General features: G+C 63.8%; 53 protein-coding genes and 3 tRNA genes (1 of these 56 only partly in view). 44 read left to right on the top strand and 12 right to left on the bottom strand.

Annotated features, from left to right (window positions below; translation table 11 throughout):
* The 3 genes from clpX to ACVWZA_RS15190 form a co-directional block, all read left to right on the top strand.
* On the top strand, positions 1–787 hold the 3' portion of the coding sequence (clpX, locus tag ACVWZA_RS15200) for an ATP-dependent Clp protease ATP-binding subunit ClpX (RefSeq protein ID WP_457312098.1). Its footprint begins 482 nt before the window's first position; 787 of the gene's 1,269 nt are visible here — the last part of the coding sequence; its start codon lies beyond the left edge, outside the window; the stop codon is at positions 785–787.
* Positions 788–894: 107 nt separating this feature from the next.
* Positions 895–1,125, top strand: coding sequence for a hypothetical protein (locus ACVWZA_RS15195; protein WP_457312097.1), 231 nt, complete (start codon positions 895–897; stop codon positions 1,123–1,125).
* Positions 1,122–1,751, top strand: coding sequence for a GNAT family N-acetyltransferase (locus tag ACVWZA_RS15190; protein WP_457312096.1), 630 nt, complete (start codon positions 1,122–1,124; stop codon positions 1,749–1,751). The genes ACVWZA_RS15195 and ACVWZA_RS15190 overlap by 4 nt, the downstream gene beginning before the upstream one ends.
* 27 nt (positions 1,752–1,778) lie before the next feature.
* Here the strand turns inward: ACVWZA_RS15190 and ACVWZA_RS15185 are convergent, their stop codons facing one another.
* Genes ACVWZA_RS15185 through ACVWZA_RS15170 form a run of 4 tightly spaced genes read right to left on the bottom strand, consistent with a single transcriptional unit; the run spans position 1,779 to position 5,268 of the window.
* Positions 1,779–2,123, bottom strand: a complete 345-nt coding sequence (locus tag ACVWZA_RS15185) for a hypothetical protein (RefSeq protein WP_457312095.1) — start codon at positions 2,121–2,123, stop codon at positions 1,779–1,781.
* A 45-nt stretch (positions 2,124–2,168) separates the two neighbouring features.
* A complete protein-coding gene (locus ACVWZA_RS15180) occupies positions 2,169–2,765 on the bottom strand; it encodes a methyltransferase family protein (RefSeq protein WP_457312094.1) in 597 nt (198 codons plus the stop codon).
* The gene (locus ACVWZA_RS15175; protein ID WP_457312093.1) at positions 2,762–4,498 is read right to left on the bottom strand and encodes a M1 family metallopeptidase; all 1,737 of its coding nucleotides are present in this window, start codon (positions 4,496–4,498) and stop codon (positions 2,762–2,764) included. The genes ACVWZA_RS15180 and ACVWZA_RS15175 overlap by 4 nt, the downstream gene beginning before the upstream one ends.
* A gap of 20 nt (positions 4,499–4,518) precedes the next feature.
* Positions 4,519–5,268, bottom strand: coding sequence for a hypothetical protein (locus ACVWZA_RS15170; protein ID WP_457312092.1), 750 nt, complete (start codon positions 5,266–5,268; stop codon positions 4,519–4,521).
* Between ACVWZA_RS15170 and lon the strand changes: the two genes are divergently transcribed.
* The 4 genes from lon (at position 5,267) to ACVWZA_RS15150 (ending at position 8,978) form a co-directional block, all read left to right on the top strand.
* Positions 5,267–7,663, top strand: a complete 2,397-nt coding sequence (gene lon / locus ACVWZA_RS15165) for an endopeptidase La (protein ID WP_457312091.1) — start codon at positions 5,267–5,269, stop codon at positions 7,661–7,663. The two genes, ACVWZA_RS15170 and lon, sit on opposite strands and share 2 nt — an antisense overlap.
* A gap of 160 nt (positions 7,664–7,823) precedes the next feature.
* Positions 7,824–8,096: an HU family DNA-binding protein gene (locus ACVWZA_RS15160; RefSeq protein ID WP_183113028.1), complete on the top strand. Its 273-nt coding sequence runs from the start codon at positions 7,824–7,826 to the stop codon at positions 8,094–8,096.
* Positions 8,097–8,261: 165 nt separating this feature from the next.
* Positions 8,262–8,336, top strand: a tRNA-Val gene (locus ACVWZA_RS15155).
* A 123-nt stretch (positions 8,337–8,459) separates the two neighbouring features.
* The gene (locus tag ACVWZA_RS15150) at positions 8,460–8,978 is read left to right on the top strand and encodes a hypothetical protein (protein ID WP_457312090.1); all 519 of its coding nucleotides are present in this window, start codon (positions 8,460–8,462) and stop codon (positions 8,976–8,978) included.
* Between the two features lie 205 nt (positions 8,979–9,183).
* On the opposite strand, the gene ACVWZA_RS15145 is transcribed toward ACVWZA_RS15150, so the two are convergent.
* From ACVWZA_RS15145 to ACVWZA_RS15135, 3 genes are all read right to left on the bottom strand, one after another.
* Positions 9,184–11,904, bottom strand: a complete 2,721-nt coding sequence (locus tag ACVWZA_RS15145; RefSeq protein ID WP_457312089.1) for a TonB-dependent receptor domain-containing protein — start codon at positions 11,902–11,904, stop codon at positions 9,184–9,186.
* A 79-nt stretch (positions 11,905–11,983) separates the two neighbouring features.
* Positions 11,984–13,633, bottom strand: coding sequence for a hypothetical protein (locus tag ACVWZA_RS15140; protein WP_457312087.1), 1,650 nt, complete (start codon positions 13,631–13,633; stop codon positions 11,984–11,986).
* 327 nt (positions 13,634–13,960) lie between these two features.
* The gene (locus ACVWZA_RS15135) at positions 13,961–14,635 is read right to left on the bottom strand and encodes a prolyl hydroxylase family protein (protein WP_457312086.1); all 675 of its coding nucleotides are present in this window, start codon (positions 14,633–14,635) and stop codon (positions 13,961–13,963) included.
* Between the two features lie 142 nt (positions 14,636–14,777).
* On the opposite strand from ACVWZA_RS15135, the gene ACVWZA_RS15130 reads away from it, so the two are divergent.
* The 20 genes from ACVWZA_RS15130 to ACVWZA_RS15035 all read left to right on the top strand — a co-directional run bounded on the left by ACVWZA_RS15130 (position 14,778) and on the right by ACVWZA_RS15035 (position 32,696).
* Entirely contained in the window at positions 14,778–15,611 is an 834-nt protein-coding gene (locus ACVWZA_RS15130) for a type II secretion system protein N (protein ID WP_457312085.1), read from the top strand.
* A complete protein-coding gene (gspD, locus tag ACVWZA_RS15125; RefSeq protein ID WP_457312084.1) occupies positions 15,608–17,824 on the top strand; it encodes a type II secretion system secretin GspD in 2,217 nt (738 codons plus the stop codon). The genes ACVWZA_RS15130 and gspD overlap by 4 nt, the downstream gene beginning before the upstream one ends.
* Positions 17,824–19,416 carry a GspE/PulE family protein gene (locus ACVWZA_RS15120; RefSeq protein WP_457312180.1) on the top strand — a complete coding sequence of 531 codons (1,593 nt, stop codon included), beginning with the start codon at positions 17,824–17,826 and terminating at the stop codon, positions 19,414–19,416. Before gspD ends, ACVWZA_RS15120 begins: the two co-directional genes overlap by 1 nt.
* Complete coding sequence (gene gspF / locus ACVWZA_RS15115) at positions 19,409–20,635, top strand: type II secretion system inner membrane protein GspF (RefSeq protein ID WP_457312083.1); 1,227 nt, start codon at positions 19,409–19,411, stop codon at positions 20,633–20,635. The genes ACVWZA_RS15120 and gspF overlap by 8 nt, the downstream gene beginning before the upstream one ends.
* A gap of 8 nt (positions 20,636–20,643) precedes the next feature.
* Entirely contained in the window at positions 20,644–21,195 is a 552-nt protein-coding gene (gene gspG / locus ACVWZA_RS15110; RefSeq protein ID WP_457312082.1) for a type II secretion system major pseudopilin GspG, read from the top strand.
* Between the two features lie 399 nt (positions 21,196–21,594).
* Positions 21,595–22,083, top strand: coding sequence for a GspH/FimT family pseudopilin (locus ACVWZA_RS15105; RefSeq protein WP_457312081.1), 489 nt, complete (start codon positions 21,595–21,597; stop codon positions 22,081–22,083).
* Complete coding sequence (gene gspI, locus ACVWZA_RS15100; RefSeq protein WP_457312080.1) at positions 22,076–22,474, top strand: type II secretion system minor pseudopilin GspI; 399 nt, start codon at positions 22,076–22,078, stop codon at positions 22,472–22,474. Before ACVWZA_RS15105 ends, gspI begins: the two co-directional genes overlap by 8 nt.
* Positions 22,471–23,202, top strand: a complete 732-nt coding sequence (gene gspJ / locus ACVWZA_RS15095; RefSeq protein ID WP_457312079.1) for a type II secretion system minor pseudopilin GspJ — start codon at positions 22,471–22,473, stop codon at positions 23,200–23,202. Before gspI ends, gspJ begins: the two co-directional genes overlap by 4 nt.
* Positions 23,186–24,178: a type II secretion system minor pseudopilin GspK gene (gene gspK / locus ACVWZA_RS15090; protein ID WP_457312078.1), complete on the top strand. Its 993-nt coding sequence runs from the start codon at positions 23,186–23,188 to the stop codon at positions 24,176–24,178. The genes gspJ and gspK overlap by 17 nt, the downstream gene beginning before the upstream one ends.
* Positions 24,175–25,269, top strand: coding sequence for a type II secretion system protein GspL (gene gspL, locus ACVWZA_RS15085; protein WP_457312077.1), 1,095 nt, complete (start codon positions 24,175–24,177; stop codon positions 25,267–25,269). Before gspK ends, gspL begins: the two co-directional genes overlap by 4 nt.
* Positions 25,266–25,745, top strand: coding sequence for a type II secretion system protein GspM (gspM, locus tag ACVWZA_RS15080; RefSeq protein WP_457312076.1), 480 nt, complete (start codon positions 25,266–25,268; stop codon positions 25,743–25,745). The genes gspL and gspM overlap by 4 nt, the downstream gene beginning before the upstream one ends.
* Entirely contained in the window at positions 25,742–26,461 is a 720-nt protein-coding gene (gene gspN, locus ACVWZA_RS15075) for a type II secretion system protein N (RefSeq protein WP_457312075.1), read from the top strand. Before gspM ends, gspN begins: the two co-directional genes overlap by 4 nt.
* 52 nt (positions 26,462–26,513) lie before the next feature.
* A tRNA-His gene (locus ACVWZA_RS15070) sits at positions 26,514–26,590 on the top strand.
* 20 nt (positions 26,591–26,610) lie between these two features.
* Positions 26,611–27,663, top strand: a complete 1,053-nt coding sequence (locus tag ACVWZA_RS15065) for a Glu/Leu/Phe/Val family dehydrogenase (RefSeq protein ID WP_457312074.1) — start codon at positions 26,611–26,613, stop codon at positions 27,661–27,663.
* A 92-nt stretch (positions 27,664–27,755) separates the two neighbouring features.
* Entirely contained in the window at positions 27,756–28,481 is a 726-nt protein-coding gene (gene ccmC / locus ACVWZA_RS15060) for a heme ABC transporter permease CcmC (RefSeq protein ID WP_457312073.1), read from the top strand.
* A gap of 100 nt (positions 28,482–28,581) precedes the next feature.
* Complete coding sequence (gene ccmE, locus ACVWZA_RS15055; protein WP_457312072.1) at positions 28,582–29,028, top strand: cytochrome c maturation protein CcmE; 447 nt, start codon at positions 28,582–28,584, stop codon at positions 29,026–29,028.
* A 9-nt stretch (positions 29,029–29,037) separates the two neighbouring features.
* Positions 29,038–30,960, top strand: a complete 1,923-nt coding sequence (locus tag ACVWZA_RS15050) for a heme lyase CcmF/NrfE family subunit (RefSeq protein ID WP_457312071.1) — start codon at positions 29,038–29,040, stop codon at positions 30,958–30,960.
* 10 nt (positions 30,961–30,970) lie between these two features.
* Positions 30,971–31,498, top strand: coding sequence for a redoxin family protein (locus ACVWZA_RS15045; protein ID WP_457312070.1), 528 nt, complete (start codon positions 30,971–30,973; stop codon positions 31,496–31,498).
* Positions 31,499–31,575: 77 nt separating this feature from the next.
* Positions 31,576–32,058 carry a cytochrome c-type biogenesis protein gene (locus ACVWZA_RS15040; RefSeq protein ID WP_457312069.1) on the top strand — a complete coding sequence of 161 codons (483 nt, stop codon included), beginning with the start codon at positions 31,576–31,578 and terminating at the stop codon, positions 32,056–32,058.
* Entirely contained in the window at positions 32,019–32,696 is a 678-nt protein-coding gene (locus ACVWZA_RS15035; protein WP_457312068.1) for a tetratricopeptide repeat protein, read from the top strand. Before ACVWZA_RS15040 ends, ACVWZA_RS15035 begins: the two co-directional genes overlap by 40 nt.
* Positions 32,697–33,302: 606 nt before the next feature.
* Here the strand turns inward: ACVWZA_RS15035 and ald are convergent.
* The gene (ald, locus tag ACVWZA_RS15030) at positions 33,303–34,409 is read right to left on the bottom strand and encodes an alanine dehydrogenase (protein WP_457312067.1); all 1,107 of its coding nucleotides are present in this window, start codon (positions 34,407–34,409) and stop codon (positions 33,303–33,305) included.
* Between the two features lie 133 nt (positions 34,410–34,542).
* Here ald and ACVWZA_RS15025 point away from each other — a divergent pair, with 133 nt between their 5' ends.
* From ACVWZA_RS15025 to ACVWZA_RS15010, 4 genes are all read left to right on the top strand, one after another.
* Positions 34,543–35,022, top strand: a complete 480-nt coding sequence (locus ACVWZA_RS15025) for an Lrp/AsnC family transcriptional regulator (protein ID WP_457312066.1) — start codon at positions 34,543–34,545, stop codon at positions 35,020–35,022.
* Positions 35,023–35,273: 251 nt separating this feature from the next.
* Positions 35,274–37,163, top strand: coding sequence for a potassium transporter Kup (locus tag ACVWZA_RS15020; protein ID WP_457312179.1), 1,890 nt, complete (start codon positions 35,274–35,276; stop codon positions 37,161–37,163).
* A 146-nt stretch (positions 37,164–37,309) separates the two neighbouring features.
* Positions 37,310–37,855 (top strand): 2'-5' RNA ligase family protein, encoded by a 546-nt coding sequence (locus tag ACVWZA_RS15015; protein WP_457312065.1) that lies wholly within the window; start codon positions 37,310–37,312, stop codon positions 37,853–37,855.
* 54 nt (positions 37,856–37,909) lie between these two features.
* A tRNA-Met gene (locus ACVWZA_RS15010) sits at positions 37,910–37,986 on the top strand.
* Positions 37,987–38,010: 24 nt separating this feature from the next.
* On the opposite strand, the gene ACVWZA_RS15005 is transcribed toward ACVWZA_RS15010, so the two are convergent.
* Positions 38,011–38,640, bottom strand: a complete 630-nt coding sequence (locus tag ACVWZA_RS15005) for a peptidylprolyl isomerase (protein WP_457312178.1) — start codon at positions 38,638–38,640, stop codon at positions 38,011–38,013.
* Between the two features lie 170 nt (positions 38,641–38,810).
* On the opposite strand from ACVWZA_RS15005, the gene trxB reads away from it, so the two are divergent.
* Positions 38,811–39,776: a thioredoxin-disulfide reductase gene (trxB, locus tag ACVWZA_RS15000; protein WP_457312064.1), complete on the top strand. Its 966-nt coding sequence runs from the start codon at positions 38,811–38,813 to the stop codon at positions 39,774–39,776.
* Between the two features lie 22 nt (positions 39,777–39,798).
* Here the strand turns inward: trxB and ACVWZA_RS14995 are convergent, their stop codons facing one another.
* Genes ACVWZA_RS14995 through ACVWZA_RS14985 form a run of 3 tightly spaced genes read right to left on the bottom strand, consistent with a single transcriptional unit; the run spans position 39,799 to position 41,565 of the window.
* The gene (locus tag ACVWZA_RS14995; RefSeq protein WP_457312063.1) at positions 39,799–40,590 is read right to left on the bottom strand and encodes a hydrolase 1, exosortase A system-associated; all 792 of its coding nucleotides are present in this window, start codon (positions 40,588–40,590) and stop codon (positions 39,799–39,801) included.
* On the bottom strand, positions 40,578–41,282 hold the full coding sequence (locus ACVWZA_RS14990; RefSeq protein ID WP_457312062.1) for a hypothetical protein: 705 nt from the start codon (positions 41,280–41,282) through the stop codon (positions 40,578–40,580). Before ACVWZA_RS14990 ends, ACVWZA_RS14995 begins: the two co-directional genes overlap by 13 nt.
* A gap of 10 nt (positions 41,283–41,292) precedes the next feature.
* The gene (locus ACVWZA_RS14985; protein WP_457312061.1) at positions 41,293–41,565 is read right to left on the bottom strand and encodes an acyl carrier protein; all 273 of its coding nucleotides are present in this window, start codon (positions 41,563–41,565) and stop codon (positions 41,293–41,295) included.
* 115 nt (positions 41,566–41,680) lie between these two features.
* Here ACVWZA_RS14985 and ACVWZA_RS14980 point away from each other — a divergent pair, with 115 nt between their 5' ends.
* From ACVWZA_RS14980 to ACVWZA_RS14925, 12 genes are all read left to right on the top strand, one after another.
* Positions 41,681–43,189: an AMP-binding protein gene (locus tag ACVWZA_RS14980; RefSeq protein WP_457312060.1), complete on the top strand. Its 1,509-nt coding sequence runs from the start codon at positions 41,681–41,683 to the stop codon at positions 43,187–43,189.
* Entirely contained in the window at positions 43,186–44,415 is a 1,230-nt protein-coding gene (locus ACVWZA_RS14975) for a pyridoxal-dependent decarboxylase, exosortase A system-associated (RefSeq protein WP_457312059.1), read from the top strand. Before ACVWZA_RS14980 ends, ACVWZA_RS14975 begins: the two co-directional genes overlap by 4 nt.
* A 159-nt stretch (positions 44,416–44,574) precedes the next feature.
* Positions 44,575–45,165, top strand: coding sequence for an XrtA/PEP-CTERM system exopolysaccharide export protein (locus tag ACVWZA_RS14970; protein ID WP_457312177.1), 591 nt, complete (start codon positions 44,575–44,577; stop codon positions 45,163–45,165).
* Positions 45,166–45,178: 13 nt separating this feature from the next.
* Positions 45,179–46,696: an XrtA system polysaccharide chain length determinant gene (locus ACVWZA_RS14965; RefSeq protein ID WP_457312058.1), complete on the top strand. Its 1,518-nt coding sequence runs from the start codon at positions 45,179–45,181 to the stop codon at positions 46,694–46,696.
* The gene (locus tag ACVWZA_RS14960) at positions 46,693–47,679 is read left to right on the top strand and encodes an AAA family ATPase (RefSeq protein ID WP_457312057.1); all 987 of its coding nucleotides are present in this window, start codon (positions 46,693–46,695) and stop codon (positions 47,677–47,679) included. Before ACVWZA_RS14965 ends, ACVWZA_RS14960 begins: the two co-directional genes overlap by 4 nt.
* Complete coding sequence (locus ACVWZA_RS14955; RefSeq protein WP_457312056.1) at positions 47,676–49,271, top strand: hypothetical protein; 1,596 nt, start codon at positions 47,676–47,678, stop codon at positions 49,269–49,271. Before ACVWZA_RS14960 ends, ACVWZA_RS14955 begins: the two co-directional genes overlap by 4 nt.
* Before the next feature lie 40 nt (positions 49,272–49,311).
* Positions 49,312–50,559 carry an AAA family ATPase gene (locus tag ACVWZA_RS14950; RefSeq protein ID WP_457312055.1) on the top strand — a complete coding sequence of 416 codons (1,248 nt, stop codon included), beginning with the start codon at positions 49,312–49,314 and terminating at the stop codon, positions 50,557–50,559.
* A gap of 6 nt (positions 50,560–50,565) precedes the next feature.
* The gene (locus ACVWZA_RS14945) at positions 50,566–51,405 is read left to right on the top strand and encodes an XrtA system polysaccharide deacetylase (RefSeq protein ID WP_457312054.1); all 840 of its coding nucleotides are present in this window, start codon (positions 50,566–50,568) and stop codon (positions 51,403–51,405) included.
* Positions 51,406–51,407: 2 nt separating this feature from the next.
* The gene (locus tag ACVWZA_RS14940; protein ID WP_457312053.1) at positions 51,408–52,475 is read left to right on the top strand and encodes a FemAB family XrtA/PEP-CTERM system-associated protein; all 1,068 of its coding nucleotides are present in this window, start codon (positions 51,408–51,410) and stop codon (positions 52,473–52,475) included.
* Positions 52,475–53,698, top strand: a complete 1,224-nt coding sequence (locus ACVWZA_RS14935) for a TIGR03087 family PEP-CTERM/XrtA system glycosyltransferase (protein WP_457312052.1) — start codon at positions 52,475–52,477, stop codon at positions 53,696–53,698. The genes ACVWZA_RS14940 and ACVWZA_RS14935 overlap by 1 nt, the downstream gene beginning before the upstream one ends.
* Positions 53,695–55,227, top strand: a complete 1,533-nt coding sequence (xrtA, locus tag ACVWZA_RS14930; RefSeq protein WP_457312051.1) for an exosortase A — start codon at positions 53,695–53,697, stop codon at positions 55,225–55,227. The genes ACVWZA_RS14935 and xrtA overlap by 4 nt, the downstream gene beginning before the upstream one ends.
* A gap of 155 nt (positions 55,228–55,382) precedes the next feature.
* A complete protein-coding gene (locus ACVWZA_RS14925; RefSeq protein ID WP_457312050.1) occupies positions 55,383–57,272 on the top strand; it encodes an XrtA/PEP-CTERM system amidotransferase in 1,890 nt (629 codons plus the stop codon).
* Positions 57,273–57,372: the final 100 nt, after the last annotated feature.

The raw sequence follows: 57,372 nt of genomic DNA, 5'->3' as shown, positions 1-57,372 counted from the left end.
CATCCTCAAGCTGCTTCAGGCGTCGGATTACAACGTCGAGCGTGCGCAGCGCGGCATCGTGTACATCGACGAAATCGACAAGATCAGCCGCAAGGCGGAGAACCCCTCGATCACCCGCGACGTATCGGGTGAAGGCGTGCAGCAGGCTTTGCTCAAACTGATGGAAGGCACCACCGCATCGGTGCCGCCACAGGGCGGGCGCAAGCATCCGCAACAGGAATTCCTCCAGGTCGACACGACCAACATCCTGTTCATCTGCGGCGGTGCGTTCAGCGGCCTCGAAAAGATCATTGGCGACCGCCTGCAGGGCAAGTCGATCGGCTTCGGCGCCTATGTCGCTTCGCCGGAAGAACGCCGCACCGGCGAGACGCTGAAGGCAGTCGAGCCCGAGGATCTGCTGAAGTTCGGCCTGATCCCCGAATTCGTCGGTCGTTTGCCGGTCATCGCGACGCTCGAGGATCTCGATGTGCCGGCGCTGGTGACGATCCTGACCGAGCCGAAGAACGCTTTGGTTAAACAATATCAGAAGCTGTTCGACATGGAGCAGGTCAAGCTTAGCTTCACCGACGATGCGCTGGTGACGGTCGCCAAGAAGGCGATCGATCGCAAGACCGGCGCGCGCGGGCTGCGCTCGATTCTCGAAGGCATATTGCTCGACACTATGTTCGATCTGCCCGGCATGGACGGCGTAGATGAAGTGATGATCGACGGCGACGTGATCGAAGGCCGCAAGGAACCGATCCGCGTCTATGCCAAAAAGGACAAGGCGGGCGCCGGCGCCGCGTGACCGCGGCGCCGCGCGGGTGAGACCAGGTTAACGGCGCTGCTCTGCGCCGCCTCAAACTTTCTCGCTTCCCCGGCAAAGGCTGGGGCCCAGTTGCGCAGATTGTTGTGGTGTTGCTCGCCAAGAGGCTGGCGTCGACGCTGGAGCGGGCGGTGGTCGGTGCTGGGCTGCCCTTGGCGCTAGTCGGCGTCGCGATCGCGGCGCTGGTGCTCGCACCCAAAAGTCTGGCGGCCTATCGCGCGGCAAAGCGCAATCGACTGCAGAACAGCCTGAACCTCGGGCTTGGCTCTGCGCTGGCGACAATCGGCCTGACCATCCGAGCGTGGCGGTGGTATCGTTGACGCTCGATCTGCCGCTGAGCCTCGGCATCGACGCCAAGGGCATCACGCTGCTCGCTGGGCGGGCGGATCGAGCGCCGGTCGCGGCGATGCTCGCGCGCGCCTTTGCCGAAAACCCGGCAATGTGCTTCATCTTCCCTGACCCTGCAGTTCGCGCAATGCGGTCGGCGAGACTTTTCGCACTGCTATTCGAAGAGGATGCAGCGGCCGGAATGCGCCTGGTGACGGCCGGTGGCGCGGCGGCGACGTTGTGGCGAGGGCCTGGGCGGTCCCACACCAGCCGCCTCGACATGATGCGCAGCGCGTGGCCGATGCTCCATGCGCTTGGTGGCGGGCTGACGCGGGCGCTGGCCGTGTCCGACGCGATCGACACGCACTTCCCGACCGGCGATTATTGGTATCTGCACATTGCCGGCTGCGATCCGGTGATGCAGGGCCGCGGCTTGGGGCGGGCCGCAGTTCAGGCCGGGCTCGACCGCGTCGCGGGTAGCCGGCTTCCGGTCTATCTGGAAACACCGCTTGAAAAGAATATTGGCTTCTATCGCAGCCTGGGTTTCGACCTGACCGCCGAATGGCGGGTTTCGAAGAGCGGGCCGCGCTTCTGGTCGATGATGCGATCGGGATCATGATCTACCCCGCTGTCGGGTCCGGCAAGGCTATCGGGTTTCGGCCGCCAGTTTCGCCAGCCATATTTTGGCCTGTTTTGGTTCACCAACCGCGCTGGGATCTGCTGGACCGCGCGCGGCTAGGAACGCGGCGTGCAGGTCAAATGCCGGCAAGCCCAGACGATCTCGGGCTTCGTCGATCTGATCGGCAAGATCGTTCAATTCATCAAGGGACGGCGCCCAGAGCGCGATCATCTGGCGATCCTTGCCGTGACCGAACAGGCCCCATTTTCCCGCAGCGCAGCGCTCCAGCGCGGCGACCAGCAACTGGCGATACTCGGCCTCGATCTCGATCCGGCGCTCGTCGAGTTGGGCCAGCCGTTCAGCGCGCGCCATGGCGGCGCCTGTTCGCCGAGCGGCATTTGATCGATCGCTGCAACATCAAAATACTCCCGGCACGAAACGTCGCACGCGCGCGGCATAGCGATCATAGTCCTCGCGGAATATCTCCCGCAGCAACCGTTCCTCCTCGGTGATGCGTAGCCAGGTGCCGAGCGCGTAAAGCGGCACGCCGATCAGCAGGTGCAGCGGGTGGCCGAAGGCGACCGCCAGCGCGATCATGAACAGGAACAGCGCGACATAGATCGGGTGGCGAACATGGCCGAAGGGGCCATCGATCACCAGGCTATGGTCCGATCGGGTGCGGGCGACCAGGCTCCAATTCCGCCCCAGTGCGCGCGCTGAGGTGACGAACAGTCCGATCACCACTGCCATCAATATCGCGATCAGGATCGCCTGGCCCAGCGCGAATGGCGACAGCGGATCGAGGGAGACATCGATCGGGCCGAACCCGGCATAGCCGATTCCAATCATCTGCACTGCGATGCCGGCGATCGAGCGCGAGGATTTTTTCTGCTTGCCCGCATCGCTCACCGACCGGCTTCGCGCGACGAACAGCGCTAGCAGAAAGAGCGCGAAGCCAGTCGCCATCACGGCCAACCCGGGCAGACCGACCGGGCTGCTGTTCATGAAGGTCATTTGTTCGTCCCTTTTGGCGGATTGGCAGCGCGCCATGCCTGGGTTTCCTCGATCGCAATCGAGCGTCTGAGAATGCGGCTGTTCGGATCGAGCACGACATGTGCGCCGGGCGCCACGGCGATCGTAGCGCTGCGGCCGGTCATCGCCAGCTGCACGGTCCGGCCGTCGATCTGCACTTCGACCGGCATCGCGAAGGGCAGGCTATCCGGCACCTTCCAGGTCAGTGTCAGCTTACCGCCATCGCGTGCCTCGATCAGTTCGGGCAGCGTGGACTGGCGCAGATAGACGTCGAAGAACCAGCGATAATCGTTGCCGGTGACCTGCTCCACATAGTGCTGATATTCGGCCGTACTGCTATAGCGCGGCTGAAAATTTCCCGGCTTAGGGTCGGTTCGGCCATAGACGGCGAGGCGCGTTACATCGCCGAACGCCTGGTCGCCGATCAGGTAACGCAACGTGTGGAGCATCCACGACGCCTTGTAATAAATGTCGATGCCCGGACCGCCCTTGTCGAGTTGATAGACATCCTCTTCGCTGCGTGGCTTGCCGGAAACGATCGGCGCGCGGTTGACGATGTCCACCCGGTTCGCCAGCATCATGGCGGCATACCGACCCTCACCCTCGCGCCAGCGGCCGTAGAGCGGCTGCATATAAGTGCCATAGCCCTCGTGCAGCCACATATCGTCCCAGTCCGCGGCGGTCAGCTGGTTGGCAAACCATTCATGCGCGAATTCATGCTGGAACAGCCAGTCGAACCCCTCGGGTGCCTTGGCATAGCCATTGCCGTATCCGTTGATGGTCTGATGCTCCATGCCCTTGTGCGGTGTCTCGACCACGCCGACCTTCTCGTCGGCGAATGGGTAGGGGCCGACAATGCTTTCGAAAAAGTCGATCGTCGGGGCGAACTCGGCGAACAGCGCCTTCGCCCGTTTCTCTTCACCGGGAAGATACCAATAGCTCATCGGGAAACTATTGCCGAAGCGGCTCCTGTAGACGCCCGAAACCTCCTCGTAAGGCGCAACGTTGAGGGCGATCGCATAGGTATTGGGATGCTTGACCCGCCAGTTCCAGGTGGTGCGTCCATCCGACAGCTTGTCGACGCCCATCAGCACGCCGTTTGACGGCGCCTTCAGTCCCTTGGGCACGGTGATGTGCAGGTCCATCGATTGGGGTTCGGCAGTCGGGAAATCGAGACAGGGCCAGAACAGGTCGCATCCCTCGCCCTGAACCGCCGTCGCGACCCAGGGCAAGCCAGCGGGGGTTTTCGACCAGACGAAACCGCCGTCCCAGGGCGCGTTGACCGCGACATGCGGGGTGCCGCCATAGGTGATCCGCGCACTGATCTTGCCCGCCGCCTCGACGCGCACCGGCAGATCGACGATCAGCCTGCCTTCGGGATTGGACCAGTTCGATCGCGGCAGTGTTTTGCCGTCGATCGCAATGGCGCTAACCGGCAGGTTGCGGTCGAGATCGAGCAGCAGTCTGGCGATCGGCGCTTTGGCGGTAAAGTTGAGCGTTGCGACCCCGGCGATCGTCTGGCTTGCCGGCATGACCTCGATCGCGAGATCGACCGTATCGAGCTGCTGCTTTGCCCGCTCTGGATCGATTGCGCCGCCGGATCGCTCGGTTTGCGCGGTGATCGGCGGCAACCCCTTTTGCGCCACCTTTTGCGACGGGGGAGCGGCGGCGACCAATGCGATCAGCGATGGGGCAAGCAGCAGGCGAGGAGTCATGCACGGCTTTCCAGAATGATTCAGCGTAGCTCGACCATGAACCGATCGATGAAGAGCGTGAAGAAGGGGACGCCATTCTGCGCGATTCGCAGCCGGCGGGGCCAGCGCAGCCCCTTGTCCGTAACGGTCCCGTCGAACGTGAAACGCTCCTGGATCACTTCACCGCCATCCGGCGCGAAGACAGTGTATGTTGCCGCGCTGAGCCGTCCGTCCTGGCCGGTTTCGAAACTGACCGGCGGCAGGCCGGGATGCGCAGCGAGCAACCGATCGCCAACCGCAGCGGTCGGTGATCGCATCAGCATATAACCGTACAAGCCATATTGTTCGCGCTCGTGGCGGATCTGGTGCGCGGGCAGGGCGGCGCGCTTGCCGTCGCGCTCCGTCCAGCCGCCGGTCGGTTCGATGATGAGCGATCGGGTTTTGGCGACGCCTTCGGCCATGATCCAGCTGTTCGAGTGCGCCCGGACGAACGGTTCGACCCGGGTCTCGATGCCCAGGCGCAGCGTCTTTTCCGGTGTCACCACCTCCGCCCCACCGACCCAGCCGATCGCCGCGACCCGGTCGAGCAGACGCTGTCCGCCCATCGCCGCCGCAGTGCGCGCCACAGGATCGATGGTTGCGCCGCGCCCGATCGCCGCTGCGGGCAGCATCGCAAGCGCTCCGCCCAGCAAGGTTCGGCGCGTCGTGCACATCGCACGATTGATGGATCGGCAACCATCACCATATAAGGGAGGATCGGCGCCGCGTTCCGGCGCCCCCGGAGTATTCATGACCCAGTCCTACCCCGTCTTGCCGTTGCGCGACATCGTCGTGTTCCCGCACATGATCGTGCCGCTGTTCGTCGGCCGCGACAAGTCCGTTGCCGCACTGGAAGCGGCGATGAACGCCGACAAGGAAATCTTCCTCGTGGCCCAGCTCGATCCGTCGGAAGACGATCCCGAGCGCGACGACCTGTACGACCTCGGCGTGACCGCCACCGTGCTGCAGTTGCTCAAGCTGCCCGACGGCACCGTGCGCGTGCTAGTCGAAGGCAAATCCCGCGCTTCGCTCGACGTGCTGAGCGAAACCGACAATTATCTGACTGCGACCGTGCTGCCGGTCGAGGAACCTGTCGCGGAGGGCAACGAAGTGTCCGCCCTGATGCGCTCGGTGATCGACCAGTTCGAGAATTACGCCAAGCTCAACCGCAAACTGCCCGCCGAGACAGCGGTGCAACTAAACGAGATCGAGGACGCCTCGCGCCTCGCCGATGCGGTCGCCGCCAACATCTCGGTCAAAGTTTCGGACAAGCAGTCGCTGCTGGTCGAGATCGATCCGGCCAAGCGGCTCGAGATGGCGTTTGCCTTCATGGAAGGCGAACTTGGCGTCCTGCAGGTCGAGAAGAAGATCAAGAGCCGCGTCAAGCGCCAGATGGAGAAGACGCAGCGCGAATATTATCTCAACGAGCAGTTGAAGGCGATCCAGCGCGAACTCGGCAATGAGGGCGAGGAAGGCGAGGGCGACGAGATCGCCGAGCTGACTCAGAAGATCGCCACGCTGAAACTGTCGAAGGAAGCGCGCAGCAAAGCGACCGGCGAGTTGAAGAAGCTCAAGTCGATGGCGCCAATGTCGGCCGAAGCGACCGTCATCCGCAATTATCTCGATGTGCTGCTCGGCCTGCCCTGGGGCAAGAAGTCGAAGATCAAGAAGGATATCGCGGCGGCGCAGGCGGTGCTCGACGAGGATCATTATGCGCTGGAAAAGGTCAAGGACCGGATCGTCGAATATCTCGCGGTGCAGGCGCGCACCAACAAGCTGAAGGGGCCGATCCTGTGCCTTGTCGGTCCTCCCGGCGTGGGCAAGACCAGCCTGGGCAAGTCGATCGCCAAGGCGACCGGACGCGAATTCATCCGCCAATCGCTCGGCGGCGTGCGCGACGAAGCCGAGATTCGCGGTCACCGCCGCACCTATATCGGCTCGCTGCCGGGCAAGATCGTGACCAACCTCAAAAAGGCCGGCACGTCGAACCCGCTGTTCCTGCTCGATGAGATCGACAAGCTCGGCCAGGATTTCCGCGGCGACCCCGCATCGGCTTTGCTCGAAGTGCTCGATCCGGAGCAGAATTCGAAGTTCCAGGACCATTATCTGGAACTCGATATCGACCTCTCCGACGTGATGTTCGTGACCACCGCGAACACACTCAATTTGCCACAGCCTTTGCTCGACCGGATGGAGATCATCCGCCTTGAAGGTTACACCGAGGATGAGAAGGTCGAGATCGCGCAGCGCCATCTGATTGAAAAGCAGATTGAGGCGCATGGTCTGAAGGCAGGCGAGTTTACGCTGACCACCGAAGGGCTGCGCGCGCTGATCCAATATTATACGCGTGAAGCGGGTGTCCGCACGCTGGAGCGCGAGATCGCAAGGCTGGCGCGCAAGGCGCTGCGGCAAATCCTCGAAGGCAAGGTGACGAGCGTGACGGTCACGCCCGACAATATCTCTGATTTCGCTGGCGTGAAAAAATATCGCTACGGCCTGAGCGAGGAAGAGAATCAGATCGGTGCCGTCACCGGGCTGGCCTGGACCGAGGTCGGCGGCGAATTGCTGACGATCGAAAGCGTCACCGTGCCCGGCAAGGGCGGCGCCAAGGTCACCGGCAAGCTCGGCGATGTGATGAAGGAATCGATCGAGACAGCCTTGAGCTTCATCAAGGCACGTGCACCAAGCTATGGTATCAAGCCGAGCATCTTCGCGCGCAAGGATCTCCACATCCATCTGCCCGAAGGTGCGGTGCCCAAGGATGGACCTTCGGCGGGCATCGGTATCGTCACAGCGATCGTCTCGACGCTGACTGGCGTGCCGGTACGGCGTGACATCGCCATGACCGGCGAGGTTACGCTGCGCGGCCGCGTTCTCCCGATCGGCGGCTTGAAGGAGAAGCTGCTCGCGGCGTTGCGGGGCGGCATTAAGACCGTGCTGATTCCGGCCGAGAACGAGAAGGACCTGGTCGAGATTCCGGCCAATATCCGCGAAGGACTGACGATCATCCCGGTTGGGCATGTCGATGAAGTTCTGCGCCTCGCGCTGACCGAGCCATTGGTCGCGATCGACTGGACCGAAGCGGATGAACTTGCTGCTTTGCCACCACCCGGAGTCGCGCCGATCGGCGGCGGAGTGCACCATTGACGTCGCTGTTTACAAACATGTTACCTTAATACGGCCGCATTCGATGCAGTTTCGTGACGTTTTGCTTTGACAGGCACCGTCCGAGCCGCCTTACTGCGCCACCGGCCTCGCGCCGTGATTCATTCAAGCTATTGTAATTGGTAAACGGGGGTCTGTAGGCATGAACAAGCAAGAACTGATCGGCACCGTCGCCGACGCGTCCGGGCTGGGCAAAGGCGATGCCAGCAAGGCGGTTGAGGCGGTTTTCGATGCTATTTCGAACGCACTGAAAAAGGGTGATGAAGTTCGCCTGGTTGGTTTCGGTACTTTCTCGGTCAGCAAGCGCAAGGCTTCGACGGGGCGCAATCCGCGCACCGGCGAGCCGATGACGATCAAGGCGTCGTCGCAGCCGAAGTTCAAGGCCGGCAAGGGCCTGAAGGACGCAGTCAACTGATCTACGGCCGATGAACGCCGCCGGGGCTGGACAAGTCCCGGCCGGCTGTTTTAAGGCACAAGTAATGGGGCGGCGGTAAACGTCGCCCCGTTGCGTTGGCGGGTTCCCGACAAGAGAATGCCGTCACCAATTTTCCGTTGCGCACCGCCAGGGTGGTCACGCGATGGGCGCGTAGCTCAGTGGTAGAGCACACCCTTCACACGGGTGGGGTCGCAAGTTCAATCCTTGCCGCGCCCACCATATACCGGGTTACCGGAAACGCGCTTATCGATTCCGGAAATCCCGCTTTTTTGTCGCGCCGAATCGCTTGCTTGCTGTTGAGGAGTGAGCCAGTGACGACCCTGTTCAGCGGAGGGCCTTGTCGTGCGGAATCTGGTAATACTTCCCTTAATTCTGGCAGCGGCCTGCACTGTGCAACGACAGCCCGACAATGGCTCGATCGCTCAGGCCAACGCCGCGACGTCGGCGGAGAAAAGCGGACTACGCGGTCACGAGCCGGCGACGTCGCGGAGTGCGATCGAAGCCAAAGAGATGGTCGTGGAATATTTCGAGCTCATCAAGGATAAGAAATATAGCACGGCGCGCAAATTTTGGGGCAATGATGGCGCTGATTCAGGGGGTGACGATGCCGCCTTCGCAGCTACGTTCACGCCCTATTCCGCCTATCAACCAAAAGTCGGCGCACCGACCGAGATAAAGGCGAGCGGCGGGATGCAATATTCGACCGTGGCCGCCACGCTGCATGTGAAACGCCGCTCGAACGGCGCAGAAGCAGATCGTAATGGCGTCGTCATGCTGCGCCGGTCCATCGATCCAAATGACAAGACGGCTGAGAAGCGCGATTGGAAAATCTGGGGCATCGATATCCGCCTTCGCAACTGACGTCTTGCCAAGCATCGGCTGACCGCAGACACAAGCTGCTTCGATCACCCAAAATGAGCCTGGCGTTCGCGGACTGACCTTTTGTCCTGCCAGCGCGTCGCTGACCGCTTCAGCCTGGCAGTTTGACACCTCTCGCTGCGGTGGCAGCGCGCGCAAATATCCCCGGGGAATTGGGATTCCCCGGGGATCGTGGCAATGACGAGCTTTAGAAGTTGACGCTCAGCCCGAACGAGGCTGACCGGCCGATATCATAGCGGTTATAAAAGATTTTATTCGTGCCGTTATCCTGCAGCTCTTGGTATTTGGTGCCAGTGATGTTGCGGACCTCGAACTTCATCTCGGTATTCAATCCGGCGATCTTGACGCCTTGTCGCGCTACGAAATCGAGGCGGAAGCCTGGCTTTTCATAGATATCCGGCTGTAGCAGCGACGGGCTGCGGTTGGTCAGGCGCTTGCTGGAATAGGTTAGAAGGAATGTCTGTTGCGACAGGACATCCTTGCTCTCAAGGCCCAATTCCAGATTCGCCAAATGGTCCGACTGCCCGGTGAGTGGCACATTGTCCCTGAACAACTGGCTGGCCAAGGTGATGCCCGACAAGCCGAACACGGCTGCGGGATCATCGGCCTTCACACTGACCTTCGATTTGGAATAGGTGTAGTTAGCGATAAGTACGGCGCGGCGTGACGCAAGGAACGACCCGTCGAGCACGTCGGCTAGGTCGAAATATTTCTGCGTTTCGATTTCCGCACCATAGAGTGTGGCGCGTGGCGCGTTGGCGAAGGTCGTGGTGACGGTATTGTCGCTGAAGCCGGCGAACGCTTCTATCGGGTGGTCAATCTTCTTGTAGAAACCGGCGAACGAAATGCGTTGGTCACGCGCGAAATACCACTCGTAGCGCGCCTCGGCATTATACAGCTGGCTGTCGATGAGGAAGGGGTTGCCGCGATACTGGCGATTGCTGTCCGGATCGAAATAATTCTGGAAGACCAGCTCGCGGAACTGTGGCCGCGCAATTGTCTTCGAGGCGCTGACCCGCAGCTGCATGGCGGGGGCCAGTTGCAACGTCACCGTACCGGCCGGCAGCCAATAGTTCCGGTTCAAGCGAGTCGCCGCTGCCGATGATGTCGGCGTGTTGAACACCTGGATCGAATCCACCGTCTGTTTGGCGGTTTCGTAGCGGACACCGGCATTCAAGCTGAGATCAGGTGTGATCTGTGCTTGGATCTGGGCATAGCCGGCGTGGTTGCGCAGCTTCGCACGAAAGGCCGGATTGCCTTCGTTGTTGTCAATGAGCGCTACGCCGAAATATTTGATGATCGCTGGTTCAAGCAGGAGATCGGGCCGCAGGAACGTCACGCCATCAGGCAGGGATGTTATGGCTCGAAACTGCAGGTCGCGGCGCTCGGTTCGGCGGTTGGTGTCCGAATAGGCATAGCCGATTGTCGCCGTGATATCAGGCGTCACCTTGTAGGACAAATCCAGCCCGCCCGAGAAAAGATCTTCGTTCAAGTTGGAATAGCTGACGCTGGCCTGGCCCTGCTGTCCGTTCAGGCGGTTGATAAAGTAATTGCCCAGCAAATCTCCTGCGCTGTTGCTGCGAAAATACTCGAAGCTGAACTCATTCGGGGATTCGCGTCGCGAATTGGCATAGCCGGCGCGTACGTCTAGATTGAGCTTGTCGAGAAGCTTGAATTCGCCGACGAGTTGCGTGTCGATTAACTGACGCTCGAACCATGCCGTATCTTGCTGCTGCAGCGTTGCGTCCGTCGATGTTGTCGCGCGAGTACCGATGCCGATACGAGCCTGTTTCAGCGTATCGCGGATATACAGGTTGGTCAGCCGGATCTTGTTGTTATTGAATTCCAGGCTGAGCCCGAGCAGCCCGTTCACGACGACGCGATCGTCGGTGATGACCCGCTCGAAATCAAGTTCCTTCTGCGACAGATCGACCGATGCAGCGGTCTGCTGCGTCGTGTCGCGCGTACGCCATTTATTGCTATAGCCGACCGTGGCGATGACGCCGAGGGTCGTGTCGCCGAGATCGAACGACTTGCCACCGGTGATCGCCGCACTCCAGTTGGGCGGCAGCGCCTTGTTGCGCTGGACGACCGCGTTGCGGCCGTTGACCAATTGACTAGCGATCGCCTGGGTATCGACGGCGTCTGCGGGATTGCTGATCCGCTTGCCGCTGGCGAAAAACGCCTTGAGCGCTGGTGGCGTATCGCGCGAACCATTGTCGAATCCGGTCCAGTCGCTGGAACTGCCGAAATAGGTGTAGCCGAGTTGGCCGGTGGTCACGCTGTCTGCGCCGATGCTGGCGCCAACGCTGAGGAATGCTTCTTTCGGGGCCGATTTGGTCGTCAGGTTGATGACGCCACCGCCGAATTCACCGGGAAAGTTCACCGAATAGGATTTCTGGACGAGCGATGATGCGATGATGCTCGTCGGAAACAGGTCGAGCGGCACCACGCGGCGCAGCGGCTCGGGGCTGGGCAGGGGCGAGCCGTTGAGCAGCGCAAGCGAATAGCGATCGCCGAGGCCACGGACATAGACAAAGCCGTTACCGACGACGCTCAGGCCGGTGACCCGGCTGAGCGCGCCGGCAATATCGCCTTCGCCCGTGCGAGCAATATCCGCAGAGGACAAAACCGATACGACCTGCGGCAGCGACTTTTCGATGTTGCTGTTGCGACGTCCAACCACGACGATGTCGCTGTCGGCAACGTTAGACGCGCCGGGGATCGAAATGTCGGTCTGCTCCTGCTCCGCAGCGTCAGCCGGAGCCGGTGGGGCATCCTGGACTGTCGATTGTGTCGGTGCCGCTGCCGTAGTCGTAGCCGGTACGGATTGCGCGCGCGCGACTGCGGGCGCGATCAGCGCGGACGACATCAACAGCAATTTCGGAAGCGCCAGCGGCCTCAACATTTTCAACCCCCAATATAATTTCAATGGAAGCGGAGCATGGCATCTCTGCCATGCTCCGCCCCTAGTCAGATTGTTCGATTCAGATGGTCGGCAGCGACGTGCAAAGGCCGGTGTTGCCCGCGCCGAGATCCAGCGTCTGGCTGTTGCATGTCCAGGTACGGTACCAATTGTCGGACGCATCACGAACGGCGCCGATATAGGTGACGGCGTCGAAGAACGCGGTCTGGCCGCCCAGCCCGCCGGTCGACGACGGTATACCCGAGGCAGCGTGCAGGTTGGCTACGTTAAACGGTGTCACGGCCGATTCAGTTACTCCGTTTATGAACAGGTTAGTCAGCATTGGCGTGTAGGTTATGCTGTTGCCGTTCGAACCCGCACCGAACAATGCAGCGACCTCGGCACTCGTTACTCCATTGGCGCCGAGGAACGGCGTTGCGCCACACTGCATGAGCACCGAACGGAACACCGGCGCACCCAATTCGTCGATCGCAGGATTGGCCGTCGTCGATGCGGTCTGTGCGCGACTGATGCGCAGGCACGATGGCGATGGAGACGGGGCAACGACCAAGCCATTGACCAGCGTATAGTCCGTGCCGCCGCGCAGGAGGATGGCCGATTGATCCGACGGGTTGTTGACTCGGTGCAGGAACGTGAAGTTCGACACGATCGTGTTCTGGCGCGGGTTGTCGCCATCAACGGTATTGTCCGAATCCGCTTCGATGATCGAGTCGGTGCCACGTGCTTCGCTGCCCGCGCGCTGCGCGACCAGGACGTACTGGAAGTTGGCTTTTACACCGGTGTCGGTGTCAATGTTGTCGTCCTCGGCGCCGACCGAGATATAGTATTTCATATTGACGCGGCCACCGAAGAATTCAGCGCCATCATCCGAGCTATTGAACGACTGGATGTGATCGATCACGGTACCGCTGCCGACGCCTTCGGTCGTCAGCGACTGAAGCTCGACGTTGTTCGAGAGGACATAGCCGGAATAGCGGATCTGGACATAGCTAAGCTTACCGCTGCTCTCGGAGTTGTTCGCGCCGCCATACACGGCGGGATCGATCGCACCTTCGGTCTGGCGTTCGCACGCGACCGTGCCCGGCGTCGCTGCGGCCGCGGCGCAATCGGTGACTTGTGCGCGGCCCATCAGGACGACGCCACCCCATTGACCCGATGAGGTGTCGGTATTGAGGCCGAGGACGTTATCGCGGCTCGTGAAGACGATGGGGCGTGCGGCGGTTCCGACGGCTTGGATCGAATTGCCACGGTTGATCGCCAGCCATGTGGCGCCGCCATTCGCCTGGACGACGACGCCCGGTTCAATCGTCAACACGACGTTGGTCGTTCCGGTGGTCGCGGCACCTTGATCGGTGCCGACATCGACGCGACCCGGCAGCTGATAGATCAAACCCGGAATGCGCGCGAGCAGCGTACTGCGGGTAATGCGCGCGGGCAGGTTGCAGACGCGATACGTGCCGGTCGGGCCGGTGATCGTGCCGACATCGGTCAGGCCGACGGGATCAGCAATCGTGGGGCAGCCATTGGCCGGAGTAACCAGCCCCCCCCCCGGCGTCGGCGTCGGCGTGGGCGTCGGCGTTGGAGCAGGCGGATTGGTGATGATGACGTTGCCGCCGGTGCCAGGCGACGCGATGTCGTTGGCGCCACAGCCGCTCAACATAGCTAGCGAAGCCGTCGCAAGTAGCGCGCGGCGTAAATTGGTCGTGATCATGTACCCTGTCTCCAGCGTTTCTGCTAGGCCGATCGGCCGTTGCCCGACGATGCGCCCGCGAGTCGGCGTTCCCCCCTCGCATCCCATCTGCGGCCGCTTTAGGAACGCTGTGTGACGGGGCGATTGGGTTTTCGTGACGAATTCAAAGCAGTTCCGTGACACTTATGCTGCACCGCACAGAAGTCCGACATGCGCGTTCCCATTGAACGAGGGGGACGGCCCCGGGCGTGACAAATCTAGAGTAGGCGATCGTCACGGCGCTGAAGTTTAAGATTATATGTACTCAGCATTGCCATCGGCGCCTCAGATCGGGGAGGGGCTGGCCGCTCAAACCCAACCCCAGGGCCGTTCCCTGAACCACTTCGTCACGACATATTTCACGCCCGACCGGACCTTCATGCCCTGATGAATCGTCGCCGGATTGGGCGTGCCGTCGAGCCGTAAATTATCCCAGGCGAGCAGTTTGCCGACCTCGGGCTGGACGATCTTGTCGATCGCCTTGAAGCGCGTCGCGCCGCCCGCCTCGGTCTGATTGAGATAAATCATCACCGTCCAGGTGCGTTGGCCTGCGACCGAACAATAGCGCGCATAGTCGACACCCTGAGGCTCGAAATAGTCGGTGTGTCCCTTGAACTCCTGACCGACGGCATAGCGCTGCCCCTGCATCGGCTCGCCATGCGCCGGGTCGAGCCCGGTGAAGCGCATGATCAGCGCATCGACCGCCGTCACCGCCGGATCGTCGCGATCGAGATCGCAGGTTTCGCTGGTTCGGAAACCTGAATCGCCGTTCGAATCGGAAATGGTCGAGGGGCGGCGTTGCGCCTCGATTCGCTCGATCAATGCCGTGCACAGGGCGGGTGGCAGGAAGGCCTTGCGCAGGAACAGCGTCAGTTTGGGGCTTGGCACGCGTTGCACGTCGGGCTGCGCGGCGAGATGCGCGATCATTGCATCCGATGGATGACCGGAGCCGTACATCGGGGTGAGAAAGGCAGGCGTATTCATGGCACGACGCTTTGCCAAATGGTGCGGGAATTCACCAGCCCAGGGATTCGTTTAGCCCGGCTTTCGCAAAAGGTTCACACTTGTGCCGTGTGACTGTAACAATGGCCGCCTAGCACCTGCGCGACCCTAGGGGATTCTATCAATGCGCCTCGAACTCGACGCGCGCGCGCGCCGTATCCTTCGGCGGCTCCCGCGTACCAATATCTATTCGGCGCTCGAGCTGTTGCTGCTCGCGGTGCTTGCCGTGCAGTGCGCGCGGCTGTTGTGGGTGATCGTCACGCCGGTCGGCCCGCTTGGCAATTGGCGGCCGGCCGAACCTGGCATGTCCGGCTCGCCCGCTGCGATCCTGCGTGGGTTCGATCCATTCTTCCGCTTGAGCGCGGGTGGCGACGGCAAGCCGGCCACCGTGACCTCGCTGCAGATCACCCTGTTCGGCACGCGCATCGATGAAGCCGCTGGCGGCGGTTCCGCGATCATCGCCGGCCCCGACGGCGTCCAGCAAAGCGTCGCGGTCGGCGCGGAGATCATGCCCGGCGTGAAACTGAAAGCGGTCGCCTTCGACCATGTCACGATCGATCGTGGCGGCGCGGTGGAGGATTTGTTCCTCGATCAGTCGGACGCGGTGCAGACCGTCGCGCCGGAGAATACGCCGGGCGGCGCACCGCTCCCGACAGCTGGTTCGGTGCCCAAGGGCACGACCCTGGCGCAGGTCCAGTCGGACATCGGTTTCATCCCACGCGTCGATGCGGGCCGAGTCACCGGCCTCGTCGTCCGCTCGCAAGGCTCGGGCGCGGCGTTCCGCACCGCCAATCTGCGCGACGGCGATATCGTCACCGCGATCGGCGGTCGTGCCGTGACCGGGCAGGGTGACATCGAACGCGTCGCCGGACAATTGGCGGGGGGCGGCAATTTGTCGCTGACCGTCGAACGCGGCAACACCATTATTCCACTCGTCATCACGATAGCGGGCCAATGAAAAAACTGATTCTCGCACCCGTTCTCGCCTGCGTTCTTGCCGGTCCGATCCTTGCGCAGACGACGCTGAATGTCCGCGATGCGGACATCCGCGCCTTTATCGCCGATGCGGCCAAGGTGACTGGACGGACCTTCATCATCGACAGCCGGGTCCAGGGCAAGGTGACGGTGGTGACCGACCGACCGCTCAGCCGCTCCGAATATTTCGAGGTTTTCCTGTCGACCTTGCGCGCCAACGGCCTGGTCGCGGTGCCGACCTCGAACGGCGCATTCCGCGTCCAGCCGACCGATAATGCCGCGTCGCAGCCGAGCCGGGTCGGCCTGCGTGGTGCGGCGCGCAACAGCTTCGTGACCGAGGTGATCCGCTTGCGCTCGATCGATTCTGCCTCCGCGGTCGAGACTGTGCGGCCGCTGGTCAGCCCGCAAGGCTCGGTCACCGCCAATCGCGGTGGCAATTCGATCGTCGTGGTCGATTTCGCCGACAATGTTCGCCGCGTGCGTGAGGTGCTACGCCAGGTCGATACCGACAATGCCGCGACCCGCGTCGTCGCGCTCAAGAACGCCGGCGCGCGCGAAATTGCCAGTGCGCTCCAATCGCTGATCGGTGGCGGCGGGCAGGGCGGGCAGGGCGCCCCGACCGGCCCGAGCGCCACCGTGGTCGCGATCACCAGTTCCAATTCGATCGCCCTGCGTGGCGATGCGGCGACCGTGTCGCGGCTTGCGACTGTCGCCGAGGATCTTGACCGGCGTGCCAAGAACGGCACCGAGATCCGCGTCGTGTTCCTTGAAAACGCCGATGCCGAACAGCTCTTGCCGGTGCTGCAGCAGCTTGTCGGGCAAACACCGACCCAGCCGTCGTCGAGCGGCACCAACACGCTGTCGCGTTCCAATTTCGGCGGCACGGCGGCAAACAGCCAGAATAATCAGAGCAACAGCCCCGCACAGCCCCCGCAATCGCAACAGACTGGGCCGATGGCGAATGGTGGTAACGGGCAAGCCGCGATCGTCGCCGAGGGTGGGCGCACCGCGTCGGTTATCACGCGCTTCGCCGGCGCCAATGCGATCGTTATCGCCGCGCCGGCCGAGGTGCAGCGCCAGCTCAATGAAGTCGTGCGGCAACTCGACACAAGGCGCGAACAAGTGCTGGTCGAGGCGATCGTCGCCGAAGTGTCCGACGCGACCGCGAGCAAACTCGGCGTGCAGTTTCTGCTCGCCGGCCTGCCCGGTAGCGGTGTTCCAACTTTCGCCACCAGCTACAGCAACTCGGCGCCGAGCCTGTTGACCATCGCCGGCGCGGTCGGCGCGCGTCAGCTCAACACCACGACGACCACGATCAACGGCAGCACTGTCACCACATCGACCAACAGCGCGGTCAGCGATTCGCTTGCCCAATCGGCGCTCAGCTCGATCCTTGGTGCGAGCGGCGGCTTTGGCGGCGGTGCGTTCAACATCGGCAAGAACGCGATTTTCGGCACGATCATCAATGCGGTCAAATCCGACACCACGTCGAACCTTCTTCAGGCACCATCATTGACCACGCTGGACAATCAGGCGGCGCGCATTCTGGTCGGCCAGGAAATCCCGATTACCACAGGGCAGGCGCTGTCGACCAATTTCGACAATGCCTTCCGCACCGTGCAACGGGAGAATGTCGGCATTCAGCTTGAGGTCCGTCCGCAGGTCAATTCGAGCGGCACGATAAAGCTGTTCCTGCATCAGCAGGTCAGTTCGATCGCCGGTCCCGTGTCGAGTGACAATAGCGACCTGATCCTCAACAAGCGCGAGGTCGAAACGACCTTGACTGTCGATGACGGCCAGATCGCGATCATTGGCGGCCTGCTCAGCGACGATGAGCGCCGCACGATCGAGAAGGTGCCGCTGCTTGGCGATTTGCCAGGGATCGGCGCGCTGTTCCGGTCCAAGGCCAAGCAGCGCACCAAGACCAATTTGATGATCTTCATCCGCCCGACCATCCTCCGCACGCCGGAGGATACGCGTCGCGTGACCGAGCAGCGCTACGGCTATCTCCGCCTGCAGCAGGCCGGGCAGTCGCCCAATCAGGAGCCGAGCATCGACCAATTGGTGCGCGATTATATGGGCGCGGCGCCGCCGATCCCCTCCGCCCCGGTGCCGGGCAATATCGAGGACCTGCGGATTGGCGTGCCGGTGATGCGCAATTCGACCAAGGCGCTGAAGCCAAAGGGAGATCGATGATGCACATCGCACGCGGCGATGAACTCGATCAGGCAGGCGAAACACCGGCGGCGTTGCCGGAACCTTTCGTTCCGCCCTCGGCGATGATCGGCATTCCCTATGCCTTCGCGCGCCGCTTCGGTGTCGTGCTGGAGCCTTCCGATGGCGACCATCTGGCGATCGCTATGCGCGAGGGTTCCGATCCGCGCGTCTTGCTCGAGCTGCGCCGCCATCTCGCCCGGCCATTCGATGTCGGCTTCGTTTCTCCTGAGGATTTCGACCGCCGGCTGTCCGATGCTTATGCGATGGATGGGCAGGCGGCGGCGGTCGCTGCCGGGACGCTCGGGCTGGGCGACGAACTCGACATGCTCGCCGGCGACCTGCCGACCGCCGACGATCTGCTCGACACCGCGGACGATGCACCAGCGATCCGCCTGATCAACGGCATCATTGCCGACGCGGCGCGCAATGGCGTATCGGACATCCATATCGAGCCATACGAGACCGGCCTGGTCGTGCGCATGCGCATCGACGGCGTGTTGCGCGAGACATTGCGCATGCCGCCGCACGTCGCCCCGGTCATCGTCAGCCGCGTCAAGGTCATGGCACGGCTCGACATTGCCGAGCGGCGCGTGCCGCAGGACGGGCGGATCGGGCTGACGCTGGGCGGCAAGCTGCTCGACGTGCGCGTCTCGACCTTGCCGAGTCGCGCCGGTGAGCGTGTCGTGCTGCGTATTCTCGACAAGGAGAATGCTGGGATCACGCTCGACGTGCTCGGCATGACCGCGGCGATCAACACCATGTTGAAGGGCGCGATTTCGGAGCCCAACGGCATCATCCTGGTCACCGGTCCGACGGGGTCGGGCAAGACCACGACGCTCTATGCCGCGCTTCGCCTGCTCAACGATGGCAGCCGTAACATCCTGACGGTCGAGGATCCGGTCGAATATGCCATGGATGGTATCGGCCAGACCCAGGTCAATCCGAAGGTCGGGCTGACTTTCGCCGCCGGTCTGCGCGCGATTCTGCGTCAGGATCCGGACGTCGTGATGGTCGGCGAAATCCGCGACAAGGAGACGGCCGAAATCGCGGTACAGGCATCGCTGACCGGGCATCTCGTGCTCTCGACGGTTCATACCAACGATGCTGTCGGCGCGATCACGCGGATGCGCGACATGAAGATCGAGCCGTTCCTGCTCGCCTCGACCCTGCGCGCCGTTATCGCACAGCGGCTGGTACGACGCTTGTGCCAGAATTGCCGCAGGCCGGTGCAGGCGCAAGGTTCGGTGTCGGCACTCCTCGGCTTTGATCCCGGCGCGATCGTTTATGAACCGGTCGGCTGTGAGGAATGCAACAATACCGGCTTCAAGGGCCGGATCGGCGTGTTCGAGGCGATCCGCATCGACGAGACGATCCGCCGTCTGATCAACGACGGCGGAGACGAAGCGATCATTGCGCGTCATGCTTTTGTCAATTCGCCCAATCTTGGCTCAGCCGCGCGGCAACTCGTGCGCGACGGCCTGACCACGCCGGAGGAAGCGGTGCGCGTCTCACGGCGCGACATGGCGGACGTCGAAGCGCCGCTCGTGGTCGATGCGGACACCGATGCCTGATTTCGATTATCTGGTGATCGACACTGCCGGTCGCGAGAAGCACGGGCACATTGCCGCCGCGTCGATCGACGACGCGCGCGACGCGCTCGATCGCAAGCGAATGTATATCGTGAAGATCGAGGCGGGGTCGGGAGCACCATCGCGCGGCAAGCCTTTATTGGCTGAACTACGCCTCGGGCGCCGCAAGATGAACGTGAAGCAACTCACGCTTTTTACGCGACAATTAGCGACTCTTAACCAGGTCTCACCGCTCGAGGAATCGCTCCGCACCATCACCCGTCAGACCGAGCAGGAATCGATCCGCGAGATCGTGTCCAGCGTTCATGCCGGGGTGATGGAGGGCAGGCGGCTCGCCGAGGCGATGGGACGCGAGCCTAAGAGCTTCCCGCCGCTCTATCGCGCGATGGTCGCGGCGGGCGAGCGCTCGGGCTCGCTGCCGATCATTCTCGACCGGCTGTCGGTGCTCCTTGAACGCCAGGCTGAGATCAACGGAAAGCTCGTCACCACGCTCGCCTATCCAACCGTGTTGGCGGTGGTCGCGATGGGCGTGGTCACCGCGCTGATGGCATTCGTCGTGCCGCAGGTGGTCGAGCAGTTCGACACCGTCGGCCAGCAATTGCCGCTGCTGACGCGGATCGTGATCGCGCTGTCGGGATTTCTGGTTGGCTATTGGTGGGTCATGCTGCTCGCCGCCTTGCTGGTCGGCTTGATCGCGTGGCAGGCGCTCAAACAGCCGCCGATCCGACTGGCCTTTGATGGCTGGTTGCTGCGCATTCCGCTGCTCGGTCGCCTGCTGCGCGACCTTCACGCCGCTCGCATGGCGCGCACGCTCGCGACGATGGTCGCGAGCCGCTTACCCTTGCTCGACGGGCTCACGCTCACCGCCGGCACGATCCACAATCGCCGCCTGCGCCAGGCATCCGACGAGATCGCCGAGTCTATCCGTGCCGGTGGCAGCCTGTCGGCGGCGATGCGCCGTTCTGGCGTCTTTCCTCCGCTGCTGACGTATCTGGCGGCGTCGGGTGAATCGGCCGGTAAGTTGGACGAGATGCTGGAACGCGCCGCCGATTATCTCGAACGCGAATTGGACCGTTTCACCGCCACGGCTTTGTCGCTGCTCGAACCCGCGATCATCGTCGTCATGGGCGGTATCGTCGCGACGATCGTGCTATCGATCCTGCTGCCGATCCTGCAGCTCAACACGTTGGCCGGACAATGAGGAAGACCATGCGTACCGATCCGAAAAAGACCATCCGCAAGCGTCGCCACGAAGGGGGCTTCAAGTCCGTGAGGCGTTCCACCGAACACGGCTTCACGCCCGTGAGGCGTTCCGCCGAACACGGCTTCACGCCCGTGAGGCGTTCCGCCGAACACGGCTTCACGTTGGTCGAACTGATGGTGGTCATCGTCATTCTCGGCTTGCTTGCGACGATCGTCGCGATCAACGTCATTCCGCAGGGCGAACGCGCAAAGTCGGAAAAGGCGAAAGCGGATATCGCCACGATCGAAAGCGGACTCGAGCTCTACAAGCTCAACATGTCCATCTATCCAAGCACGTCGGAAGGTCTTCCCGCACTGGTCAGCGCACCGGCCGGCCTTCAGGATCCATCCCGCTATCAAAAGGGCGGATTTATCAAGAAGCTGCCCAAAGACCCTTGGGGCCGACCCTATCTTTACGCGTCGCCCGGCACGCACGGCACGGCGGATATCTGGACACTTGGCGCAGACGGCAAGGACGGCGGCGAGGGCGCGGACGCCGATATCGGCAGCTGGCAGTGACGTGAACAGGCCGGGGCTGGAGCATCGAGCGCGGGATGAGGGGCACTGCACCCTTCGACTGCCTGTTAGGTGCGATTCACGCGACTCCCCGACTTTGTCATGCCTGCTTTCCGGGCGGAGGCTGAGCATCGCGGACGAAAGCTCGGCCGATCGACTTGAATCGATCAGGGAAAGGGGCGAGCAGACTATGACTACAGGCCGACTTTTTTCCCGCGACGCGCCAGCAATATTCCCGTGCCGTGACACCGAAATTCCCGTAAGCTTTCCCGTGAATTCCCGCAGGCCGCCCGAAAATGCATTTTCCCGCGACGATTCGCGACGCTGCGGGAATTTGGCGTGACGATTGGGTGCCGTTGGCTATTGAATCAGCGCGATTCAGACGTGCATTGGGCGCAGGTCGTGGCGACCGGCGCTGATGCGACGCACGATGCTCCAACTCATCCTAAACGGTCCGCCGAACACGGCTTCACGCTGGTCGAGCTGATGATCGTGATCACGATCATCGGGCTAGCCTCGGCTGTTGCCGTCCTGGCGATGCCCGATCCGCGTGGGCGTCTGGTCGACGATGCCGAGCGTTTCGCGGCGCGGGCCCGGGCCGCGCATGATTCCGCGATCGTTGACGCGCGTCCTGTGAGCATATGGATTGCCGGTGCCGGCTATGGCTTCGACATGCGCAGTCGTGGCGCCTGGCAGCCGATCAGCGAAAAGCCGTTGCGCGTATCGCGTTGGGCCGACGGCGTGACGCCTGCATTGAGCAGTGAGCGCGATCGGATCGTCTTCGACTCGACCGGTCTCGCCGATCGCCCACTCGACGTACGGCTCAATCGCGACGGCGAAAGCGCCGTCGTCCGAATCGGCACCGATGGATCGGTCAAGGTCGATGGCTGATCTGCGCCGCGGCCCGGAACACGGTTTCACGCTGATCGAGATCATGGTCGCGCTCGCCGTGTTTAGCCTGGCGGCACTCGCCCTGATCCGCCTCGAAGGAGCGACGATCCGCGGCGCCGGCATTCTCGATTCGACCCTGACGGCGCAAATGGTCGCGCGCAATGTCGCGATCGAGGCACTTAGCGACGCCCAGCCTCCGGCAATTGGGCAGGCGAAGGGCGTCGAGCAGAATGGCGGGCGCAGCTGGGGTTGGACGCGTATGGTCCAGCCAACCGGCGACACGCGGATCCTGCGGATCGACGTGTCGGTCGCGGATACGGCCGGGCAGGTGCAGGGGCGGCTGACCGTGGTACGGCCGGCAACCCTGCCGGTGTCGGCGTCGACATCATGACCCGTTCCAGCCAACGCGCCTTCATGTCTTTGCGACGTTCCGCCGAACACGGCTTCACGTTCCGGCGACGTTCCGCCGAACACGGCTTCACGTTCCGGCGACGTTCCACCGAACACGGCTTCACGCTGATCGAGATGATGATCTCGCTGCTGATCTTCGGCATGTTGTCGGCGGCGGGCGCCGCATTGCTGTCGTTCAGCGTCCGCGCTCAGGGCACGACAGGGGCGAAGCTGGATGATGTCGGCGCGCTTAACCGGCTGTCATCGTCATTGTCGGCCGATCTGGCGCAAGCATCGTTTCGCACCACGCGCAACGAAGCGGGTGATGTCCTGCCGGCCTTCACCGGCGAATCGGGGTCTGGATCGAGCCCGATGCTGCGGCTCGTGCGCGGCGGGTGGAGCAATCTCGACCAGGCGCGCCGCGCGGGCGAGCAAAAGGTCGAATACCGCCTAAACAATGGCAATATGGAGCGGATCGCTTATCCCATGCTCGACGGCGCGGAGCCGCTGACGCCATCGGTCCTGCTGACCGATGTGCGTGAGGTTGGGCTCCGCTATCGCATTGATGGTGCGTGGAGCGACACCTGGCAGGGAAGCGCCAGGTCGCCGCTGCCGCAGGTGCTGGAAATGCGGCTTGTGCGCGCTAACGGCATCGAATTCCGCCAGCTGTTCCTGGTCGGCGCCGGCTATGCGCCCAAGGTAAAGGGGGCCGATGGTGCGATCGGCTGATTTACCCAAAGAACGCGGTGCGGCGCTGCTGACCGTGCTGTTGCTGGTCGCGGTGATCGCCGTGCTCGCGGCGACCGCGCTGGAGAAGTTGCGATTGGCGAGCCGGCTCTCGGGCAATGCGGCGGCGACCGAACAGGCGCGTGCTTTCGCCTATGCGGCCGAGACGCTGGCGTTGACCAAGGTCAGCGACCTGCTCGGACGGGACGCGGCGCGGGTGACGCTGGCGGGCGGATGGAGCGGCAAGCCGTTTCCGCTGCCGGTGCCCGGCGGTCTGGCGACGGCGCGCGTGCAGGACGGCGGCAATTGCTTCAATCTCAATGGCCTCGTTGTCGAGACCGAACCGAGCATCTACGCCGCCTATACCCCGGCGCGCATTCAATTCGTGCGGCTGATGCGGCTGGTGGGCGTGCCGGTACAGGTTGCCACCCCGATCGGTGACGCCGCATCCGACTGGATCGACAGCGACACCAACGCGCTGCCCGCCGGCGCGGAGGATGCGACCTATCTCGGCGCGGCGACGCCTTATCGCACCGCCAACACATTGATGGCCGACCCGAGTGAATTGCGCGCGGTGACGGGCGTCACGCCCGAAATCTACACAAAGGTCCGCCCCTGGCTGTGTACGTTGCCGATTGCCGCGCCGTCGGTCATCAACGTCAACACATTGCTCCCGGAACAGGCACCGCTCTTCGCCATGCTCCTGCCCGACACGCTCACCGTCGAGGCCGCACGGCAAATGCTGTTGAAGCGCCCACCACAAGGTTATGAGAGCACGAACGCATTCTGGCAGCTGCCGGCTCTATCCGGGATAACGCAGGCGACGGATGCGGTTGCTCAAACCGGCGTTACAACGCATTGGTTCGCACTCGACGTGGATGTGACCTTGGGTGGGGCGGAGTTGGAACAACAATCGACGATCGATGCGACCAGGCTGCCTGCGCGGCTGGTGTCGCGGCACTGGGGCGAGCGGTCATGAACGATACGCTGGTCCTGTTCCTGCCCGCCGCCAACACGCCGTGGCGCTGGCTGCGCATCGCCGACGATGTGGTCAGTTCGCGCGGCGAGGGGTTCCCCGACAGCGTCGATCCAGATGCGCCCCCGCCGGTGGCGATCGTACCGGCCGATGCCGTGACGCTTCATTGGGCCGAATTGCCCGACCGCTCCGTTGCCCAGTCCGTGACGGCGGCGCGGATGCTCGCGGCCGATGCAAGCGCATCACCGATCGCCGACCTGCATGTCGCGGTGGGGCGCGAGGACGATCAAGCCGAACGACCGATTGGCGTCGTGTCGGTGTCGCAAATGCATCATTGGCTTGCGGCCCTGGCGGCGAACGGCGTGGACCCGGCAATGGTGCTGCCCGCGCCGATGCTGCTGCCCCGTCCGGAAGAAGGGTATGTCCGTGCGGATTTGGGCGGCGAAGGCGTGGTGCGCGGTACCACCAGCGGATTTGCCGATGAGGCTCGGCTGACCGAATTGGTCACCGGTGGCACCGCACCGACGACCCTCGGGCGCGACGAGTTGGAGGCGGCGATCGTCGCGGCGGTCGGGTCGCCCGCGCTCGACCTGCGTCAGGGCATGTTCGCACGGCGACGCAAGTTCGCGATCGATTGGGCGCTGGTCCGCCGGCTTGGCTGGCTGTCGGTCGCGATCCTGACCGTAACTTTGTTCATAACGCTCGTCTCGATCATGAAATACGGCATTGCCGCCGACGCGCTCGAACAGCGTGCGGACACGCTCGCGCGTCAGGGACTGCCGCGTGGCGAGACGGTCAATAATGCGGATCGCCAACTCGACGAGCGGCTGTCGCGGCTGCGCGGCGGCGGGCTCGGTTTCAGCCGCACCGCCGCCGCGGTCGCATCGGCGGTGCGGTCGGTGCCGGGCGCGGAACTGACCGCGCTGGCGTTCGACGCCAATGGCGACGCACGCGCGACCATCACCGCCGACCGCGAAGCTGCGGCGACCGACGTCAAGACTCGGATCGAGGCGCAGGGCTTCACCGTGCCGTCCCCGATATTCGAATCGGCCAATGGCCGGGTATCGGGACAACTCACGGTGTCGCCACGATGATCCCAGCCTTCAACACTTGGTTCGCAGATCGCTCGCTACGCGAAAAGCGGCTACTGATCGGCATGGTCGCGCTTGCCGTGCTGACCTTGATCTGGGTTGGCATCATCCTGCCGGTGACAGACGCGCTTTCGTCGGCGCGCGAACGTCATGCCAGTGCGGTCATCCGCGTCGCCGAGACCGAGGCGCGGCTCGATGCGCTGAAGGACTTGCAACGGAATCGCCCCGTGCCGCTTGCCGCGCCGCTCGACGCGATCATCCGCGAGCGCGCGAACGAGGCGGGCTTCCCGCTCGCCAACGTTACCGTTCAGGCGGCGGACCGGGTTCAGATTACTATCGGGACCGCGAAACCGGGTGCGCTGCTCGGCTGGATTACCGACCTCGAGGCGGCGGGTATCCTGGTCGATTCGCTCAACATCACCAACAATGGCGACCAGACGGTCGCCGCGGACATGACATTGAAGGCGCGCGGGATATGAGGCGCATCCGCCTGACCACCGGTCCGACCGCGATGTTCGGCGCGGCATTCGTCATCGCATTGATCGTCTTCATGCCGATGCGCCTCGTGCTCGGCTGGTTCGGTCTTGGCGAAACCGGCCTGACCGCGCGCGCCGTCAGTGGCAGCGTCTGGTGGGGATCGATGAGCAATACCCGATTCGGCGATCTCCAACTGGGCGATCTGCGCGCCCGCCTTTCGCCGGTACAGCTACTCGTCGGTCGCGCCCGCGTGACGCTCGATGGTCGCGAGAGCACGAAGCCGCTACACGGCGCGATCGGGGTCAGCCGGCACAGTTTTGGGCTCGACGATATGACCGCAAGCCTGGCGGCGGGCAATGTCTTTGCCCCGGTCCCGGTGTCGGCCATCGACCTTGACGATGTCAGCGTCCGTTTCCAGGATGGAACCTGCCAGCACGCCGAGGGGCGTGTCCGCGCGAACCTCACCGGCGATCTGGCTGGAATCGCGCTGACGCAGGGGCTGACCGGCACCGCGCGATGCGATTCGGGCGCGCTGCTGTTGCCACTGGCGAGCCAGGCCGGGACTGAAACGGCCGCTCTGCGGCTTTGGGCGACGGGGCGTTTTCGCGCCGAACTGTCGGTGCAACCGACCGATACTGCCGCCGTGCCGCGGCTGGTTTTGAGCGGTTTTCAGCCCGGCGCCAATGGTTACACGCTGGCGATTGAGGGGAAGTTCTGAACGCAAATCTTGACGCTGGCCCGTCTGGCCCGCTAGGGGCGCTGGCTCTGCGGCGATCGTAGTTCAATTGGTTAGAGCGTCGGCTTGTGATGCCGGATGTTGCGGGTTCAAGTCCCGTCGGTCGCCCCATTCTTTTTCCGAGAGCAGAAATGACCAGCGGCTGGGGCTTCTCCGACTTCGACGAGCATGAGGGCGTTCACCTTTTCACCGATGCGAGCTCCGGCCTGCAGGCGGTGATCGCGGTCCATTCGACCGCACTCGGGCCTGCGGCAGGCGGAGTGCGCTTCTGGCATTACGCCGACAGCGACCGGGCGATCACCGACGCGCTGCGCCTGTCGCGCGGCATGAGCTTCAAGAACGCCATGGCCGGCCTGCCGATGGGTGGCGGTAAAGGCGTGGTGTTGGCGGCGAGGCCCGGCGACACGATCACCGTCGCGCAGCTCGAGGCGTTCGGCCGCGCGGTCGATTCGCTCGGCGGGCGCTATGTGACGGCCGAGGATGTCGGTATGTCCGAAGCGAGCATGAAGACGATCGCGACGATGACGCGCCACGTGTCCGGCCTGCCGGTCGCGGCGGGCAGCGCCGGCGGCGACCCCGGGCCGTATACCGCGCACGGCGTCTATCTCGGCGTCAAGGCGGCGGTCAAGCGCGGACTCGGCGTCGATTCGTTGAAAGACGTGCATGTGGCGATCCAGGGCGTCGGCAGTGTTGGTGGTGGTCTGGCCAGGCTGCTCACCAGGGACGGTGCTCGCCTGACCCTGGCGGACGTCAACACCGACCGTGCCAAGGCGCTGGCGGCCGAGCTGGGCGCGGAGGTCGTGGCGACCGATGCCATTCTCGGCATCCAGGCCGATATCGTCAGCCCAAATGCACTCGGCGCGATCCTGACCGAGGCATCGATCGCGGCGCTCAAGGCGACGGTGATCGCGGGCGGTGCAAACAACCAGCTCGCCACGCGCGAAGATGGTGCGCGACTGGCCTCGCGGGGCGTCCTCTACGCGCCCGATTACGTGATCAACGCTGGCGGCATCATCAATGTCGGGCTCGAATATCTCGGCCAGGGCGACGAGGCCGAGGTCAATGCGCGTATCGCCAGGATCCCGGAACGGCTGATCGAAGTGTGGGATGAGAGCGACCGTAGCGGAGCGCCGGCGTCGGACGTGGCGGACATGATCGCCAAGCGGCTGATCGGGCGGGGATGATCGGGCGGGGGTGATCGATCCGACGGTGCCGCGATACTGGCTCTTTCGGCCTGTTGAGTAACGCCCCGATCCCCTTTAGACCGCGAGCCATCGTGGCCTCCCTTCATGCCTTTGCCAATCCCGCTCGCTTCCTGAAGCTTGCGCGTCCGTTGACGCCCGTGCTGTTCTGGGTCGGGCTTGCGCTGATCGCGATCGGTAGCTGGGCGGGGCTTACTCAGACGCCACCCGATTACCTGCAGGGCGAGACGGTCCGCATCCTCTACATCCATGTGCCAAGCGCCTGGCTCGGCATGGCCGGGTGGAGCGGGATCGCGGTGTCGAGCATCACCTTTCTCGTCTGGCGCCATCCGCTTGCCAGTGTCGCGGCGCGCGCGATCGCCATGCCGGGCGCGGTATTCGCCGGGCTGTGCCTGATCACTGGATCGATCTGGGGCCGACCGACCTGGGGGACGTGGTGGCAATGGGATGGCCGGCTGACCTCGATGCTGCTGCTGTTCTTCGTCTATCTTGGATATATGGCGCTGGCGCGCGCCGATGCCGACCGTGGCGGCGATGGACGCATTCCGGCGCTCTATGGTGTCGCGGGGACGGTGTTGCTGCCGATCATCCGTTATTCGGTGGTGTGGTGGAACACGCTGCATCAGGGACAGAGCATCGGCCTGACGAGTTCGAAGATCGCCGGTAGCATCCTCTGGCCGCTGCCGATCATGCTATTCGGCTTCACGCTGTTCTTCGCCGCAATCGTGCTGATGCGGATGCGCGCCATGCTCGCCATCGCCAAGGCCGAGGCGCGGCTGCGCCGGATGGCGACGGCATGAACCCCTGGCCCTTCGTCATTGCCGCCTACACGCTGACCTTCGTCGCGGCCGCAGCGCTTGCGGCGTTTAGCTGGCGCGCGATGCGCAAGGCGGAAAGACCATGAAGGCGAAACATCAACGGCTGACGCTCGCGCTGCTCGCGGTCATCGCTACCGCCGGGGCGAGTGGCCTCGCGCTGTCGGCGCTGAAGGACCAAGCCGCCTTTTTCTACGCGCCGTCGGATGTCGCCAAGGCCGGGCCGCCGCTCGGTCGTGCGGTGCGACTTGGCGGCATGGTCGAGAAGGGGTCGATCAAGCGCAAGCCGGACGGCGTGTCGATCGACTTCGTCGTCACGGATGGCGCGGCGCGGGTGCCGGTCAGCTTCAGCGGCATCACTCCCGACCTGTTCAAGGAAGCATCGGGTGTGGTCGCGGAGGGCAATTTTAACGCCGATGGCAGCTTCATCGCAAGCAACCTGCTCGCCAAACATGACGAACGCTACATGCCACCGCAGGTTGCGCGGACTCGTGAGGGCAACATGCACGAGACGAAGACCCTTGAGCAATGATGGCTCGCCATGATCGCTGAAGGGGGACTCGCCGCTCTGTGGTTGGCCGCCGCGCTTGCGGCGCTGCAGCTGATCCTGGCAGCGGTCGGAATCGCCAAGGCGCGCGACGACATCATGGCCGCCGTTCGCCCGGTGGCGATCGTGCAGGGCCTGTTGACGACATTGGCGATGGGGCTGCTCATCGCGGTGTTCGTTCGGTCCGACATGTCGGTCCTGCTGGTCGCGGAGAACAGTCACTCGGCCAAGCCGCTGCTCTACAAGTTCGCCGGCGCATGGGGAAACCATGAGGGGTCGATGCTGCTCTGGGTCACTATCCTGGGGCTGGCGGGCGGCGCGATCGCGATCTTTGAGGATCGGCTGCAGAAATCGACTTTAATCGCGACGCTCGGCGCCCAGGCGGCAATCGCCCTTGGTTTTTATGCGTTTCTGCTCTTTTCCTCAAATCCATTCGCAAGGCTGGCTCCTGCCGCGCCCGATGGCGCCGGGCTCAATCCACTATTGCAGGATCCCGGCTTGGCGTTCCATCCGCCGACGCTGTACATTGGTTATGTCGGCATATCGGTGGCCTTTTCCTTTGCGGTCGGGGCGCTGGTCACGCGCGATGTCGGGCCGGCCTTTGCGCGGGCGATGCGGCCGTGGGTTTTGGCGGCGTGGATCTTCCTGACGCTCGGCATCACCGCTGGCTCCTATTGGGCCTATTATGAGCTTGGCTGGGGCGGCTGGTGGTTCTGGGACCCGGTCGAGAACGCCTCGTTGATGCCGTGGCTGGCCGCAACGGCTCTGCTCCATTCGGTCAGCGTGCTGGCGACCCGCGACGGGCTCAGGGCCTGGACGATCATGCTGGCGGTGGTGGCTTTCTCGATGTCGATGGTCGGTACCTTCCTGGTCCGCTCCGGCATTCTGACCAGCGTCCATGCCTTCGCCGTCGATCCCGGACGCGGCAGTTTCATCCTTGCCTTGCTCGCCATCTATATCGGCGGTGCGCTCGCCTTGTTCGGCGCGCGGGTCGGCACGGTGCGTCAGGGGAATGCCTTCGAACTGGTCAGCCGCGAAGGCGCGCTTGTGCTCAACAATCTGCTGCTCTCGGTGATCCTCGGCATTGTGCTGATTGGCACGCTCTATCCGATCGTGGCGGCGGCGATGGGCACGCAATTGTCGGTCGGGCCGCCTTTCTTCGACAAAACCGCCGGCCCGGTCGCACTGATCCTCGTCGCCTTTATGGGTACGGGGCCGTTGATGCGCTGGCGTCGCGACGAGGGCAGTATCCTGCTATCGCGGATGACAGCACCGATCGCCGCCGCCTGCTTCGCCTGGGCGGCGCTTTTCATCGTCACCGGCGGAATCGTGATCCTGCCCATGCTCGGGATCGGGCTTGCGGCGGGACTGGCCGTGGCGAGCGTCGCGCCGCTGTGGAAGCGCAATTTGCGCCGCACGCCCTTGTTCACCTGGGGCATGGTGGTCGCCCATCTCGGCATCGCGGTCAGCCTCGCCGGCATGGCGTCGGACAGCGCCTTTACCAAGGAGACTTTGGTCGCCGCGCGAGTGGGGGAGCCGAACAAGGTTGGACCCTATATTGTGGTTCTCGACGGGATCAGTCCGGTGATCGGGTCGAACTGGTCGGCGCTGCAAGCGCAACTGACGGTCAGGCGTGGTGAGGGCACGGCGTTCACGCTCCATCCGCAATCGCGCTTTTTCTCGTCACCGCCGACGGTGACGAGCGAATCGGCCATCGCGACGCGGCTCGACGGTCAGCTCTACACCGTGCTTGGCGCACCCGATGGACAAGGGCGCTGGCAACTCCGGCTGTGGTGGAAGCCATTCGTCACGCTGATCTGGCTGGGTGGCGCGCTGATCGCGCTGGGCGGCGCCTTGTCGTTGTTCGGCCGGGTCCGGCGCGAACGCAAAATCATGCTGCGGGAGGCTTACGCATGAAGCGCCCAATATGAAACGCGCCGTGATCTGGTTGCCGCTGATCGCGTTCGCGCTGCTGTTCGCGGTGGTCGCAAGCGGACTGATTCGCCCCGCCGACCGCACCGTGCGATCGGCGCTGATCGGCAAGCCGCTGCCGACCTTTTCGCTCGGTGCGATGGTACCGGACAAGCCCGGCCTGGGCAGCGCGGTGTTCCAGCAGGGCCAACCGCGATTGCTCAACGTGTTCGCGAGTTGGTGCGTGCCGTGCATCGCCGAAGCGCCGCAGCTGATGAAGCTCAAGCAGATGGGTGTGCCGATCGACGCGATCGCGATCCGCGATTCGGCGCCGGCGATCCAGGCGTTCCTGAAACGCAACGGCGATCCCTATCAGCGCATCGGTGATGACCGTGAGAGTTCGGTGCAGCTGGCGCTCGGTTCGTCGGGGGTACCGGAGACGTTCGTGATCGACGGGCACGGGCGCGTGGTGAAGCAGCATGTCGGTGATATCCGCGCCGACGATATTCCCGAAATCCTCGCGGCATTGCAGGCGGCGCGGTGACCGGCTCTCGCTTCTCGAACATATATCTGACTGGCTCCCTCGGCGGAGGCCGGGGCCCAGTCGCGTTGCCGGATGTAATGACGCGCAGCGCCTTGTTACGCGCGTCTCCCGACTGGGCCCCGGCCTCCGCCGGGGAAGCGCGCAAGAGGTCTGGAGTGGCGGCATTGGCGGCGTTGTCGCTCCTGGCCGCCACACCGGCACTCGCCGACAGCGCTCAGCCCGCAGCCTCGCTCGCCAATACCCAGCTCAAGGATCCGGCCAAGGAGGCGCAGGCCCGCGCGTTGATGGCGACATTGCGCTGTCTTGTGTGCCAGGGCCAGGCGATCTCCGACAGCGATGCCGAAATGGCCGGCGATATGCGCTCGCTGGTTCGGCGGCGGATCGCCGATGGCGAGAGGCCGGAACAGGTGCGTAAATGGCTGATCGCGCGCTATGGCGACTATGTGACCTATGATCCGCCATTCAGCATCGTGACCGCGCCGTTATGGCTGATGCCGCTGCTGTTGCTGGCGATTGGCGGATGGCTGGCGCGCGGTGCGTTCAAGCGGCGGCGCGGCTGATGGGCTGGGGCGTCCTTGCCGCGATCACCGGGGCTGCGGCGCTGCTGTTGTGGCGGCTTGGCGTGTCACGTGAACTCTGGTCGTTCATCGGTTCGGCACTGGTGCTTGGTGCGGCGGGTTATGCGTTGCAGGGCCGGCCGCTGCTGGCGGGCGCGCCGGTCGAGGCGAATGCGAAGCCGATCGACGTGGATCCGGCACTGATCGCGCTGCGCGAAGCAATGGTTGGGCGACTGCGTGCCGATACGGCTTATCTTACCGCCGCCGATGGCCTGACCCGAGTGGGGGATACCGAGAGCGCCATACGCGCCATCCTGGGCGGATTGCACCGTTACCCCGACAGCCTCGCGCTTTGGACCGGCCTTGGCACGACTATGGCGCTGCATGATGGCGGACAGGTATCGCCCACGGCGCTGTTCGCCTTTACCCAGGCGGCGCGGCTCGGCCCGAAAAATCCCGGGCCGCCTTTTTTTGCCGGGCTCGCCTATATCCGCGAGGGTAATTTCGCACAGGCGCGGCCTTATTGGGCGCGAGCTCTGGCTCTGACGCCGGAAAAAATCTCCTACCGGCCGGAACTGGCCTACCGGGTGGCCTTGCTCGACCGGCTGTTGGCGGACGCGGATCAGGCCGCACCGCGCTAACCGGGCGGCGACTGGGCAAGGCGGCATCCAGACTGAATCAGAGGCTTTTCCAGTGAATGACCGCCAGTGCGACGATGACGACCGGCGCCAGCCTGGCGCCCGTGGCAAGCGGAGTATCGGCTTCACGGATTCGTATCAAATATCTAATATATAACGAAATTACGCGATGTTCTCGCTGAGGCTTTGGCGAAAAAGAAGTGGAACATACCGGTGTTCCATATCTCTCTCGCCCGTCCTTTCAGTCCGTCCCCGCAATCCAGTCATCGATAAGATTCAACCATCACAGGTGATCGGGCATGTCATCGCTCACCGGACATATACCGGCGCATATGTTCCGTTCTTTCTCATGGCCGCGAAGCTTCGGGTGCAAGCTCCTGTTTCGATCGAAACGGCTCCTGTTATCGCTCCTGTTCCGTCCTGTTTTTCAATAACAGGACCGGGGCCGACAAGCTGTTCAAAACAGGCATATAATCCGGCCGCAGGAGTGGCCCTGACAGGGCAGAAAAAGCGTGCGCTTGACGTAGCGCTCGTTACTTCAGACGTGCGAGCAGCTTCTCTGGTTCCCGGGCTCCCATACAGGCGGGAGCCCGGGCCAGGCAGAGGATGTTATGCGCTCCATGCCTCGAACGGCAGGTCGAGCGCGTCGGCCACGGCCTGGTGGCGGATCTTGCCGTTCGACACATTCAACCCATTGGCGAGGTGCGGATCAGCGGTCATCGCCTTTTCCGCGCCAAGGCTTGCCAGCTTCAGCACGAAGGGCAGGGTCGCATTGTTGAGCGCGAAAGTGCTGGTGCGCGCGACCGCGCCGGGCATGTTGGCGACGCAATAATGGATCACGCCGTCGATTTCGAACACCGGGTCGTCGTGCGTCGTCGCATGGCTGGTTTCGAAGCAGCCGCCCTGATCGATCGCGATATCGACCAGTACAGAACCGCGCTTCATCGCTTTGAGCATCTCACGCGTGACCAGCTTCGGCGCCGCTGCACCGGGAACCAGCACCGCGCCGATCACAAGATGCGCATTCTTCACTGCCGAAGCGATCGCCGCTTTGGACGCGTAGGCCGTCTTGATCTGGCTCGAAAAGAACATGTCGAGTTCGGCCAGGCGCGCGTTGGAGATGTCGTAGATCGTCACATCGGCACGCATGCCGACCGCCATCTGCGCCGCGTTGACGCCGGAGACGCCGCCGCCAAGGATCGCGACCTTCGCAGGGGCCACGCCGGGCACGCCGCCGAGCAGCACGCCGCGACCGCCCTGTTCCTTTTCGAGATAATGCGCGCCGACCTGGATCGACATGCGGCCGGCAACCTCCGACATCGGTTTGAGCAGGGGCAATGAGCGGTCGTTGGCGGTGACCGTCTCATACGCGATGCAGGTCGCGCCCGACTTGATCAGCCCCTCCGCCTGCGGCTTGTCGGCGGCGAGGTGGAGATAGGTGAAGAGCAGGTGGCGCGATTCGAGTAGCGCGATCTCGCTCGGCTGCGGCTCCTTGACCTTCACGATCATATCAGACTGGGCAAATACGCTGGCGGCGTCGGGCAGGATCGTCGCACCGGCGTCGATATAATCCTGATCCTCGAAGTCGATGCCGAGACCGGCCCCGGTCTGCACCGCGACACTGTGGCCGAGTGCGACCAGTTCGACGACCGATGGCGGTGTCAAGCCGACGCGATATTCGTGATTCTTGATTTCCTTGGGAACACCGACGCGCATGACGAAAACCCCTGTAGAGTTATGGTGGGCATATAATAGCGCGTTCTCGTCCCCGAATCTCTGCAAACTGTTGTGGCAATTAGGTATGAGTTTGCATAAATATGCGTACTGGGTGATGCTGTGAACGGAAATCATGCAAATTAATCGGATAGACTCGGCAATTCTCCAATTGCTCGCCGCCGACGCGCGGGCGTCGGTCAGCGGCATTGCGGCGCAGGTCGGATTGTCGCAATCGGCGTGCACCCGGCGCATCCAAGCGCTAGAGGCGTCGGGCCATATTCTCGGCTATGGCGCGCATCTCGGGCATCGCCGACTTGGGTTTTGCGTGACCGCGCTGGTCGATATCACGCTCGGCACCCAGGTGGAGGAGGATCTCGCACAGTTCGAAGGCGCGGTAGCGGCGATCGACGGCATCGTCGAATGTGCGCTGGTGTCAGGCGCACAGGATTATCGACTGAAGATCATCTGTCGCGACCTCGACGATTATGAACGCATGCATCGGGAACATCTCGGCCGGCTGCCTGGCGTCAACACGATCAGCAGCAGCTTCGTACTTCGCGCCGTTCCCACCCGAGGCGAGGCGGATGCGTTGTTTGCCGGAGGGGCGGTGTGATATGGTCTGTCATATTCATCCGCTTCACCCGTTTGCTCAAGTGGCCGCTTCGAAAAGCTCAGAACGAACGGGGGGTGGAGCGGGCAGTCGCTGGCCCGGTTGCGACGATGACCGACGCATGATAGGCGCGCCACGCAACCGACTAGGCGTCGGTAGCGTTGGGCCAAGATGCGATTGATGCGATTTCCTATCAGATTGCTGCCCCGGTGACCGCCGGAACCCCTGAAATCGTCGCAGAACCGGGCGCCGACATTGGCGACTCCGTGTCGCATCACGGTCACGGACCGGACGGCATCGTCAAATTGTCGCTCGGCGCGATCGGCGTTGTGTTTGGCGATATCGGCACCAGCCCACTTTATGCTTTTCGCGAGACTTTTGCCGGCCACCATCCGCTGACCGTCGACCAATTACACGTGATGGGTGTGGTCAGCCTGATGTTCTGGTCGATGATGCTGGTCGTGACGGTGAAGTATGTCAGCATCATCATGCGCGCCGACAATAAGGGCGAGGGTGGCAGCCTGGCGTTGCTCGCTCTGGTGTCGGGCAAGACCAAGACGAGGCGCTGGTCGGCCGGCATCGTACTGCTCGGCGTGTTCGCGACGGCTTTGTTCTATGGCGACAGCATGATCACACCGGCCGTGACCGTGCTCGGCGCGGTCGAGGGGCTGGCGATCGCCGCGCCAGGCCTGAGTGGCCTGGTGCTGCCGATCGCGGTGGTCATCCTGATCGCCCTGTTTTCGATCCAGCGCAGCGGCACGTCGAAGATCGGCCTGTTCTTCGGTCCCGTCATGCTGCTCTATTTCGCGGTCATCGCGGCGCTTGGCGTGATGAGCATTGTGAAGACGCCCGATATCCTGTGGGCTTTCTCGCCCCATTATGCGGTGGAATTCATTCTCTACGATCCAGTCCGCGCTTTTCTGGCGCTGGGTTCGGTCGTGCTTGCGGTGACCGGCGCCGAGGCGCTGTACGCTGATATGGGGCATTTCGGCCGCAACCCGATCCGCGTGTCGTGGCTGTTCTTCGTCCTCCCTGCGCTGATCATGAATTATATGGGGCAGGGGGCGATGCTGATGCGCGACGGCACGCCTGCGCTGGAAAGTCCGTTCTATCTTCTCGCCCCCGATTATCTGCAGTTGCCGCTTGTTCTGCTCGCGACGATGGCCGCGGTGATCGCCAGCCAGGCAGTGATCACCGGTGCCTTTTCCGTCACGCAACAGGCGATTCAGCTCGGATTCATCCCGCGCCTGCGCATCGAGCATACCAGTGCCTCGACCGTCGGCCAGATCTATATCCCGCTGGTCAACTGGCTGCTGATGGCGATGGTCCTGCTGCTGGTGCTGGCATTCCGCTCCTCGGCGAACCTGACTTCTGCTTATGGCATCGCGGTCACCGGGGCGATGATGATCGACACCTGCCTCCTCGGCGTGGTGTTGTTCCGACTGTGGAACTGGCCCAGATATTACGCGATCCCGCTGCTGGCAGTGTTGTTCCTGGTCGACGGCGCCTATTTGGCGGCCAACCTCACCAAGGTGCCGGACGGCGGCTGGTTCCCGCTACTCGTCGGCTTGATCATCTTCACCTTCCTGACCACCTGGGCGAAGGGGCGGAAGCTGATGATCGAACGGATGCGCGAGGGCGCGATGCCGATCAAGATCTTCATCCACTCCGCCGCGACATCGGCGACCCGCGTGCCCGGTACTGCGGTGTTCATGACCTCGACGCCGGAGGGCGTGCCCCACGCGCTGCTGCATAATTTGAAGCACAACAAGGTGCTGCACGAGCGGATCATCCTGCTCACCGTGAAGATTATGGATGAGCCCTATTATCCCGATGACGGCCGCTGTTATCTTGAGGATCTGGATCAGGGGTTCCATCGCATGGTGTTGAAATACGGCTTCATGCAGGAGCCGGACGTGCCCGCAGCACTCGCCAGGATCACGCAATGTGGTGCCGAATTCCGCATGATGGACACCAGTTTTTTCCTATCGCGCCAAACGCTGATCGCCGCGTCGCGGCCTGGGATGATGCTGTGGCGCGAGAAATTATTCGCCTGGATGCTGCGCAATGCTGAAAGCGCGATGGAATTCTTCCGCCTGCCGACCAACCGCGTTGTCGAACTGGGCAGCCAGGTCGAGATTTGAGCGAAGCCGTTGCTTTGAAAATTCGCGGAAAAGCGAATTTTGCAGGCGGTGCCACCCTCCGCATTCTTTCCTACGATGCTTCGCATCGTCGGAACCTTGGGCTGCTCCGCCCGCTCCCCCACTCTGCCACCCACGGCGTATCCTGAATGGGCGGCGGGGTGGGGGAGCGGGCTGGCACCGTCCGAATCATAGGCGCGCCGATTATCGTCACGGCGCTGTTCGGCAAGCAGGATGCGGCCTATTTCGACGGCATGCGCGCTGCGCATTATCCCGCCGAGCGCAACCAGCTCAACGCACACCTGACCATGTTCCACCACCTTGGTCCGTCACTCGAGGCGGAGCTCAAGCAGCGACTGGCGAGCGAGACGCGCGGCGTGCCGGCGCCGGCGGCACGAATCGCTGGATTGATGTCGCTGGGCAAGGGCTTGGCATTCCGTATCGAATCGCCCGAACTCGCCGATATCCGCGATCGGCTGGCCGATGCGTTCGCAGCTATGCTGACGCCGCAGGACGCGGTCGGCTGGCGGCCGCATGTGACCGTCCAGAACAAAGTCACGCCGGCCGAAGCCAAGGCATTGCAGGCAATGCTGGAACCGGATTTTCGCCCGCGTACCGTCGCGATCGCCGGTCTGGCCAGCTGGTGGTATCGCGGCGGACCATGGGAGCCGCTGTCGCGTCACATGTTCGCTTGACCGATCCGACCGGCGTTCCTATAGCCCGCGCCTCGCGAGTTAGCGGCCCTTCGGGGCGGAGTAGCTCAGCTGGTTAGAGCGCGGGAATCATAATCCTGAGGTCGGGGGTTCAAGTCCCTCCTCCGCTACCACTCGCGAGCCTTTTCCAAACCCGCTCAGGGCAAGCGTCGCGCGGTCCGGATCAGGATCGGTGGGACCAGCATTTGCCCCTTCATCACACCTTCGCCGGCGGTCAGCGAGGGGGGTGCGTCGAGCACCCGCACGATCACGTCCATTCCCTCGACGACATGGCCGAACGCGGCATAGCCGAGATTGTCGCCTGGCTGGCTCGGGTCGGCATCGAGCGATGGCTGGTCGCCGACACTGATGGTGAAGTCGCCACTCGCCGTGCCCGGCGCGTAGCGCGCGGTAGAGATCGTGCCGCTCAGATGCTTGAGGCCGGTCAGCGTGGTCGGTTCATGCTTGATCGGCGGCAGCACGCGCTTCGGCGCGTTCTGCACGCCGAACTGAACGAAGCCGAACTTCGGCGCGACCTTCACCGTGCGGTAAAAGCCGATCCCGTCGAGCCGCTTCTGATCGACATAGCGCAGGAAATTGGCCGTCGTGATCGGCGCGCGCCCCTTTTCGAGCTCAAGGACGATTCGGCCCTGATCGGTTTCCAGTGCAACACGCACCGTGGCAGGCGCCGACATGGGCAGCGGCGTGGGGACAGGAGCGGGCATAGTCTGCGCGTGTACGCCGGACGCGGTCAGCGCCAGGGTCAGCAGAATCGGTCGGAAGAACATCGGCATCCTCATCCGCTTGGGGTTCGGTACGGCGTATAGCCCGGATCGGGACCAATCGCATCTAGGGGCGGGCGAAGAATCGATATCCTTCCACAGGTGTCATCACCTCCCATGTTGCATTGGCACGCGGGCGCGCCTTAGAAGCGCGGCTTCGCCAGAACGGACGCTTTATGACCACCCATACGACCAAGATGCTTATCCTCGGCTCCGGCCCGGCCGGCCTGTCTGCCGCCATCTATGGCGCGCGCGCCGGCATGGCGCCGATCGTCGTGCAGGGCATCCAGCCGGGTGGTCAGCTGACCACCACGACCGATGTCGAGAATTACCCGGGCTTTGCCGACGTGATCCAGGGCCCCTGGCTGATGGAGCAGATGCAGGGCCAGGCCGAACATGTCGGCACGCGGCTGATGTGGGACACGATCGTCGAGGTCGACCTGACGCGGCGGCCGTTCCGGCTGATCGGTGACGGCGGCGATGTCTATGAAGGCGATGTGCTGGTCATCGCGACCGGCGCACAGGCCAAATGGCTCGGCCTCGACAGCGAGGAATTGCTCAAGGGCAAGGGCGTCAGCGCCTGTGCCACCTGTGACGGCTTCTTCTACCGCGGCAAGCGCGTCGCGGTGATCGGCGGCGGCAATACCGCAGTCGAGGAGGCGCTGTACCTCACCAACCATTCGCCCGACGTGACACTGATCCATCGCCGCGACAGTTTTCGTGCCGAGAAGATCCTGCAGGACCGGCTGTTCGCGCACAAGGGCATCAAGGTGCTGTGGAACAAGGAAGTCGCCAGCTTCGTCGATGGCGGTGGTACATCAGGCCTGGTCGGCATCGAGCTGCGCGACACGGTGACCGGCGAGGTTTCACGCGTCGATGTCGATGGCGGGTTCGTCGCGATCGGACATCATCCGGCGACCGAGCTTTTCCGTGGCCATCTCGCGCTCGATTCGGACGGCTATATTGCCGTCGAGACCGGTACTACGCGAACCAGCGTGCCCGGCGTATTCGCCTGCGGTGATGTCATGGACAAGATCTACCGCCAGGCGGTGACCGCTGCGGGCACGGGCTGCATGGCCGCGCTGGATGCCGAGCGGTTCCTGGCAACGGCAGAGTTCGAGGTCGCCGAAGCGGCTGAGTAACGGTTGCGGGGCTATCGTGCGCTCAGGGCCGACCGATTGCCGCGCGAATGACTGCTTCGAGCTCAGCCGCGTCTCTGGCCCGCGCGAAGCTGTGCGACCCGGTATCGATGACATGGCTCTGCGGTGCCCAGCCGCTTTGACGACAGGCATCGGCAAAGGCGATGGCAGTCGCATCCTGCCTGGCCAGAACGAAGGTGACGCTATCGGTATGACCGCTAAGCGCCGCCCGGACCCGCGCGGCCAGGCTATCGGAATCTTGATTGCTGGTCTTCGAAGCCTTCATCAGGCCTTTGAATAGTTTTCGTAAATTAACGCCACCGCGAATCAGCCTTAGCCAGGTCGAAGGATCGCGCAGCCGTTCGGCATAGCGCGCGCGGATCGCCGCGGCTGGGGGCAGCTCGTCGTCGGTGCCGTCCTCGATCACCCAGGGGTTGGCCAGAATCAGCGGCTCGATCTCGGCACCGCGATGGAACAGCGCGAGTGACGTCGCGGCGTCGCAATTGCCGAAGGCGGCGAGGCGGGTAAGGTGTGGGGCAGCCGCTCGAAACGCTATGGCGGCCGCTTTGATGTCGTCAGCCGACTCTGCAAAACCGCCATTCTCCCCGGTGGAGTCGCCGATGCCGCGTCGGTCATAACGAAAGACCGGCGTCCCCGCGCTGGCGAGGGATTTGGCGAGCGACGCCATGCCGCGGTGCGCGCCGATACGGATCTCGTTGCCGCCGGATACGATGAGCAACCCCGTCGTCCCCGGCGCTTCGTCGAGGGTGCCCATCAGCGTCTCGCCGGCACAGGGGAAGGAGACTATGCGGCGCATGTCTTGATCCAGGCGGCGATATCGTCCGCCAGCATCGTTGCCAGCACTGCATCGTTGTCGGGTTCGGCGCGGCGCCATAGTGGCGCTCCTGCTATTTTCATATCGGCTGGTTGCGGGTCGGTCTGCAGGCGCAGCGAGCGCAGCGGGCCGATGATCGACGGCACGGCGCGATCGAGATCGGCGAGAAAATCGCGGCTGATCAAATTGCCGGCGAGTTCCACCGGTGGGCCAGGCGCGCTTATCGCCGCTGCATCGAAAGCTTCGCCATCCTGTCTGGCGGCGGCGAGGCGGGTGCGGAGCATCTCGCGGACCAGCGCCGCACCGGTCGCGGGTGCGAAGTGCCATCGACTGGAAAGATCGGCCTTATCATCGAGCAACGTGCCGCCGCGCACCGCGATGCCATGGACCGGGCCATGATCGCGCAGCTTTGCTGCAGCGGATGAAAATGCTTCATGCCAGTCGGTCAGGGATAGTTGTTCAGTCTCGATGAGACTCTCGCCGCTTCCGGGAAGATCGGGCAGGGCACCGGCGATGCCGCGCTCCGCCAGGCCGCGCAGGATCGCGACCATGAAGGCGCGGGTGCGGTTCGCTTCCTCGAACAACGGCATCGCCGCGATCACTACCGGACCGGTCGCGGGGCCGAAGCGAACCATTGCCTCACGTCCGCCGGACCAGTCGTAATGGTCGATCACCCGCTGATACTCATCTTTGGGCCTTGGCTGTGGCGAAGCGGACCAGCGCACCGAACGTCTCGAGCATTTCGCCATCGACCTCGTCATCCTCGATCAGGATCCCGAGCCGTTCCTCGATCTCCGTGAGCAGGCCGGCAACGGCCATCGAATCGAGTTCAGGCAGCGCGCCGAACAATGGCGTTTCGCTGCGAAAGGCGTTCACGCGCTCGTCACTTAGGCCGAGTACGTCACGCAAGACTGCGCGGACAGTCGCTTCGATCTGGTTGGTGTCATCAGGAAGCACTGCGGACCCTTGTTTTCCCCTGTGATGGAGCCGCCGTTAGAGAATGCGACGGACAATGCCAAGGGCAGGTGCACGGGCCGCTTGGCAGCGCGGCGAGGGAGGCTATCAAGGGCGGATGATCGCCCTTGACCCCATGCCGCACCCGATCGACCTGCTGCCGTTGCGCGGGGCGTCGGACGACATCGCCCTGATCGATCGGGCAGGTGCGCTCGATTTCGCCGGGTTGGAGCTGTTGACCGGCCAAGTCGCTGCCTGGCTCGCCGCGCAGGACTTCGCACCGGGCGCCCGGATTGCGAGCTGGTTGCCAAAGACACGCTTTGCCTGTGTCCTGCCGCTGGCCGTGCCGCGTGCCGGCCTGGTGCATGTACCGGTCAATCCGATGCTCAAGCGCGCCCAGGTCGCGCATATTCTGGCGGACAGCGGTGCTGCGCTGCTCGTGTCCCAGTCCGCACGCGTCGGCACGCTGGAGGCCGGCGATGTGCCGGCCGGCTGCCGGTCGGCACTCGAGCATGAAGTGGAATCGACTGACGTCATGCCGCCATCATCGGCCGATCCCGATGCGCTGGCGGCCATTTTGTACACCTCGGGATCGACCGGGCGACCCAAGGGCGTGATGCTGAGCCATGCCAATCTCTGGCTCGGCGCGATCTCGGTCGCGCATTATCTCAAATTGATGCCGGACGATCGCGTGCTCGGCGTGTTGCCGCTGAGTTTCGATTATGGGCAGAACCAGCTTTTCTCGACCTGGGCAGCCGGGGCGAGCTATGCGCCGCTCGACTATCTCACGGCGCGCGACGTGGTGAAGGCGATCGACCGGTTCGAAGCGACAACGCTGGCCGGCGTGCCGCCTTTATGGGTGCAGTTGCTCGACGCGGAATGGCCGATCGAGACGGCGGCCCGGCTGAAGCGACTGACCAACTCGGGCGGGGCGCTGACGCCGCGCATGATTCGCGGTTTGCGCGAGCGGTTTCACCGGGCGGATCTCTATGCGATGTATGGCCTTACCGAAGCCTTTCGCTCCACCTATCTCAACCCCGCGCTGGTCGATGCGCATCCCGATGCGATGGGCAGGGCGATCCCCTTTGCCGAGGTCATGGCGGTGCGCACCGATGGCACCCGTGCTGCGTCTGGCGAGCCCGGCGAACTCGTCCATGCCGGCCCGCTGGTGGCGCAAGGATATTGGCTGGATGCCAAACGGACGGCGCTGCGTTTCCGGCCCGCGCCGGATTGGGCGATTTCGGGCGGTAACGCCGTATGGTCCGGCGACACGGTGATCGAAGGCGCGGACGGCCTGTTCCGCTTCGTCGGGCGTGACGACGAGATGATCAAATCGGCGGGCAACCGGATCAGTCCGACCGAGATCGAGGAAGCGGTGCTGTCGGGTGGCGAGGCGGCCGAGGCGGTGGCGCTGGGCGTGGCGGATGCGCGGCTCGGCCAGGCGATCACCGTCATCGCGCGTGCGATCGGTGATGCGGGTGAGGCCGAAACCAGGTTGCGTGAAAGGCTGCGGCGCGATTTGCCCAGCTTCATGCAGCCGACGCGTTATGAATGGCGCACCGCGCTGCCGAGAAATGCCAATGGCAAGCTCGATCGCGCGGCGTTGAAGACGGAGGTGACGTCATGAAGCCGATGGGCGCTATTCCGCCGGAATTCCAGGGCACTGGCCCCTTGATCATCGCCGGCCGCAGTGCTGCCGAATGGATAGAGACCGCAGGAAGCAGCCCGGTGTTCGTCTATGACGCCGCCATTGCCGCGGCCCGTGTTGAACGGTTCCGCGCGGCGATGCCCAAAGGGGTCGATCTCCATTATGCAATCAAGGCCAATCCGGCACCGCCAATGATCGCCGCGCTGGCGCGGCTGGTCGACGGTCTGGATGTGGCGTCGGGTGGAGAATTGTCACTCGCGCTGGCGGAAATGCCGGCCGGCCGCATCAGTTTCGCCGGGCCGGGCAAGCGCGATGCGGAAATCGAGGCGGCGATCGTTGCCGGGGCCACGATCAACCTGGAATCCGAGGGCGAGGCAGAGCGTGCGATCGCGGCGGGTCAGCGGCTTTGCACCACGCCGCGTCTCGCCGTGCGGGTGAACCCCGACATGGAATTGCGCGGATCGGGCATGAAGATGGGCGGGCGCGCCTCGCCGTTCGGTATCGATGCCGATCGCGTGCCGGCGCTGGTCAAACGGATCATCGCGGCAGGTGCGGATTGGCGGGGTTTTCATATTTTCGCCGGTTCACAGGCGCTGAGCGCCGAGGCGATCATCGAGACGCAGGCGGAAACGCTGGCACTGGCCGGGCGCATGGCGGATGCGATTGGCGTCATGCCGCCGCTGGTCAATCTCGGCGGAGGTTTCGGCGTTCCCTATTTCCCCGCCGACGTCGCGCTGGACGTCGAGGCGGTCGGTGTCGCGCTTGCCGAGCGACTTGCGGAACGCGCCGGATCGCTTGCCGATACGCGTTTCGCGATTGAGCTGGGGCGCTGGCTGGTCGGTGAATGCGGCGTATATCTGACTCGCGTGATCGACCGAAAGGAGAGCCGTGGCGAGATCTTCCTGGTGGTCGATGGCGGGCTGCATCATCAACTCGCAGCGTCGGGCAATTTCGGCACGGTGGTGAAGCGCAACTACCCGGTCTCCGTCGCAACCGCCACCTATGACGCCCCCTCCGAGACGGTCAGCGTGGTCGGCTGCCTGTGCACGCCGCTCGACCGGCTCGCCGACCGTGTTACGCTGCCCGTGGCGCATCCCGGAGACATTATCGCGGTGTTCATGGCTGGCGCTTATGGTCTGACCGCAAGCCCGACGGCATTCCTCGGGCACCCGCAACCGGCGGAAATTACGGCCAACGCCGGGTAATCCTAACGCTATCTTTACCTCCTGCTCGCATAGCCTTCGATGTGGCCGTGCGCCTCGCCGGAATGACGTCACCGGTGATGAGTGTAGCGGCAGGAGATTTGTGCAATGCGTTTGTCTTCGTTTTCCAAGGGGTTCGCGATCGCCGGTATCGCCGGGACTATGCTCACGGGCTGCGTAGGCGGCGGTGGCCGTTCCGAATTGCCGCCCGCATCCTTCGTCGCGACGCAGGAGCAGCCGGGTGAGCAGTATGTCATCGGCCCACTCGATCAGCTCAACATCTTCGTGTGGCGCAATCCCGAATTGTCGTCGAAGGTCCAGGTGCGTCCCGATGGTCGCATCACCACGCCGCTGATTTCCGACATGCCGGCGGTCGGCAAGACTCCGGCGATGCTCGCCGACGACATGAAGATCGCGCTTGGCGAATATATCAAGGACCCGATCGTTTCGGTGATCGTGGAGAATTTTTCCGGCACGTTCAGCCAGCAGGTGCGCATCGTCGGCGCAACCGAAAAGCCGGCTTCGATCCCGTACCGCGCCAATATGACGCTGCTCGACGCGATGATCGCGGTCGGCGGCCTCAGCGAATATGCCGCCGGCAACAAGGCGCGGCTGGTGCGCTACGACCGCAGCACCGGCAAACAGGTCGAATATAACGTCAAGCTGTCGAGCCTGCTGAAGAGCGGCGATGCGAAGGCCAATGTCCGGCTTGAACCGGGCGACGTCATCATCATCCCCGAATCGATGTTCTGAAGGGCGCCCCAGGGTGAACGGACTCTATGACGAACTGCGGGTCGCGCTGCATGCGGTATGGACGCGGCGCTGGCTGGCGCTTGCGGTTGCCTGGGCAATCGCGATTGTCGGCTGGCTGGTGGTTTCGCAGATTCCCAACAGCTATGAATCGCGCGCTCGCGTGTTCGTGCAGATGCAGTCGATCCTGCCTTCAAAGGTCGGCATCACACAGATCGAGCAGCAAAAGGACGTCGATCGGGTTCGCCAGACGCTGACCTCCGCAATCAATCTGCAAAAGGTCGTGCGCGGCACCGACCTCGCCAATACCGTGTCGAACGACCGCGATATTGCGGATCGCGTCGCTGGCCTGCAGAGCGCGATCAAGGTGACTGCGCAGCAGGATAATCTGTTCGAGATCACCGCGACCGGCAGCAGCCCGAAGCTGACCCGAGCGATCGTGCAGAAGCTGATCGACATTTTCGTCGAGGAGAATCTCGCCGGCGACCGTGACGAGACGAGCCAGACCCTGCGCTTCCTCGATGCGCAACTCGAACAGCGCCAGAAGCAGTTGCAGGACGCCGAGGCGAAGAAGACCGATTTCCAGAACCGCTATCTCGGCTCGCTGCCGGGCACCGGATCGCTGACCGACCGGATGGGCGCGGCACGCACCCAGATGGCGCAGGTCGAAAGTGACCTTGCAGCGGCGCAGTCGGGCCTCGCCGCGGTGACCGGCCAGATGGCGGGTACGCCGCAGTCGATCGCCGGCGTCGGTGGCGCTGCGACGGCGGGGCCTGCACGGGCGCGCCTAAATGCCATTCAGGGTCAGATCGCTGAGGCACGTGGCCGCGGTTTTACCGACAATCACCCAGATATGATCGCGCTCCGTGGCCAGCTCGCGGCGGCTTCGGCCGCCGCGCGCAGCGAACCGGTCGGCGCTGCCGGGGGCGGGGGCTCGCCCAATCCGCTCTATCTCTCGCTGCGTTCGATGCAGGCCGACAAGCAGTCGCAGGTCGCTGCGCTGACCATGCGCAAGACGCAGCTTCAGGGTGATCTCGATACGATCAACGCGAAGCTCGCCGGCGATCCGGCGGTCGCCGCCGAGCAGGGTCAGATCGAGCGCAATTATGCGGTGCTCAAGGACCAGTATGACAAGATGCTGGCAGACCGCGAGGACATCAAGCTGCGCGGCCAGGCGCAGACCCAGACCGATGCGATCAAGTTCAGCGTGATCGATCCGCCAACGTCTCCGCGCGTGCCTAACGCGCCGAACCGGCCAATGCTGCTGACCGGCGCGCTGCTCGCCGGGATTTTCGGCGGGATCGGTGCGGCGTTCGCCATGGGCCAATTGCAGACGACGTTCGCTACGTCGGCACGGCTTGAGCGCGCCACCGGCATGCCGGTGATCGGCTCGATCGGCGAAATGGTGACCAAGGCGCAGATCGCCGCGCGGCGCCGCAAGTTGGCGTATTTCGGCGGCGGTTCGGCAGCGCTGGCCGTCGCTTATGTGGCGCTGCTCGGCGTTGAGATGGTTTCGCGGGGGATGGCGGCATGACCGAGGCACCCAGAATGAATCCGGGGAAGAGCCAGTCGTCGCTTCTGGAGCGTGCGGCGCAGATTTACGATTTCGATGCGCACCTGCGCGCACGCGATCTGGGCCTTCCGGTTCAGCTCACACCCGAGCAGGTCGTGCCGGAGCCGGCTGCCCCCGCGCCGCTCGAAGCGGCCCAGGAACCGGCGCCACAGTCGCCCCGTCAACGGGTGGAAACGCCTGCACCACGGTCGCGCCCGCGGCCCGGTGGTGCGTCGATCACGATCGACCGGGCGATGCTGTCGGAACGCGGCCTGCTCGTGCCCGGCGCCGCCATTGGTGCGCTGGCCGAGGAATTCCGCTTGGTGAAGCGGCAATTGCTGCTCACCGCGCGCACCGTGCGGGTACAGGCGGGCGATCGCTCGCGCGTCATCCTGGTCTGTTCGGCCAATGCCGGTGAGGGCAAGACCTATTGCGCGGTCAACCTGGCCATTTCGATGGCTGCGGAGCGTGATACCGAGGTGCTGTTGGTCGATGCCGATTTCGCCAAACCCGACGTGATGAACCGCCTCGGCGCCAGCGATGGTCCGGGCCTGCTCGATGTGCTCGCCGATCCGACGATCGAGGTCGAAAGCTGCGTCGTCGCGACCGACATTCCCCAGCTCAGCTTGTTGCCCTGCGGGACCAAGTCGAACACCGACACCGAATTGCTCGCCAGCGACCGCACCGCCGACCTGATCGCAAAGCTGCTCGCCGCCGATCCGCGCCGCATCATCATCTTCGATTCGCCGCCCGCACTGGCGGCGTCGCCCGCCGGCGTGCTCGCCACACAGGTCGGACAGGTGATGCTCGTGGTGCGTGCCGACAAGACGAACGAAGGCAATTTACGCGAAGCGGTCGTGCTGCTCGATGGTTGCGAACATATTCAACTGGTCCTGAACGCCGTGTCGTTCGCCCCCGGGGGTCGCCGTTTTGGTAGCTATTACGGGCAGGAGGACGCCAAGTGACGCGGGCCATCATCATCGCTGCAGCAGGCTTGGGCGCGCTCGTCGCGACCCCGGCTGTCGCGCGCGAAAAATCGATCGCTCCCTATATCGAGCTCGGTCAGGTGCTGACCGCCGATCTTAATGGCGGCGACGTGCTGACCTATTCGACGGTCGCGGCTGGGGTCGATGCATCGCTCCACAACCGCCGGGCTGAGGTGCAGGTCAGCTATCGCTACGAACGCCGGATCAGCTGGGATAAGGATGTCGGCGACGACGATATCCATAGTGGTCTTGCGCGCGCGGCGGTGAAGGTCGCGCCGGGCTTGAGCCTTGAAGGTGGCGCATTGGCGACGCGGGCGCGGTCCGATATTCGTGGCGCGGCGCCCACCGTGCTCGCCGGCAATGTCGACAATATCAGCCAGGTCTATTCGGCTTATGCCGGCCCCACTCTGTCGACCAACGTCGGCCCGGTCAGCGTCGGCGCAAGCTATCGCTTCGGCTACACCAAGGTCGAATCGCCGGGTCAGACGGGCGTTGCTCCGGGCAGACCCAGGCTCGACACGTATGACAGCTCGAAAAGCCATGTCGCGCAGGTCACGGCCGGTGTGAAGGCGGGCACGGTTCTGCCGGTCGGCGTGACCGTCAGCGCCGCCTATGAGCGTGAGGATGCCGGCCAGCTCGATCAGCGTTACGAGGGCAAATATGGCCGCGCAGACGTCGTGCTGCCGATCCTGCCGACGCTCGCGGTCACGGCGGGCGTGGGTTATGAGAAGATCGAGGTCAGCCAGCGCGACGCGCTGGTCGACGGCGCAGGCCAGCCGGTGGTCGATTCCAACGGTCGTTTCCGGACCGATCCGGCCTCGCCGCGTCGCATCGCCTATGAAACCGACGGCCTGATCTATGACGCCGGTGTTGTCTGGCGCCCCTCTGCTCGAACCACGCTCCAGGCGCGCGTCGGCAAGCGTTATGGCGGCACGACCTACACCGGATCGTTCAGCTATGCGGCGACGCGGTCGCTTGGCCTGCAGGTCGGCGTTTACGACAGCGTCGATACGTTCGGGCGTCAATTGCGCAACGGTATCGCCAACCTGCCGACGAGCTTCATCGATCAGCGCGATTCGTTCGGCCAGCAATTCGCCGGCTGCACCTTCGGCACATCGAGTGACGCGACCGGTGGCTGCCTCAACGACGTGTTCCAGTCGATCGCCACCGCGAGCTACCGTGCGCGCGGCATCGATGGCGTGATCTCGGCCAATCGCGGCCCGCTCAGCTTTGGTGTCGGCGCGGGTTATGCCAATCGCCGCTTTTTCGCGCCGCCCACTTCTGGCTTCACGATCAACGGCGTGACCGACGAGAGCTATTATGCCCAGGCATTCGTGTCCGCATCGCTCGACCAGAATTCGGGCATCAGTGGCAACGTCTTCGCCAATTATTTCCAGAGCGGAATCGGCGCGACACCGGGCATTTTCTCTACCGGTGCAACGGGGCTATACTATCGCAACTTCGGGCGCATCGGCACGACAGTGTCCGCCGGGATCTATTCGTTCAGCCAGGATGGTGCGGACGATCAGTATTCTGCGCAGGCACAGCTTGGTGTGCGGTATCAATTCTGAAACGTGTAGACCTTAATCCGGTTGGCACAGGATGGTGACGATGTACGACGACCATTATGAATTGAGCGGCCGACCGTTCCAGCTGACGCCAGATCCGCGTTTCTGGTTCGACACCGCGACGCACCGCAAGGCGATGGCCTATCTCGGCTATGGCCTCAGCCAGGGCGAGGGCTTCATCGTCATCACGGGCGATGTCGGCGCGGGCAAAACGACGCTTGTCGGCCATCTGATGGCGACGGTCGATCGTGAACGGCTCAACATCATCAAGATCGTCTCGACACAGATCGAGGCCGACGATCTGTTGCGCATGGTCGCGGGTGGGCTCGACATCGATACAGCCGGCCTGAACAAGTCGCAGCTGCTCACCGCAATCGAACGCGGCCTGCACGCCACTGCGCGCGCCGGGCGGCGCACGCTGTTGATCGTCGACGAAGCGCAGGCTTTGCCGGTGTCGGCGCTCGAAGAATTGCGCATGCTGTCGAACTTCCAGGCCGGCGGTCATGCCATCCTGCAGATATTCCTGCTCGGTCAGCCCGAGTTTCGCGAGCGGCTGCACGGCTCCGACCGGCTCGAACAGCTCCGCCAGCGCGTCATCGCGATGCATCACCTCGACCCGATGGGGCCAGAGGAAGTCGAACCATATATGGTTCACCGCCTATCTGTCGTCGGATGGCAGGGTCGCCCCTACTTCACCCCCGATGCGTTCCACGCGCTGTATCACGGGTCGGACGGCGTGCCGCGCCGGTTGAACCAGCTCGCTGGTCGCGTGCTGTTATTCGGCGCAATCGAGCAGCTCGATACGATCGACGCGCGCGTTGTGGAGGCGGTGCTTGCCGATATCGCGGGCGATTCTCCGGTGCCGAAGCCGGTGTTGCAGCGGTCGACACCGCCGCAGGCTCAGCCCTTCGTTCAAGCCGAGCCCGAGTCGATCGGAACCGACGGCCCGATGCCGATCGTCCACACGCCGCCACCAAGCGCGCCGCGTCCGATCCGCGTGGTGCGTGAATCCGACGCGCCCTCGGCCGACGCTTTCGACGAACAGCCATTGCCCGATGACGAGCTGTTCAATGACGACCAGACGCCGACCATCGACGATCAGGCGCAGCCGATTGACGATCGAGCGCTGCCTGTTGTCGATCAGGTGCTGCTGGATCGCATCGCGGCTTTGGAAGAGCGGGTCGAGGAGCAGGAGGTCGCGTTGCGGCGTGTCCTGACCCTGTTGGTCGATTGGGTTGAGGGTGAGGCACGCCCCGACGCCGAGTCCGTCCGTCACGCCGCCGGCCAGTAACGGCCGATGCGCCACGCGCTCTCCGTCGATGTCGAGGACTGGTTCCAGGTCGGTGCCTTCGAAAAGGTTATCGACAAGGCCGACTGGGATTCGCTCGAGACCCGGGTCGAACGCAATACCGATGCCGTACTCGCGCTGTTCGGCGAAACTGGGGTCAAGGCGACCTTCTTCACGCTGGGCTGGGTCGCCCATCGCTATCCGGCGCTGATCCGGCGGATCGTTGATGCGGGGCACGAAGTCGCCAGCCACGGCTGGGACCATGACCGTGTCTTCAGCATGGATGCGCCGACTTTCCGCGCAGATCTGGCGCGTGCGCGCAAGACGCTTGAGGATGCGAGCGGGGTCGCCGTCACGGGGTACCGCGCGCCAAGCTTTTCAATCGATAAGCGGACGCCCTGGGCACACGCCGAACTGGCTGAGGCCGGCTACACCTATTCGTCGAGCGTCGCACCGCTGCGGCACGATCATTATGGCTGGCCCGAAGCGCCGCGCTACGCCTTTCGACCGCTGGCGGATTCGGACCTGGTCGAAGTGCCGGTCACGGTCGCGCAGCTCGGCAACCGCAAGATCGCGACCGGTGGCGGATTCTTCCGCTTGTTCCCCGGTGCGCTGACTGATTTCGCGGTGCGCCAGGTGGCGGGCGAAGGGCAACCGGCGGTATTCTACTTTCACCCGTGGGAGATCGACCCAGGCCAGCCGCGCGTCGCCAACGCGCCGGTTAAATCGAAGCTGCGCCATTATAGCCGGCTCGGCGCGATGGCTGGCAAGCTGCGCACGCTGATCGGTCGTCACGATTGGGGCCGGATGGATGCGGTGGTCGCCGCGGCGCGGCGCGGCCTGGCGTGAACATGGCGTTGATCTCGACGCCGCTTGCTGTGCGTGCGGTTGATCCAGGCGACGTCGATGAACGCGCACGGATCGCCGCCTATGTCCGGGGGCATGCCGGCGCGACGCCATTCCATCTGCCGGAATGGAGCATTGCCGTCGCACGCGGCTGCAGGCAGCGCGCGCATGGCCTCATCGCGGAAAAGGCCGATGGCTCGATCGCCGGTTATGTGCCGCTGACCGAGGTGAGTTCGCCCCTGTTCGGACGCGCGCTGGTGTCGAACGGTTTTGCCGTCGGTGGCGGCATCCTGGCCGATAGCGACGCGGCGATAGAAAGCTTGAGTGAGGCGGCATGGGCGCTCGCTCAGAGGTTGAATTGTCCCACACTCGAATTGCGCGGGCCCGATCCGGCCGGCCCCGATTGGGTGGTCGATACCGACACCTATCTCGGCTTCGCCCGCGACCTCGCCGCCGATGACGAAGCCGAACTGCTCGCCATCCCGCGCAAGCAGCGCGCCGAGGTGCGCAAGTCGCTCGATCTCGACCTGCAGGTGACAATCGGCTCCGGCAAGGCCGACCAAGCGGCGCATTATGCGGTCTATGCCGAATCGGTGCGCAATCTCGGTACGCCGGTCTTCCCCGCGCGGCTGTTTCGCGAGGCGCTCAAGGAGTTTGGCGACGCCGCCGACATCCTGACCGTGCGTTCGGGCGGCAAGCCGGTGGCGAGCGTGCTGAGCCTCTATTTCAACGGCATTGTCTATCCCTATTGGGGTGGTGGCACCGCGGCGGCACGGGCGTTGCGCGCCAATGACCGGATGTATTTCGCGCTTATGGGTCATGCTCGTGCGAAGGGCTGCACGGCGTTCGATTTCGGCCGTTCCAAAGCCGGAACCGGCCCCGCCGCGTTCAAGAAGAACTGGGGTTTTCCGGGCGTCCCTTTGATGTATGTTAAGCGCGCCGCGTCTGAGGGGGCGTTTCGCGAAATCAATCCACTGAACCCGCGCTATCGGCTCAAGATCGAGGTGTGGAAAAAGCTGCCGCTTTGGGTCGCGAACCTGGTCGGACCGCATATCTCCAGGGGGCTTGGTTGATGGGCGACATCCTGTTCCTGGCGCATCGCGTGCCATATCCGCCCGATCGCGGCGACAAGATCCGTGGCTTTCACATCCTGAAGTTTCTGGCGGCACGAAAACGCATCCATCTGATCGCCTTCGCCGACGATGCGCGCGATATGAAGGGCAAGAGCGGCCTGTCGAAATATACCGGCAACCGCTCGATCGTGTGGCGTTCGAAATCGCGCCTGGTCGCGGCGGCGCAGGCATTGGTCGGGCGCAAGCCTGTATCGCTGACCGCGTTCGGTAACCGCCCGTTACGAGAAGCGGTCGACAATATCCTCGCGCGCCACTCGATCGACACGATCTACGTCTTTTCCAGCCAGATGGCGCAGTATCTGCCGGCCAGTTCGCGGTCCAACCCGCGGTTGCGCGTGATCATGGATTTCGTCGACATGGATTCGGCCAAATTCGCGTCCTACGCCAGGCAATCGCGCGGGCCGATGGCGTGGATGATGCGGCGTGAGGGGCGGTTGCTCCAGGCATTTGAAAGGAGCGTCGCCAAACATGCCACGGCGAGCCTGTTCGTCAGCGACGCTGAGGCGGCGCTGTTCCGCGAAAAAACCGGTGCCGAGCGTGTCTTCGCGGTCGAGAACGGCATCGATACCGAATTCTTCGATCCCACCGCGAGCTTCAGGCGGATCGACACGACCGGCGCGCTGATCGTCTTCACCGGCCAGATGGATTACCGCCCCAATATCGAGGCGGTGACTTGGTTCGTCGAGAGCATCCTGCCGCATATCCACCTCGAACATCCTCAGGCGCGCTTCGCCATTGTCGGCCGTCAGCCGACCGACGCGGTCAAGGCATTGGCCAAGCAGCCGGGCGTGATCGTCACCGGCGAGGTCGCCGATGTGCGCGGCTGGATCGCCGCCGCGTCGGTCGTCGTCGCGCCGCTGAAAATGGCGCGTGGCATCCAGAACAAGATACTCGAGGCGATGGCGATGGCGCGTCCGGTGGTCGCATCGGTCGCCGCCGCCGCCGGCATCGATCACAAGGATACGATCCGCATCGGCGAGACCGTCGGCGAGTTCGCCGAACAGGTCAACGCGCTGCTCGACAACCCATCTGGTGCCGCCGCCCTTGGGCAGGCGGCGCGTGCGCAGGTGCAAGGCCGCTATAGTTGGGAGGCGCGGTTGGCGCCGCTCGACGCGATCATGGGGCTCCGCGTCAAGGAACCTTCGCGCCGGTCTGCCGCATGACGATCGCCATTCCCTCATCGGCGTTCGACACGGCAACTCCCCCGGCCGCAATATGGCGGCGGCACTCGCTGATCCTGACCGGTGTCACACTGGCCCTGTTGCTGCTCTTCCGCGCGGATGCCGGTGATCTGGCGAGGATCTGGTGGACCAGCACCACCTTTGGGCATTGCCTGTTCATCGCGCCGGTCCTGGCCTGGCTGGTGTGGCAGCGCCGCCCGCAATTGCTGCGCGTTCGCCCCGTCGCATGGTGGCCGGGGCTTGTTCTGGTCGCGGCGGGTGGTTTTGGATGGCTGCTCGGCGATGCGTCGGGCGTCGCGCTGGCGCGGCATCTCGGGCTGGTGATGATGCTGCAGGGCGCGGTGGTGACGGTGCTTGGCCCGAATGTCGCGCGCGCGCTGATCTTCCCGCTTTGTTACGCCTTTTTCCTTGTGCCTTTCGGCGAGGGGTTGGAGCCGATGCTGCAGGATGTGACGGTGGCGATGACCATGCCGCTGCTCCATCTGTTTGGCGTGCCTGCGCAGGTCGATGGCGTGCTGATCACCATTCCCAATGGTTATTTCGAAGTCGCCGAAGCCTGTTCGGGCGCGAAGTTCGTCATCGCGATGGTCGCTTATGGCGCGCTGGTCGCCAATGTCTGCTTCGTCAGCTGGGCCCGCCGCGCCGCGTTCATGGCGGTCGCGATGATCGTGCCGGTGATCGCCAACGGTCTGCGCGCGTTCGGAACGATCTATGCCGCGCACCTGACGTCGGTCGAGCAGGCCACGGGCATGGATCATATCGTTTATGGCTGGGTGTTTTTCGGATTGGTCATGGCCGCGGTGATCGCGATCGGCTGGCGCTGGTTCGATCGTGCGCCTGACGATCCCGTATTCGATCCCGCCGCATTACAGGCTGAGCCGAAGCGGCGGATCGATCCACTGCTGGCGGGCGCGCTGGTGCTGACGATCGCGGCGATATTCCCGGCCTGGTCGGGCGCGGTCGCCGGGCGTGCGCAGGCGCTGCCGAACGTGATCTCGCTGCCCGATGTGCCGGGCTGGCAGCGCACCGATATGAGTGCGCGCGCAGCCTGGGCGCCTTATTATCCCGGCGCCGATCATTTCCTGATCGGGCGCTATAGCGATGGACGCGGCGCGTCGGTCGATCTCGCGATCGCTGTGTTCGGCAGCCAGCGTGAGGGTAAGGAGCTCGTGTCGTTCGGCACCGGCGTGTTGCGCCAGGATGATATCTGGGTGCGGATCGACGATCTGCCCGATCTGGCCGGGGGGGCAGCAATGCGCATCACCGCGCCGGGCCCGGTCGAGCGCCAGGTGGTGACCTGGTACCGCGTCGGCGACGTGCTGACGCACAGCGACAAGATGGTGAAGCTGGCGACGTTACAGGCGAAACTGCTCGGCGGGCCGCAACGCGCGGTCGCGGTGCATGTCTCGGCTGAGGTCGTGCCCGGTGTGGATGCGCGCGCAACGATCGAACGCTTCACGCGGGCGCTGGGGCCGATCGACAAGCTGGCGGATCGCGCGGCGGGGATGTGAAAGACTTCACTGGATGTCGTCATACTAAACTTGTTTCAGGATCCAGGTGCGGTCATTAGCCACATTGGTACCGTCCGTGAGGTGGATGACCGCCTGGATGCGGAAACAAGTTCAGTATGACGGAGTCCTTTGGACGGCTGGAGAGAAACCAAAACATGTGCGGCATCGCCGGTCTCTATTACCCCGCTATGCCCAAGCCGGTTGACCCTGCGCGTATTCAGGCGATGGCGGACGCACAGGCGCATCGCGGACCTGACGCGGCGGGTGTATGGACCGCGCCCGGCGTGGGGCTGGGTCACCGACGCCTCGCGATCATCGATCTGACCGAAGGCGGCGCACAGCCGATGGCGAACGCCGACGGCGCGCTGACCGTGACGTACAACGGCGAAATCTATAATTTCATGGAGGTCCGCGCCGAGCTCGAGGCGATCGGCGCGGTGTTCAAATCGGAGAGCGATACAGAGGTATTGCTCCATGGCTGGACCGCTTGGGGCCCGGCAATGCTCGACCGGCTCAATGGCATGTTTGCCTTCGCGCTGCACGATTCTCGGCGGCAATGCCTGTTCATGGCACGCGACCGGCTCGGGGTTAAACCGCTCCATTATGTCGAACTTTCCGATGGCGGCCTGGCCTTTGCCTCGGAACTCAAAGGCTTGCTGGCACATCCTTTGTTACGGCGCGAACCCGATATCCGCGCCGTCGAGGATTATATGGCGTTCGGTTATGTGCCCGACGACGCCTGTCTGGTCGCCGGTGTGAAAAAACTGCCCGCCGGTCATTCGCTGCTGATCGAGCGCGGCAAATCAATACCCGCGCCGTCGCGCTGGTGGGGCGTGGATTTCTCGCGCCGGGCCAGCGGCTCGGTCAAGGCGTTGGAAGAGGAACTGGTCTCGCGGATGCGCGATGCGGTGCGCTCGCGGCTGGTGTCCGACGTGCCGCTCGGCGCTTTCCTGTCGGGCGGGGTCGATAGCTCGGCGGTCGTCGCGCTGATGGCAGAGGCGTCGTCCAAGGCGGTCAGGACATGCACCATCGGCTTCGACGAAGCGGGCCATGACGAGCGCGCCTATGCCCGCCAGATCGCTCAGCGTTTCGCCACCGATCACCGCGAGCGCGTCGTCGCGGCGGACGATTTCGCGCTGATCGACACATTGGTCGCGGCGTTCGACGAGCCGTTCGCCGATGCCTCGGCTCTGGCCACCTATCGGGTGTGCGAACTCGCGCGCGAGAACGTGACGGTGGCGCTGTCGGGTGACGGCGCGGACGAGGCGCTTGCCGGGTATCGGCGTTACAAATTCCAGGCGGCGGAGGAGCGGGTGAGGGCGCTGCTTCCCGCATCGATGCGTGCCGGCGTGTTCGGCAAACTTGGCGGCATCTATCCCAAGGCGGACTGGGCGCCGCGCGCGTTTCGCGCCAGGACGACCCTGCTTGCGCTCGCCGAGGATGGTGCGGAGGCCTATGCGCGCTCGGTCGGTGTGACCACGCCCACGCTCCGGGCCATGCTCTTCTCGGTCGAAGCGAAGCGGGCGCTCGGCGGGCACCGCGCCGAGGATCGTTATGTCCGCGCGATGCGCGACGCGCCGGCGCGCGATGCGATCGACCGCGCGCAATATGCCGATTTCCAGCACTGGCTGCCCGGCGACATCCTGACCAAGACCGACCGCACAAGTATGGCGGTCAGCCTCGAGGCGCGAGAGCCGCTGCTCGATTATCGCTTCATCGAATTCGCCGCGTCACTGCCGGTGTCGATGCGCCTGAGGGGCGGCCAGGGCAAATGGCTGATGAAGAAGGCGATGGAGCGCTATCTGCCCAAGGACATCCTCTACCGCCCTAAAATGGGCTTTGTGACGCCGATCAGCGCCTGGTTCCGCGGCCCGCTTGCCAGTGAAGCCGGAGCGTTGGCGAAATCGCGCGTGCTCGGCCAGATGTTCGACGCGCGCGCGATCGAGCGGATCGTCACCGAGCATCGCACCGGGCGTGCCGAGCATGGCCGGACGCTATGGCAATTGGTGATGCTCGAACGATCGATGCAGCGTCTGTTCGGCTGACTGCAGTCTAGTGGATTGATCGGAACGAAGGAGTCCGTTTTAGGATTCCCATGGCGGCTGCGGCATGCGACGTTGCGACATGCGCACTGGTATCACGATT

The sequence above is a fragment of the Sphingomonas sp. UYAg733 genome (assembly GCF_054057355.1).
The sequence above is the reverse complement of the archived record's forward strand: the minus strand, read 5'-3'. Positions and strand labels throughout refer to the sequence as shown.

Bases quoted from the DNA above. Each gene is read 5' to 3' on its own strand.
- ACVWZA_RS15185 (WP_457312095.1), bottom strand. From the start codon at position 2,123: ATGGCGCGCGCTGAACGGCTGGCCCAACTCGACGAGCGCCGGATCGAG.
- ACVWZA_RS15180 (WP_457312094.1), bottom strand. From the start codon at position 2,765: ATGACCTTCATGAACAGCAGCCCGGTCGGTCTGCCCGGGTTGGCCGTG.
- ACVWZA_RS15175 (WP_457312093.1), bottom strand. From the start codon at position 4,498: ATGACTCCTCGCCTGCTGCTTGCCCCATCGCTGATCGCATTGGTCGCC.
- lon (WP_457312091.1), top strand. From the start codon at position 5,267: ATGACCCAGTCCTACCCCGTCTTGCCGTTGCGCGACATCGTCGTGTTC.
- ACVWZA_RS15170 (WP_457312092.1), bottom strand. From the start codon at position 5,268: ATGAATACTCCGGGGGCGCCGGAACGCGGCGCCGATCCTCCCTTATAT.
- ACVWZA_RS15160 (WP_183113028.1), top strand. From the start codon at position 7,824: ATGAACAAGCAAGAACTGATCGGCACCGTCGCCGACGCGTCCGGGCTG.
- ACVWZA_RS15145 (WP_457312089.1), bottom strand. From the start codon at position 11,904: ATGTTGAGGCCGCTGGCGCTTCCGAAATTGCTGTTGATGTCGTCCGCG.
- ACVWZA_RS15140 (WP_457312087.1), bottom strand. From the start codon at position 13,633: ATGATCACGACCAATTTACGCCGCGCGCTACTTGCGACGGCTTCGCTA.
- ACVWZA_RS15135 (WP_457312086.1), bottom strand. From the start codon at position 14,635: ATGAATACGCCTGCCTTTCTCACCCCGATGTACGGCTCCGGTCATCCA.
- ACVWZA_RS15130 (WP_457312085.1), top strand. From the start codon at position 14,778: ATGCGCCTCGAACTCGACGCGCGCGCGCGCCGTATCCTTCGGCGGCTC.
- gspD (WP_457312084.1), top strand. From the start codon at position 15,608: ATGAAAAAACTGATTCTCGCACCCGTTCTCGCCTGCGTTCTTGCCGGT.
- ACVWZA_RS15120 (WP_457312180.1), top strand. From the start codon at position 17,824: ATGCACATCGCACGCGGCGATGAACTCGATCAGGCAGGCGAAACACCG.
- gspF (WP_457312083.1), top strand. From the start codon at position 19,409: ATGCCTGATTTCGATTATCTGGTGATCGACACTGCCGGTCGCGAGAAG.
- gspG (WP_457312082.1), top strand. From the start codon at position 20,644: ATGCGTACCGATCCGAAAAAGACCATCCGCAAGCGTCGCCACGAAGGG.
- gspI (WP_457312080.1), top strand. From the start codon at position 22,076: ATGGCTGATCTGCGCCGCGGCCCGGAACACGGTTTCACGCTGATCGAG.
- gspJ (WP_457312079.1), top strand. From the start codon at position 22,471: ATGACCCGTTCCAGCCAACGCGCCTTCATGTCTTTGCGACGTTCCGCC.
- gspK (WP_457312078.1), top strand. From the start codon at position 23,186: ATGGTGCGATCGGCTGATTTACCCAAAGAACGCGGTGCGGCGCTGCTG.
- gspL (WP_457312077.1), top strand. From the start codon at position 24,175: ATGAACGATACGCTGGTCCTGTTCCTGCCCGCCGCCAACACGCCGTGG.
- gspM (WP_457312076.1), top strand. From the start codon at position 25,266: ATGATCCCAGCCTTCAACACTTGGTTCGCAGATCGCTCGCTACGCGAA.
- gspN (WP_457312075.1), top strand. From the start codon at position 25,742: ATGAGGCGCATCCGCCTGACCACCGGTCCGACCGCGATGTTCGGCGCG.
- ACVWZA_RS15065 (WP_457312074.1), top strand. From the start codon at position 26,611: ATGACCAGCGGCTGGGGCTTCTCCGACTTCGACGAGCATGAGGGCGTT.
- ccmE (WP_457312072.1), top strand. From the start codon at position 28,582: ATGAAGGCGAAACATCAACGGCTGACGCTCGCGCTGCTCGCGGTCATC.
- ACVWZA_RS15050 (WP_457312071.1), top strand. From the start codon at position 29,038: ATGATCGCTGAAGGGGGACTCGCCGCTCTGTGGTTGGCCGCCGCGCTT.
- ACVWZA_RS15045 (WP_457312070.1), top strand. From the start codon at position 30,971: ATGAAACGCGCCGTGATCTGGTTGCCGCTGATCGCGTTCGCGCTGCTG.
- ACVWZA_RS15040 (WP_457312069.1), top strand. From the start codon at position 31,576: ATGACGCGCAGCGCCTTGTTACGCGCGTCTCCCGACTGGGCCCCGGCC.
- ACVWZA_RS15035 (WP_457312068.1), top strand. From the start codon at position 32,019: ATGGCTGGCGCGCGGTGCGTTCAAGCGGCGGCGCGGCTGATGGGCTGG.
- ald (WP_457312067.1), bottom strand. From the start codon at position 34,409: ATGCGCGTCGGTGTTCCCAAGGAAATCAAGAATCACGAATATCGCGTC.
- ACVWZA_RS15025 (WP_457312066.1), top strand. From the start codon at position 34,543: ATGCAAATTAATCGGATAGACTCGGCAATTCTCCAATTGCTCGCCGCC.
- ACVWZA_RS15015 (WP_457312065.1), top strand. From the start codon at position 37,310: ATGGGCGGCGGGGTGGGGGAGCGGGCTGGCACCGTCCGAATCATAGGC.
- ACVWZA_RS15005 (WP_457312178.1), bottom strand. From the start codon at position 38,640: ATGTTCTTCCGACCGATTCTGCTGACCCTGGCGCTGACCGCGTCCGGC.
- trxB (WP_457312064.1), top strand. From the start codon at position 38,811: ATGACCACCCATACGACCAAGATGCTTATCCTCGGCTCCGGCCCGGCC.
- ACVWZA_RS14995 (WP_457312063.1), bottom strand. From the start codon at position 40,590: ATGCGCCGCATAGTCTCCTTCCCCTGTGCCGGCGAGACGCTGATGGGC.
- ACVWZA_RS14980 (WP_457312060.1), top strand. From the start codon at position 41,681: ATGATCGCCCTTGACCCCATGCCGCACCCGATCGACCTGCTGCCGTTG.
- ACVWZA_RS14975 (WP_457312059.1), top strand. From the start codon at position 43,186: ATGAAGCCGATGGGCGCTATTCCGCCGGAATTCCAGGGCACTGGCCCC.
- ACVWZA_RS14970 (WP_457312177.1), top strand. From the start codon at position 44,575: ATGCTCACGGGCTGCGTAGGCGGCGGTGGCCGTTCCGAATTGCCGCCC.
- ACVWZA_RS14960 (WP_457312057.1), top strand. From the start codon at position 46,693: ATGACCGAGGCACCCAGAATGAATCCGGGGAAGAGCCAGTCGTCGCTT.
- ACVWZA_RS14950 (WP_457312055.1), top strand. From the start codon at position 49,312: ATGTACGACGACCATTATGAATTGAGCGGCCGACCGTTCCAGCTGACG.
- ACVWZA_RS14945 (WP_457312054.1), top strand. From the start codon at position 50,566: ATGCGCCACGCGCTCTCCGTCGATGTCGAGGACTGGTTCCAGGTCGGT.
- ACVWZA_RS14940 (WP_457312053.1), top strand. From the start codon at position 51,408: ATGGCGTTGATCTCGACGCCGCTTGCTGTGCGTGCGGTTGATCCAGGC.
- ACVWZA_RS14935 (WP_457312052.1), top strand. From the start codon at position 52,475: ATGGGCGACATCCTGTTCCTGGCGCATCGCGTGCCATATCCGCCCGAT.
- xrtA (WP_457312051.1), top strand. From the start codon at position 53,695: ATGACGATCGCCATTCCCTCATCGGCGTTCGACACGGCAACTCCCCCG.
- ACVWZA_RS14925 (WP_457312050.1), top strand. From the start codon at position 55,383: ATGTGCGGCATCGCCGGTCTCTATTACCCCGCTATGCCCAAGCCGGTT.